The 57021-nt window shown below is 67.2% G+C and carries 41 protein-coding genes and 1 pseudogene; 18 read left to right on the top strand and 24 right to left on the bottom strand.

Annotated elements, in window-relative coordinates; all coding sequences use genetic code 11:
• The first annotated feature begins 243 nt into the window (after nt 1-243).
• The 4 genes from F3J14_RS11560 (at nt 244) to F3J14_RS11545 (ending at nt 6024) form a co-directional block, all read left to right on the top strand.
• Nucleotides 244-1437, top strand: a complete 1194-nt coding sequence (locus F3J14_RS11560) for an ammonium transporter (protein WP_166723094.1) — start codon at nt 244-246, stop codon at nt 1435-1437.
• Nucleotides 1438-1629: 192 nt separating this feature from the next.
• Nucleotides 1630-3588: an alkaline phosphatase PhoX gene (locus tag F3J14_RS11555; protein ID WP_166723093.1), complete on the top strand. Its 1959-nt coding sequence runs from the start codon at nt 1630-1632 to the stop codon at nt 3586-3588.
• Between the two features lie 338 nt (nt 3589-3926).
• The gene (locus tag F3J14_RS11550) at nt 3927-4802 is read left to right on the top strand and encodes an alpha/beta hydrolase (RefSeq protein WP_166723092.1); all 876 of its coding nucleotides are present in this window, start codon (nt 3927-3929) and stop codon (nt 4800-4802) included.
• 79 nt (nt 4803-4881) lie between these two features.
• The gene (locus tag F3J14_RS11545; RefSeq protein ID WP_166723091.1) at nt 4882-6024 is read left to right on the top strand and encodes an FAD binding domain-containing protein; all 1143 of its coding nucleotides are present in this window, start codon (nt 4882-4884) and stop codon (nt 6022-6024) included.
• Nucleotides 6025-6079: 55 nt separating this feature from the next.
• On the opposite strand, the pseudogene F3J14_RS11540 reads toward F3J14_RS11545, so the two are convergent.
• Nucleotides 6080-6145: pseudogene (locus F3J14_RS11540) on the bottom strand (short-chain dehydrogenase); the annotation flags it as partial.
• A gap of 461 nt (nt 6146-6606) precedes the next feature.
• Here F3J14_RS11540 and F3J14_RS11535 point away from each other — a divergent pair.
• The 5 genes from F3J14_RS11535 to F3J14_RS11515 all read left to right on the top strand — a co-directional run bounded on the left by F3J14_RS11535 (nt 6607) and on the right by F3J14_RS11515 (nt 16106).
• Nucleotides 6607-7431, top strand: coding sequence for an IclR family transcriptional regulator (locus F3J14_RS11535; RefSeq protein WP_166723090.1), 825 nt, complete (start codon nt 6607-6609; stop codon nt 7429-7431).
• A 245-nt stretch (nt 7432-7676) separates the two neighbouring features.
• Nucleotides 7677-9044 carry an MdtA/MuxA family multidrug efflux RND transporter periplasmic adaptor subunit gene (locus F3J14_RS11530; protein WP_166723089.1) on the top strand — a complete coding sequence of 456 codons (1368 nt, stop codon included), beginning with the start codon at nt 7677-7679 and terminating at the stop codon, nt 9042-9044.
• A 15-nt stretch (nt 9045-9059) separates the two neighbouring features.
• Entirely contained in the window at nt 9060-12179 is a 3120-nt protein-coding gene (locus F3J14_RS11525) for an MdtB/MuxB family multidrug efflux RND transporter permease subunit (RefSeq protein ID WP_166723088.1), read from the top strand.
• 3 nt (nt 12180-12182) lie between these two features.
• On the top strand, nt 12183-15491 hold the full coding sequence (locus F3J14_RS11520) for an efflux RND transporter permease subunit (RefSeq protein ID WP_166723087.1): 3309 nt from the start codon (nt 12183-12185) through the stop codon (nt 15489-15491).
• 231 nt (nt 15492-15722) lie between these two features.
• Entirely contained in the window at nt 15723-16106 is a 384-nt protein-coding gene (locus F3J14_RS11515) for a VOC family protein (protein WP_166723086.1), read from the top strand.
• A gap of 84 nt (nt 16107-16190) precedes the next feature.
• Here the strand turns inward: F3J14_RS11515 and F3J14_RS11510 are convergent, their stop codons facing one another.
• Nucleotides 16191-17720, bottom strand: coding sequence for an NYN domain-containing protein (locus F3J14_RS11510; RefSeq protein WP_166723085.1), 1530 nt, complete (start codon nt 17718-17720; stop codon nt 16191-16193).
• Between the two features lie 262 nt (nt 17721-17982).
• Here F3J14_RS11510 and F3J14_RS11505 point away from each other — a divergent pair, with 262 nt between their 5' ends.
• A complete protein-coding gene (locus F3J14_RS11505; protein WP_166723084.1) occupies nt 17983-18612 on the top strand; it encodes an SDR family oxidoreductase in 630 nt (209 codons plus the stop codon).
• Between the two features lie 117 nt (nt 18613-18729).
• Here F3J14_RS11505 and F3J14_RS11500 read toward each other — a convergent pair whose 3' ends face one another.
• Nucleotides 18730-19281, bottom strand: coding sequence for a peroxiredoxin (locus F3J14_RS11500; RefSeq protein ID WP_166723083.1), 552 nt, complete (start codon nt 19279-19281; stop codon nt 18730-18732).
• Between the two features lie 280 nt (nt 19282-19561).
• Here F3J14_RS11500 and cdpA point away from each other — a divergent pair, with 280 nt between their 5' ends.
• Both cdpA and F3J14_RS11490 read left to right on the top strand, forming a co-directional pair.
• On the top strand, nt 19562-21301 hold the full coding sequence (cdpA, locus tag F3J14_RS11495; protein WP_211080347.1) for a cyclic di-GMP phosphodiesterase CdpA: 1740 nt from the start codon (nt 19562-19564) through the stop codon (nt 21299-21301).
• 27 nt (nt 21302-21328) lie between these two features.
• Nucleotides 21329-22846 (top strand): HDOD domain-containing protein, encoded by a 1518-nt coding sequence (locus F3J14_RS11490; protein ID WP_166723081.1) that lies wholly within the window; start codon nt 21329-21331, stop codon nt 22844-22846.
• 115 nt (nt 22847-22961) lie between these two features.
• Here F3J14_RS11490 and F3J14_RS11485 read toward each other — a convergent pair whose 3' ends face one another.
• The 16 genes from F3J14_RS11485 to hpnI all read right to left on the bottom strand — a co-directional run bounded on the left by F3J14_RS11485 (nt 22962) and on the right by hpnI (nt 41232).
• Nucleotides 22962-23756 carry an ABC transporter substrate-binding protein gene (locus F3J14_RS11485; RefSeq protein ID WP_166723080.1) on the bottom strand — a complete coding sequence of 265 codons (795 nt, stop codon included), beginning with the start codon at nt 23754-23756 and terminating at the stop codon, nt 22962-22964.
• A 360-nt stretch (nt 23757-24116) separates the two neighbouring features.
• On the bottom strand, nt 24117-25193 hold the full coding sequence (astE, locus tag F3J14_RS11480) for a succinylglutamate desuccinylase (protein WP_211080346.1): 1077 nt from the start codon (nt 25191-25193) through the stop codon (nt 24117-24119).
• Between the two features lie 7 nt (nt 25194-25200).
• Nucleotides 25201-26541 (bottom strand): N-succinylarginine dihydrolase, encoded by a 1341-nt coding sequence (astB, locus tag F3J14_RS11475; protein ID WP_166723078.1) that lies wholly within the window; start codon nt 26539-26541, stop codon nt 25201-25203.
• Between the two features lie 14 nt (nt 26542-26555).
• Entirely contained in the window at nt 26556-28019 is a 1464-nt protein-coding gene (gene astD, locus F3J14_RS11470; RefSeq protein ID WP_166723077.1) for a succinylglutamate-semialdehyde dehydrogenase, read from the bottom strand.
• 7 nt (nt 28020-28026) lie between these two features.
• The gene (gene astA, locus F3J14_RS11465; RefSeq protein WP_166723076.1) at nt 28027-29073 is read right to left on the bottom strand and encodes an arginine N-succinyltransferase; all 1047 of its coding nucleotides are present in this window, start codon (nt 29071-29073) and stop codon (nt 28027-28029) included.
• A complete protein-coding gene (gene aruF / locus F3J14_RS11460; RefSeq protein ID WP_166723075.1) occupies nt 29070-30131 on the bottom strand; it encodes an arginine/ornithine succinyltransferase subunit alpha in 1062 nt (353 codons plus the stop codon). The genes astA and aruF overlap by 4 nt, the downstream gene beginning before the upstream one ends.
• A 30-nt stretch (nt 30132-30161) precedes the next feature.
• Entirely contained in the window at nt 30162-31394 is a 1233-nt protein-coding gene (locus tag F3J14_RS11455; protein ID WP_166723074.1) for an aspartate aminotransferase family protein, read from the bottom strand.
• Nucleotides 31395-32321: 927 nt separating this feature from the next.
• A complete protein-coding gene (locus tag F3J14_RS11450) occupies nt 32322-33365 on the bottom strand; it encodes a GlxA family transcriptional regulator (protein ID WP_166723073.1) in 1044 nt (347 codons plus the stop codon).
• 22 nt (nt 33366-33387) lie between these two features.
• Nucleotides 33388-34188, bottom strand: a complete 801-nt coding sequence (locus F3J14_RS11445; protein WP_011656393.1) for an ABC transporter ATP-binding protein — start codon at nt 34186-34188, stop codon at nt 33388-33390.
• A 21-nt stretch (nt 34189-34209) separates the two neighbouring features.
• Nucleotides 34210-34923 (bottom strand): ABC transporter permease, encoded by a 714-nt coding sequence (locus tag F3J14_RS11440; protein WP_105786379.1) that lies wholly within the window; start codon nt 34921-34923, stop codon nt 34210-34212.
• Nucleotides 34920-35609, bottom strand: coding sequence for a histidine ABC transporter permease HisQ (gene hisQ, locus F3J14_RS11435; protein ID WP_006755250.1), 690 nt, complete (start codon nt 35607-35609; stop codon nt 34920-34922). The genes F3J14_RS11440 and hisQ overlap by 4 nt, the downstream gene beginning before the upstream one ends.
• A gap of 266 nt (nt 35610-35875) precedes the next feature.
• A complete protein-coding gene (locus F3J14_RS11430; protein ID WP_166723072.1) occupies nt 35876-36433 on the bottom strand; it encodes an outer membrane protein assembly factor BamE in 558 nt (185 codons plus the stop codon).
• An 87-nt stretch (nt 36434-36520) separates the two neighbouring features.
• Nucleotides 36521-37564, bottom strand: coding sequence for a lysylphosphatidylglycerol synthase domain-containing protein (locus tag F3J14_RS11425; protein WP_166723071.1), 1044 nt, complete (start codon nt 37562-37564; stop codon nt 36521-36523).
• Complete coding sequence (gene hpnK / locus F3J14_RS11420; RefSeq protein WP_166723070.1) at nt 37561-38445, bottom strand: hopanoid biosynthesis-associated protein HpnK; 885 nt, start codon at nt 38443-38445, stop codon at nt 37561-37563. Before hpnK ends, F3J14_RS11425 begins: the two co-directional genes overlap by 4 nt.
• Nucleotides 38446-38448: 3 nt before the next feature.
• Nucleotides 38449-39891, bottom strand: a complete 1443-nt coding sequence (hpnJ, locus tag F3J14_RS11415; protein WP_348771985.1) for a hopanoid biosynthesis associated radical SAM protein HpnJ — start codon at nt 39889-39891, stop codon at nt 38449-38451.
• A gap of 165 nt (nt 39892-40056) precedes the next feature.
• Nucleotides 40057-41232, bottom strand: coding sequence for a bacteriohopanetetrol glucosamine biosynthesis glycosyltransferase HpnI (hpnI, locus tag F3J14_RS11410; RefSeq protein WP_166723068.1), 1176 nt, complete (start codon nt 41230-41232; stop codon nt 40057-40059).
• A 650-nt stretch (nt 41233-41882) separates the two neighbouring features.
• Here hpnI and F3J14_RS11405 point away from each other — a divergent pair.
• Nucleotides 41883-42881 carry an LLM class flavin-dependent oxidoreductase gene (locus F3J14_RS11405; RefSeq protein WP_011656385.1) on the top strand — a complete coding sequence of 333 codons (999 nt, stop codon included), beginning with the start codon at nt 41883-41885 and terminating at the stop codon, nt 42879-42881.
• A 41-nt stretch (nt 42882-42922) separates the two neighbouring features.
• On the opposite strand, the gene F3J14_RS11400 is transcribed toward F3J14_RS11405, so the two are convergent.
• Complete coding sequence (locus F3J14_RS11400) at nt 42923-43984, bottom strand: alpha/beta hydrolase (protein ID WP_166723067.1); 1062 nt, start codon at nt 43982-43984, stop codon at nt 42923-42925.
• 174 nt (nt 43985-44158) lie between these two features.
• On the opposite strand from F3J14_RS11400, the gene pdxY reads away from it, so the two are divergent.
• The 3 genes from pdxY (at nt 44159) to F3J14_RS11385 (ending at nt 48955) form a co-directional block, all read left to right on the top strand.
• A complete protein-coding gene (pdxY, locus tag F3J14_RS11395) occupies nt 44159-45019 on the top strand; it encodes a pyridoxal kinase PdxY (protein WP_006755531.1) in 861 nt (286 codons plus the stop codon).
• Between the two features lie 293 nt (nt 45020-45312).
• Nucleotides 45313-47457 (top strand): phospholipase C, phosphocholine-specific, encoded by a 2145-nt coding sequence (locus F3J14_RS11390; RefSeq protein WP_166723066.1) that lies wholly within the window; start codon nt 45313-45315, stop codon nt 47455-47457.
• Between the two features lie 349 nt (nt 47458-47806).
• Nucleotides 47807-48955, top strand: a complete 1149-nt coding sequence (locus F3J14_RS11385; protein WP_166723065.1) for a branched-chain amino acid ABC transporter substrate-binding protein — start codon at nt 47807-47809, stop codon at nt 48953-48955.
• Nucleotides 48956-49169: 214 nt separating this feature from the next.
• On the opposite strand, the gene F3J14_RS11380 is transcribed toward F3J14_RS11385, so the two are convergent.
• Nucleotides 49170-49931, bottom strand: a complete 762-nt coding sequence (locus F3J14_RS11380; RefSeq protein ID WP_006751845.1) for a FadR/GntR family transcriptional regulator — start codon at nt 49929-49931, stop codon at nt 49170-49172.
• Nucleotides 49932-50293: 362 nt separating this feature from the next.
• On the opposite strand from F3J14_RS11380, the gene gudD reads away from it, so the two are divergent.
• Nucleotides 50294-51646, top strand: a complete 1353-nt coding sequence (gudD, locus tag F3J14_RS11375; RefSeq protein WP_166723064.1) for a glucarate dehydratase — start codon at nt 50294-50296, stop codon at nt 51644-51646.
• Nucleotides 51647-51837: 191 nt separating this feature from the next.
• Here the strand turns inward: gudD and F3J14_RS11370 are convergent, their stop codons facing one another.
• The 3 genes from F3J14_RS11370 to F3J14_RS11360 form a co-directional block, all read right to left on the bottom strand.
• A complete protein-coding gene (locus F3J14_RS11370) occupies nt 51838-52299 on the bottom strand; it encodes a DUF2214 family protein (protein WP_166723063.1) in 462 nt (153 codons plus the stop codon).
• 37 nt (nt 52300-52336) lie between these two features.
• Nucleotides 52337-53137, bottom strand: a complete 801-nt coding sequence (locus F3J14_RS11365) for a hypothetical protein (RefSeq protein WP_166723062.1) — start codon at nt 53135-53137, stop codon at nt 52337-52339.
• 236 nt (nt 53138-53373) lie between these two features.
• The gene (locus F3J14_RS11360) at nt 53374-54438 is read right to left on the bottom strand and encodes a glycosyltransferase family 4 protein (RefSeq protein WP_006476459.1); all 1065 of its coding nucleotides are present in this window, start codon (nt 54436-54438) and stop codon (nt 53374-53376) included.
• Nucleotides 54439-55000: 562 nt separating this feature from the next.
• Here F3J14_RS11360 and F3J14_RS11355 point away from each other — a divergent pair.
• On the top strand, nt 55001-56830 hold the full coding sequence (locus F3J14_RS11355) for an ABC transporter ATP-binding protein (RefSeq protein ID WP_166723061.1): 1830 nt from the start codon (nt 55001-55003) through the stop codon (nt 56828-56830).
• Nucleotides 56831-57021: the final 191 nt, after the last annotated feature.

Genomic DNA, 57021 nt, shown 5'->3' with positions numbered 1-57021 from the left:
GGTGCACCGCGGCGCACCACGCCGCACCGCGCCACGCGTCGCACGCACCAGATACGCACGCTTCGCACCACACACGTGCAGGCGCCGCGCCCCGCCCGCCGCACCCCGGCCCGCCCCGCGACTGTGCATGCTTCATCCGAATACCGCTCCGCGCGGCCTTTCGCACCATTTGCACGCAGCGATTCACCAAGTTGGCTCGATACTTGCATTCCTCGCCCATTTTTTGCGCAAGGAAGCCACGGCATGGATGGTCTGAAATCCGGCGTCGATACACTGTTCCTGTTGATCGGCGCCGTCATGGTGCTCGCGATGCACGCGGGCTTCGCATTCCTCGAGCTCGGCACGGTCCGCAAGAAGAACCAGGTCAACGCGCTCGTGAAGATCCTGGTCGACTTCTCGGTATCGACGCTCGCGTACTTCTTCATCGGCTACACGATCGCGTACGGCGTCGAGTTCTTCGACGACATCGGCACGCTGTCGCAGCACAACGGCTACGCGCTCGTGCGCTTCTTCTTCCTGCTGACGTTCGCGGCGGCCATCCCCGCGATCGTTTCCGGCGGCATCGCGGAACGCGCGAAATTCAATCCGCAGCTCGTCGCGACGCTGATCATCGTCGGCTTCATCTATCCGTTCTTCGAAGGGATTACATGGAACGACCGCTTCGGCGTGCAGGACTGGCTCACGCATGCGTTCGGCGCGCCGTTCCACGATTTCGCGGGCTCGGTCGTCGTGCACGCCTTCGGCGGCTGGGTCGCGCTGCCGGCCGTGCTGCTGCTCGGCGCACGCCACGGCCGCTATGCGAAGGACGGCCGGATCGCCGCGCATCCGCCGTCGAACATTCCGTTCCTCGCGCTCGGCGCGTGGGTGCTCGCGGTCGGCTGGTTCGGCTTCAACGTGATGAGCGCGCAGACGCTCGACAAGATCAGCGGCCTCGTCGCCGTGAACTCGCTGATGGCGATGGTCGGCGGCACGCTCGCCGCGTGGATGGCCGGCCGCAACGATCCGGGCTTCACATACAACGGCCCGCTCGCGGGCCTCGTCGCGGTCTGTGCGGGCTCCGACGTGATGCATCCGATCGGTGCGCTCGTCACGGGCGCCGCGGCCGGCGCGGTATTCGTCGCGATGTTCACCTGCGTGCAGAACAAATGGCGCATCGACGACGTGCTCGGCGTGTGGCCACTGCACGGGATGTGCGGCGCGCTCGGCGGCCTCGCGGCCGGGGTGTTCGGGCAGCCCGTGTTCGGCGGCCTCGGCGGCGTGTCGTTCAAGTCGCAGCTCATCGGCACGCTGGGCGGCATTGCGATCGCCACCGCGGGCGGCGCGCTCGTGTATGGCGCGCTGAAGGCGACGGTCGGGCTGCGCCTCGATCGCGAAGCCGAATTCGACGGCGCCGACCTGTCGATCCACCGCATCTCGGCGACGCCCGAGCGCGATTGAACACCATCAAGCACGAAACCGGCGTCCGGCAGCACAGCTGACGGACGCCCGACGCATCATTACGTTTTCGATTCAAAAAACTTTCATCTAGCATCCCTACACTTCGGTCCAGTTTTCAACTTGCCTTCGCCTTGCTTGCTGCGAGCCTGCTTCGCGACGGCCATTCTTCCAACATCTGAAACTGGACTCCACATGCCCGCGTTGCCCAATGCTTCCCGTCGTCAGGCCCTGAAGATCCTCGCCGGCGCGCCCATGCTGCCCCTCTCCGGCCTCGCGCTGCCGGCCCTGCTGACCGGTTGCGGCGGTGACGACAATCCGACGGCGACGCCGGCCGCCGCCGCGTACACGTCGGCGGCGTTCTCGGCGATGGCCGCGCCCACGCTCGACAATGCGGCCGCGATGGCCACGACGACGGTCGGCTCGACGCTGTCGGTGTCGTTCTCGGACGGCTCGTCGCGCAACTTCAAGCTGGCGTACCGGCCGTTCTTCGTGACGGGCGACATGGTGCCGGACGGCAAGGGCGGCACGACGCTCGCGGGCGGCTACTACGACATCAACAACCAGCCGATCATCGACCGCTCGGTGGCCGGCAAGGAGCGCCAGTTCTATTCGGACTGCCCGGACGGCAGCTCGCTGCTGACGCTGAAGAACGCGAACGTCGCCGGCGTGAAGGGCAACACGGTGTTCGCGGTCGTGCAGTTCGAATACACGACGCGCGACCAGGCGAGCGCATCGCAGTACGGCCAGCTGCCGTCGCCGATCGCGGTGATCACGCTCGATCAGGATCCGTCCAGCGGCGCGCTGAAGGTCGTCAAGTATCACAACGTCGACACGTCGAGCGCGCACGGCCTGTGGATCACCTGCGGCGCGAGCCTGTCGCCGTGGGGCACGCACCTGTCGAGCGAGGAATACGAGCCGGACGCGACGAAGGCCGCGACCGACGCGCAGTTCAAGGCATTCAGCAAGAACACGTTCGGCGACGAGACCAAGGCGAACCCCTATCACTACGGCCATCTGCCCGAGATCACGGTGAACCCGGACGGCACCGGCACGGTGAAGAAGCACTACTGCCTCGGCCGCATCTCGCACGAGCTGATCCAGGTGATGCCGGACCAGCGCACCGTGATGATGGGTGACGACGCCACCAACGGCGGCCTGTTCATGTTCGTCGCCGACAAGGCGGCCGACCTGTCGGCCGGCACGCTGTACGTCGCGAAGTGGACGCAGACGTCGTCCGCCGGCGCCGGCAGCGCGACGCTGACGTGGATCAGGATCGGCCACGCGACGAGCAGCGAGATCGAGACGCTCGCGAACACGCTGAAGGCGTCGGACATCATGGACCTGACGACGACCGACCCGAACGATGCGAGCTACACGAAGATCCACTTCGGCGGCAAGTTCAACTGGATGCGCGTGAAGCCCGGAATGGAAAAGGCGGCCGCGTTCCTCGAGACGCACCGCTATGCGGCGCTGATCAGCGGCAGCATGGCGTTCACGAAGCTCGAAGGCACGACGGTGAACGCGAAGGACAAGATCGTCTATACGGCGATGTCGCGGATCGAGACGTCGATGGTCAAGGGCAACACGGTGTCGCGCGACGTCGCGGTGGACAAGAAGATCGCCGCGGGCGCCGTCTATGCGCTGAACCTGAAGGCCGGCCAGCGCGACACGTCGGGCGGCGCGATCGACAGCGAATGGGTACCGGTCGACATGGGCGCGCCGGCCGCGCTCGTCGGCGAGGACCTCGCCGCGGCCGACGCGCTCGGCAACCTCGCGAACCCGGACAAGATCGCGAACCCCGACAACCTGAAGTTCTCCGAAAAGCTGCGCACGCTCTTCATCGGCGAAGACTCGGGCATGCACGTCAACAACTTCCTGTGGGCGTACAACGTCGACACGAAGTCGCTCTCGCGCGTGCTGTCGTGCCCGGCCGGCGCCGAATCGACGGGCCTGCACGCGGTCGACGAGATCAACGGCTGGACCTACATCATGAGCAACTTCCAGCACGTGGGCGACTGGGAGACGCCGCTGCACGACAAGGTCAAGTCGACGCTCGACCCGCTCGTGCGCGCGAACTACAAGGACCGCTTCGGCGCCAGCGTCGGCTACCTGACGGCCGAGCAGACCAGCATCAAGCTCGCGAAGGCCTGAGCGGCCGGGGGCCCTGATCGGGGCCTCCCTGACCGCACCGCCCTCTCTTCATCACGTTTCATTCGTCGGCGCTCCACGCCCGTTCATGCGCGATGCCCATTGCGGGCGTCGCGCTTTTTTTTTGCGCGCACGCCGGCGGCACGCATGCGCGGGCCCGGTCGAACGGAGGAACAACTTAATCGTCATGAAACGGCCCGCGCCCGCCGGAACGCATCTACCCGGAAGACGATTCAGAACAATTCATACGACTGTCCATGTTGCTTCGCCTATGCTCGAACGGCACTCGCGCGCACGTCGCTCCAATGGCGCGTCGTCCGAACCGAAATGGGAACCGATACATGTCCACCACTACGCCTTCGATCGTTCACCACACCGTCACTGCGAACGGAATTCGACAACATTTCATCGACGCGGGCAGCGGGCCTGTCGTGGTCCTGCTGCACGGTTTCCCGGAAACCAGCTTCGCATGGCGCTTCCAGATTCCCGTCCTGGCACAACGCTACCGCGTAATCGTGCCTGACCTACGCGGCTACGGCGAAACCGACAAGCCGGCCGCCGGCTACGACAAACGCAACATGGCCCGCGATCTCGTCGCATTGCTCGACACGCTTGGCATCGGCCGAATCGCGCTGGTCGGGCACGATCGCGGCGCACGCGTCGCGACACGCTTCGCGAAGGACTTCCCCGAGCGCCTCGAGCGCCTTGTCGTGATGGACAACGTGCCGACCCGCATCGTCGCGCAGAACATGACAGCCCAGACGGCACGCGCGTACTGGTTCTTCCTGTTTCATCAGGTAGCGGACCTGCCCGAAGCACTGATCGCCGGCAAGGAAGCCGAGTGGCTCAGCTACTTCTTCTCCGACTGGTGCTACAACCCGCACGCTATTTCCGGCGAAGCGTTCGACACGTATGTCCGGGCCTATCGTCGTCCCGGCGCCGTACGTGGCGCACTCGCCGACTACCGCGCGAACGCGGAAGACGTCAAACAGGATCTCGCCGACGCCGATGTGAAGATCACATGCCCGACCATGGCGATCTGGGGTGAGGATTTCTACGCGGTCGGCAAGATGTTCGACATGAAATCCGTCTGGGAAAGCATGGCGACACATCTTCGGGCCGAGCCCATCGCGCAATGCGGCCACCTTCCGCAGGAAGAACAGCCGGAACGCGTCAACGCGCTGCTGCTCGATTTCCTGAAGAGCTGGGAAGGTTGAATCCGCAGCGCACCGGCATCGCGGCAGCAGGAAACTGGACGCACGGTACGCGCGATCCACTCGCTAGCAGGAACACTTCATGAATGACGTATCGAGGCCGCGGGCAGTCGTGATCGGCGGGTCGGTAGGCGGACTCTTCACGGCAACTGCGCTGCGCGCGGCAGGATGGCGCGTCAGCGTGTTCGAACAGTCGCCAAGCGAGCTCGACAGCCGCGGCGGAGGCATCGTCCTGCAGCCCCCGATCGTCCGCGCGTTCGCATTCGGCGGGGTACCGATGCCGGGCGATACCGGCGTGGATTCGACCGACCGGATCTATCTCGACAAAGGTGACCGGATCGTGCAGCAAACGCGCATGCCGCAAACCCAGACTGCGTGGAATGTGATCTATACGGCGCTGAAGCGCGCACTGCCAGCGGGCGTCGTCCATGCAGGCGAGACATTCGAGCGACTCGATTCCAACGGCGCGTGCGTAACCGCGCATTTCGCGAGCGGCCGGGTAGAACACGCGGATCTGCTCGTCGGCGCGGATGGCGGGCGCTCTGGCGTGCGCGCGCAACTGCTGCCCGAGACGCAACCCACCTATGCGGGTTACGTTGCGTGGCGCGGGCTCGTCGACGAACATGACCTGCCCGATCAGGTACTTCGCGTGCTGCGCAACCGCTTTACGTTTCAGCAGGGTGACGCACATCTATTCCTGACCTACCTGGTACCAGGCCGCGACGGCACCGTCGAGCCCGGCAAACGGCGCGTGAACTGGGTGTGGTACCGGCGTCTCTCGTACGACAAGCTACCTGAACTGTTTCTTTCCCGGGACGGCACACAGCGAGACGGATCGCTGCCGCCCGGTGCAATGCGCGACGGCAATCGGTCGGAACTCGTCGACGCGGGCCGCAACCTGCTCGCACCGACACTCGCCGCGCTCGTCGACGCAACGCACGCGCCGTTCGCACAGGCAATTCAGGATCTTGTCGTCGAGCGAATGGTGTTCGGCCGCGCGGTACTGCTTGGCGACGCAGCTTGCCTTGTCCGCCCACATACCGCCGCCGGCGTGGCAAAGGCGGCGGACAATGCGGTTGGACTCGCCGAAGCGACGCAGGCTTTCGCGCGAGGCACGTCGTTCGACGCCGCACTGTCGCGTTGGGAACGCGATCAGCAGAAGATCAACGCTTCGCTATCGGCGCTCGGTATTTCACTGGGTACGCGCATCATGGGATCTACGTGACCACCTTGGCAATGTCTTGCACACGGCGCGCTGCGCACCAGCACCGCGCGCACGCTCATGCGATCGTGTCCACCACACCACCGTCGGCCCGCAATGCCGCGCCTGTCGTCGCCGAGGCCTGCGCTCCAGATGGCGCGCCGAACAACAACTTTGCGCAATGCGGCATACTTTGGTGTTTCTGAAAACCGCTCTTCCCAGCTGCTGCGAACTTTGTTGTGCACCGATTTGACGGGCAAAAAAAAGCGCCACGGAGACCGTGGCGCTAAAAAAGTTCTAGCCATTCCGAGGGCCGTGCTAGAACCTGAGAGACTGCGCGAAACACCGTTGCCGGTTAAACTCCTGAAACGATGTTTCGAAAACGTGAGACATTCTTTCCGTTTCCGCCCGACAAGTCAAGCGGTATTTGCACCGGCTCCCGCACTTTCCGGCAATGGTCATTTGAGTACTTTCCTAATAAACCAAGGGTGAACCCGTAAAATGCCATACGATGAACGATTCACCCACGGAACATGCATTTTTTGACAATCATCTTACGATACCAACAAAATTGAAATCGAGTTTCGGAAATAGAGAGAATTCCTCGTGTCGACATCTGTAATACCTCCCGCGCCCCGGGACCGCGAATCGTCGCCGGACGAGATCACCGCGCTCGCGCGCGGCCTCGCCGTGCTGCGCCGCATCGCGGCCGCCGACGCCCCCGTCAGCAACCGCGAGCTGACCGAATTGACGGGCATCCCGAAGCCGACCGTGTCGCGCATCACGGCGACGCTCGTCAGCGCCGGCTTCCTGTTCCAGCTGCCCGACAGCGAGCGCTTCGTGCTGACCGCGTCGGTGCTGGAGCTGAGCCACGGCTTCCTGCGCAACTTCGACATCCGCGCGCGCTCGCGGCCGTTCATGATCGAGCTGGCCGAGCGCACGTCGCTGTCGGTGCACCTCGCGGTGCGCGACCGGCTCGACATGGTCGCGATCGACGTGATCCGGCCGCGCTCGGCCGTGCTCGTCACGCGCCTCGAGATCGGCTCGCGGATGGACATCGCGCGCACCGCGGTCGGCCGCGCGTATCTCGCGGCGCTGGAGGACGACGAGCGGCGCACGCTGCTCGACGCGCTGCGCGCGACGGCCGGTGACGACTGGCCGCACGTGTCGGCGCGCCTGAACCCCGGTCTCGAGGACGCGATGCGCGCCGGTCACGCGATCGCGATCGGCGAATGGCGCGAAGGGCTGAACGCGGTCGCGGCCGGCTTCGTCGGCCCGTCGGGCCAGCGCTACTCGGTGAACTGCGGCGGCGCCTCGAGCCAGTGTTCGCCCGAATGGCTGCAAGAACACGTGGTACCCGCGCTGCACGAATGCATCGCGAAAATCACCCGCGAGATCGGCGGCGCGCCGGCCCGGCGCAGCGCCGTGTAATCGAACCGTCACCGTCCCGTCGCGTTATGTAACGACCGTAACCCGTTGAAAGATAGAGCGCTGGACTGTAACGGGGACGGGACGTAGGATCATGCCCATCGTCGCGCCGCATTCGCGGTGCGCACCGCTCTTTTCCCGCGCGGACCGCAAGGGCCGGACCGAGCCGGCCCTCGCGGCATCGCATGCCCCCGCGCCGCTCCATGCCCGTTTTCCGGCACGCCGCACCGTCTTCCAGACAGAACACGATGGACAACCAACAAAAGCCCACGCCCCCTTCGAAGGATCCCGCCTCCCCTGCCGCCCGTCGCCCGCGCCGCAGGCTGGTGATCGGGACGCTCGCAGTCGTCGTCATCGGCGGCCTGCTGTGGTGGCACCCGTGGAGTCGTACGCCGGCCGGCACGCAGGCAGCAGGCAGCGCGGCCTCCGGCGCGAGCGCCGGCGGCGGCCATCGCGGCCGCGGCGGCCCGGCCGCCATGGCGAACATTCCGCAGCCCGTGTCGGTCGCGACCGCGACGCAAGGCGAGATGCCGATCGTGCTGTCCGCGCTCGGCACCGTGACGCCGCTCGCGAACGTGACGGTCAAGACGCAGCTGTCGGGCTATCTGCAGTCCGTCGCATTCCAGGAAGGCCAGATCGTGAAGAAGGGCGACCTGCTCGCGCAGATCGACCCGCGTCCGTACCAGGTCGCGCTCGAAAACGCCGAAGGCACCCACGCCCGCGACGCAGCCTTGCTCGCGACGGCCCGCCTCGACCTGAAGCGCTACCAGACACTGCTGTCGCAGGACTCGATCGCGTCGCAGACGGTCGACACGCAGGCGTCGCTCGTCAAGCAATACGAAGGAACGGTGAAGACCGACCAGGCGGCGATCGATTCCGCGAAGCTGAACCTCACGTACGCACGCATCACGGCGCCGGTGTCGGGCCGCGTCGGCCTGCGCCAGGTCGACCCCGGCAACTACGTGACGGCGGGCGACACGAACGGGATCGTCGTGATCACGCAGCTGCAGCCGATGAGCGTGATCTTCACGACGTCGGAAGACAACCTGACGCCGATCCTCAAGCAGGTGAACGCGGGCAAGAAACTGTCGGTCACCGCGTACAACCGCAACAACACGGTGCCGCTCGAGACGGGTTCGCTCGAAACGCTCGACAACCAGATCGACACGAGCACCGGCACGGTCAAGCTGCGCGCGAAGTTCGATAACAAGGAAGGCCTGCTGTTCCCGAATCAGTTCGTGAACACGCGCCTGCTCGTCGACGTGCTGCGCAATGCGACGATCGTGCCGACGGCCGCCGTGCTGACGGGCTCGATCGGCCAGTTCGTGTACGTCGTGAAACCCGACAACACGGTGACGGTGCGCAAGGTCACGATCGGCCCGGTCGACGGCGAACGCACCAGCATCGTCAGCGGCGTCGCGCTCGGCGAGCGCGTGGTCACCGACGGCTCCGACCGGCTGCGCGAAGGCGCGAAGATCACGATCCCGGCCGACAAGCCGAAAGGCGCGTCGGGCGCGCACGGCGCCGGCGCGGCGTCTGGCGCATCGGGTGCGGCCGGCCACCGCGGCGGACACAAGCACGGCGCGTCGCAGGCCGCGGCCCCCGCGGCCCAGTAACGCGCGGGCCGCTCGATGAATCCATCCCGCCTCTTCATTCTCCGGCCGGTCGGCACCGCCCTCCTGATGGCGGCGATCATGCTGGCCGGTCTCGTCGCGCTGCGCTTCCTGCCGCTCGCCGCGCTGCCGGAAGTCGACTACCCGACGATCCAGGTCCAGACCTTCTATCCGGGCGCGAGCCCCGAGGTGATGACGTCGTCGGTCACCGCGCCGCTCGAGCGGCAATTCGGGCAGATGCCGTCGCTGAACCAGATGTCGTCGCAAAGCTCGGCCGGCGCGTCGGTGATCACGCTGCAGTTCTCGCTCGACCTGCCGCTCGACATCGCCGAGCAGGAAGTCCAGGCCGCGATCAACGCGGCCGGCAACCTGCTGCCGTCCGACCTCCCGGCCCCGCCGATCTACGCGAAGGTCAACCCGGCCGACGCGCCGGTGCTGACGCTCGCCATCACGTCGAAGACCTTGCCGCTCACGCAGGTGCAGGACCTGACCGATACGCGCCTCGCGATGAAGATCTCGCAGATCGCCGGCGTCGGTCTCGTCAGCCTGTCGGGCGGCAACCGGCCGGCCGTGCGGATCCAGGCGAACCCGACCGCGCTCGCGCAGTACGGGATGAACCTCGACGACCTGCGCACGACGATCTCGAACCTGAACGTGAACACGCCGAAGGGCAACTTCGACGGCCCGACGCGCGCGTACACGATCAACGCCAACGACCAGCTCACCAGCGCCGACCAGTACAACTCCGCGGTCGTCGCGTACAAGAGCGGCCGCCCGGTGATGCTCACCGACGTCGCGAAGGTGGTCGCCGGCTCGGAGAACACCAAGCTCGGCGCGTGGGTGAACGCGGAGCCCGCGATCATCCTGAACGTGCAGCGCCAGCCGGGCGCGAACGTGATCGCGACCGTCGATGCGATCAAGGCGCAACTGCCGAAGCTGCAGGAGACGCTGCCCGCGGCGCTCGACGTGCAGGTCGTCACCGACCGCACGACGATGATCCGCGCCGCCGTGCGCGACGTGCAGTTCGAGCTGCTGCTCGCGGTCGCGCTGGTCGTGCTGGTGATGTACCTGTTCCTCGCGAACGTCTACGCGACGATCATCCCGAGCCTGTCGGTGCCGCTGTCGCTGATCGGCACGCTCGCGGTGATGTACATGGCCGGCTTCTCACTGAACAACCTGTCGCTGATGGCGCTCACCATCGCGACCGGCTTCGTCGTCGACGATGCGATCGTGATGATCGAGAACATCGCACGCTACGTCGAGGAAGGCCACACGAGCCTCGAGGCCGCGCTGAAGGGGTCGAGGCAGATCGGCTTCACGATCATCTCGCTGACGGTGTCGCTGATCGCGGTGCTGATCCCGCTGCTGTTCATGGGCGACGTGGTCGGCCGCCTGTTCCACGAATTCGCGATCACGCTCGCGGTGACGATCGTGATCTCGGCGATCGTGTCGCTCACGCTCGTGCCGATGATGTGCGCGAAGCTCCTGCGCCATTCGCCGCCGCCGGAAAGCCACCGCTTCGAGGCGCGCGTGCACCGTGCGATCGACTGGGTGATCGCGCGCTACGGGGTCGCGCTCGAATGGGTGCTGAACCGCCAGGGCTCGACGCTCGTCGTCGCGCTGCTGACGCTCGCGCTGACCGCCCTGCTCTACGTGTACATACCGAAGGGCTTCTTCCCCGCGCAGGATACCGGCGTGATCCAGGGGATCACGCAGGCGCCGCAGTCGATCTCGTACGGCGCGATGGCCGAACGCCAGCAGGCGCTCGCGGCCGAAATCCTGAAGGACCCGAACGTCGAGAGCCTCACGTCGTTCATCGGCGTCGACGGCAGCAACATCACGCTGAACAGCGGCCGGATGCTGATCAACCTGAAGGCGCGCGACAAGCGCTCCGAGTCGGCCGCGCAGATCATCCGCGACCTGCAGCAGCGCGTCGCGAACGTGACCGGCATCACGCTGTTCATGCAGTCGGTGCAGGATCTGACGATCGACTCGACGGTGAGCCCGACGCAGTATCAGTTCATGCTGACGAGCCCGAACCCCGACGAGTTCGCGACCTGGGTGCCGAAGCTCGTCACGCGGCTGCAGAAGGAGCCGTCGCTCGCCGACGTCGCGACCGACCTGCAGAGCAACGGCCAGTCGGTGTACATCGAGATCGACCGCGCCAGCGCCGCGCGCTTCGGCATCACGCCGGCGACCGTCGACAACGCACTGTACGACGCGTTCGGCCAGCGCATCGTGTCGACGATCTTCACGCAGTCGAACCAGTACCGCGTGATTCTCGAGTCGGAGCCGAAGGAGCAGCATTACGCCGAATCGCTGAACGACATCTACCTGCCGTCCGCCGGCGGCGGCCAGGTGCCGCTGTCGTCGATCGCGTCGTTCCACGAACGGCCGTCGCCGCTGCTCGTCGCGCACCTGTCGCAGTTCCCGTCGACGACGATCTCGTTCAACCTCGCCCCGGGCGCGTCGCTCGGCGAGGCCGTGAAGGCGATCGGCGCAGCGGAGAAGGACATCGGCCTGCCCGGCTCGTTCCAGACGCGCTTCCAGGGCGCGGCGCTCGCGTTCCAGGCGTCGCTGTCGAACCAGCTGTTCCTGATCCTCGCGGCGGTCGTCACGATGTACATCGTGCTCGGCGTGCTGTACGAGAGCTACATCCACCCGATCACGATCCTGTCGACGCTGCCGTCGGCCGGCGTCGGCGCGCTGCTCGCGCTGATGATCACCGGGCACGACCTCGACATCATCGGGATCATCGGGATCGTGCTGCTGATCGGCATCGTGAAGAAGAACGCGATCATGATGATCGACTTCGCGCTCGAGGCCGAACGGGTCGAAGGCAAGCCGCCGCGCGAGGCGATCTACCAGGCGTGCCTGCTGCGCTTCCGGCCGATCCTGATGACGACGCTCGCCGCGTTGCTCGGCGCGGTGCCGCTGATCGTCGGCGCGGGCGCGGGCTCCGAGCTGCGCCAGCCGCTCGGGATCGCGATCGCCGGCGGCCTGATCGTGTCGCAGGTGCTGACGCTGTTCACGACGCCGGTGATCTATCTCGGCTTCGACAGCCTCGCGCGCCGCGTGCGCGGCTGGTTCGAGCGGCACGGCCCCGGCGCCGGCGCCGGCACGCACACGGATGCGTAAGCGATGAACCTGTCGCGCCCCTTCATCACCCGCCCCGTCGCGACGACGCTGCTCGCGCTCGGCGTCGCGCTCGCCGGCCTGTTCGCGTTCATCAAGCTGCCGGTGTCGCCGCTGCCGCAGGTCGACTTCCCGACCATCTCGGTGCAGGCGTCGCTGCCCGGCGCGAGCCCCGAGACCGTCGCGACCAGCGTGACGAGCCCGCTCGAGCGGCACCTCGGCTCGATCGCCGACGTCAGCGAAATGACGTCGACCAGCACGGTCGGCAACGCACGGATCATCCTGCAGTTCGGGCTGAACCGCGACATCGACGGCGCCGCGCGCGACGTGCAGGCCGCGATCAACGCGGCGCGCGCCGACCTGCCCGCCTCGCTGAAGAGCAACCCGACGTACCGCAAGGTCAACCCGGCCGACTCGCCGATCATGATCGTGTCGCTCACGTCGGAAACGTCGTCGCCCGCGAAGCTGTACGACGCCGCGTCGACGGTGCTGCAGCAGTCGCTGTCGCAGATCGACGGGATCGGCCAGGTGTCGGTGAGCGGTTCCGCGAACCCGGCCGTGCGCGTCGAGCTCGAACCGCATGCGCTGTTCAATTACGGGATCGGCCTCGAGGACGTGCGGGCCGCGCTCGCGTCCGCGAACGCGAACAGCCCGAAGGGCGCGATCGAATTCGGCCCGAAGCACTACCAGCTCTATACGAACGACCAGGCCTCGCATGCGTCGCAGTACAGCGACCTGGTCGTCGCGTACCGCAACGGCGCGGCCGTGCGGCTGTCCGACCTGTCCGAGGTCGTCGACTCGGTCGAGGACCTGCGCAACCTCGGCCTGTCGAACGGCAAGCGCGCGGTGCTCGTGATCCTCTACCGCTCGCCCGGCGCGAACATCATCGAGACGATCGACCGCGTGCGCACCGCGCTGCCGCAGCTCACCGCGTCGCTGCCGGCCGACATCACGGTGACGCCGGTGCTCGACCGCTCGACGACGATCCGGGCGTCGCTGAAGGACACCGAGCACACGCTGCTGATCGCGATCAGCCTGGTCGTGATGGTCGTGTTCCTGTTCCTGCGCAACTGGCGCGCGACGCTGATTCCGAGCGTCGCGGTGCCGATCTCGATCATCGGCACGTTCGGCGCGATGTACCTGCTCGGCTTCTCGATCGACAATCTGTCGCTGATGGCGCTGATCGTCGCGACCGGCTTCGTCGTCGACGATGCGATCGTCGTGCTCGAGAACATCACGCGTCACATCGAGAACGGCAAGCCGCGGCTGCAGGCCGCGTTCGACGGCGCGCGCGAGGTCGGCTTCACGGTGCTGTCGATGAGCATCTCGCTCGTCGCGGTGTTCCTGCCGATCCTGCTGATGGGCGGCATCGTCGGGCGCCTGTTCCGCGAATTCGCGCTGACGCTGTCGCTCGCGATCGCGGTATCGCTCGCGGTATCGCTGACGGTCACGCCGATGATGTGCGCGCGGCTGCTGCGCGAGCCGCACGACGCACCCGAGGAAGGCCGCCTCGGCCGCTTCCTGGAGCGCTTCTTCGCGCGGATGCAGCGCGGCTACGAGCGCTCGCTGTCGTGGGCGCTGCGCCGCCCGCTGCTGGTCCTGCTGATCCTGTTCGCGACGATCGGGCTGAACGTCTATCTGTACATCATCGTGCCGAAAGGCTTCTTTCCGCAGCAGGACACCGGGCTGATGATCGGCGGCATTCGGGCCGACCAGTCCACGTCGTTCCAGGCGATGAAGCAGAAGTTCACCGAGATGATGCGGATCGTGCAGAGCAACCCGAACGTGCAGAGCGCCGCGGGCTTTACCGGCGGTACGCAGACCAATTCGGGCTTCATGTTCGTCACGCTGAAGGACCGCACCGAGCGCAAGCTGTCGGCCGACCAGGTGATCCAGCAACTGCGCAAGCCGCTGGCGGATGTCGCCGGTGCGAGCACGTTCCTGCAGGCGGCTCAGGACATCCGCATCGGCGGCCGGCAGAGCAACGCGCAATACCAGTTCACGCTGCTTGGCGATTCGAGCGCCGACCTGTACAAGTGGGGGCCGCTGCTGACCGAGGCGCTGCAGAAGCGCTCCGAGCTGACCGACGTCAACTCGGACCAGCAGCAAGGCGGCCTGGAGGCGATGGTGACGATCGACCGCGCGACCGCCGCGCGGCTCGGCATCAAGCCCGCGCAGATCGACAACACGCTGTACGACGCGTTCGGCCAGCGCCAGGTCTCGACGATCTACAACCCGCTGAACCAGTACCACGTCGTGATGGAAGTCGCGCCGAAATACTGGCAGAGCCCGCAAATGCTGAACGAAGTGTGGATCAGCAAGTCGGGCGGCAGCGCGAACGGCTCGCAGTCGACCAACGCGGCGGCCGGCACCTTCGTCGCGACCTCGGCCGGCACGTCGAGCGCCGGCACGGCCGCCACCAGCGCCGCGGCGATCGCGTCCGATTCCGCGCGCAACCAGGCGTTGAACTCGATCGCGTCGAGCGGCAAGTCGAGCGCGTCGTCGGGCGCGGCGGTGTCGACGTCGAAGTCGACGATGATCCCGCTGTCCGCGATCGCGACCTTCGGCCCGAGCACGACGCCGCTGTCGGTCAACCACCAGGGCCTCTTCGTCGCGACGACGATCTCGTTCAACCTGCCGCCGGGCGTGTCGCTGTCGCAGGCGACCCAGGTGATCTACCAGACGATGGCGCAGATCGGCGTGCCGCCGACGATCGTCGGCAGCTTCCAGGGCACCGCGCAGGCGTTCCAGCAATCGCTGAACAATCAGCCGATCCTGATCCTCGCGGCGCTGCTGGCCGTCTACATCGTGCTCGGGATCCTGTACGAGAGCTACATCCACCCGATCACGATCCTGTCGACGCTGCCGTCGGCCGGCGTCGGCGCACTGCTCGCGCTGCTGCTGTTCAAGACCGAGTTCAGCATCATCGCGCTGATCGGCGTGATCCTGCTGATCGGCATCGTGAAGAAGAACGCGATCATGATGGTCGACTTCGCGATCGACCAGACGCGCAACGGCAACAAGTCGTCGTACGATGCGATCCACGAGGCGTGCCTGCTGCGCTTCCGGCCGATCATGATGACGACGATGGCGGCGCTCCTCGGCGCGCTGCCGCTCGCGTTCGGCCATGGCGACGGCGCCGAACTGCGCGCGCCGCTCGGGATCGCGATCGCCGGCGGCCTGATCATGTCGCAGGTGCTGACGCTCTATACGACGCCGGTCGTCTATCTGTACATGGACCGGCTGCGTGTGCGGTTCGAGAAGCGCCGCAACCGCAGCGGCAATTCGGGCGGACCGGCGGTGGCCGGGGAGTAACGTGTAACGGTACGCGGCGGGACGCGGAGCGACGGGGCGGGCGGCACCGCCCCGCGCCACATGCCGGCCGGCGATGCGCACCGTCGCCGGTTTCAGCCGACGATTCACGCCCGGCCGCCGCGGCTGCCGCCGACGAGGTGGCCGCGTTTGCCCGGGTCCGGCTTGCACGCCGGCGGCGATCGGCTATCGTGTGTCCATACCCACCCTCGCGCCCGTTCCCGGGGACCTGCCATGAACGTCCAGCTGAACCATACGATCGTCTGGTGTCGCGACAAGCACGCGTCGAGCCACTTCCTCACCGAGCTTCTGGAGTTGCCGGCACCGACGCCGTTCGGCCCGATGCTGGTCGTCCCGCTCGAAAACGGCGTGTCGCTCGATTTTTATGAAAAGGAGGGAGAGATCGCGTCCCAGCACTACGCATTCCTGACCGACGAGGCCGGCTTCGATCGCGTGTACGCGCGCATTCGCGAGCGCGGACTGCCGCACTGGGCCGATCCGGCGAAGCGGCAGCCCGGTGAGATCTACCGCCATTACGGCGGGCGCGGCGTGTATTTCGACGATCCGGACGGTCACTTCCTCGAAGTGATGACGCAGCCGTACGTGCTGAACGGATAACGGGACGCGTCGGCCGGCGTTGCACCGGCCGACGGGGTGAGACAGGCGGCGCCCTCGGTCGGACGCCGCCGCGCGCGGCCAGCGTTACTCGGCAGCGGCGGCCGTCTTGCGCGGACGACGCGCGCGGGGCGCCGTCTTGCGGGCCGGCTTTTTCGGCTTTGCGGCGGCGGCTTCGCCAGCCGCTTCACCGGTCGATTCGGCAGCCGGTGCCGCTTCGTGCGCCGGCTGCGCGGCAGCCGCCAAAGCGCCGTACTCGCCGGCCGTCGGCGCCGCGACGTGCCGTTCCTCGCGATGCTCCGCGTCGCGATGTGTCGCTTCGGCAGGCTTGCCTTGCGCGTGCTTGTCGCCACCGTGCTTCGCACCGCCGTGCGTGGCCTCGTCCGGCTTCGCCGCCGCTTGACGCCCGGCGCCCTTCGCCTCGCCGCCCTTTGCATCGCCGCCCTTCTTGGCGCCGGTCTTCTTCGCCGCGCTCTTGCGCGCGCGCTTGCGGCCGTCCTTCGCGTCGCCGTGCGCCTCGGCCACTTCAGTCGCTTCAGTCGCTTCAGTCACTGCAGTCGCTTCGGCCGTCGCTGCCGGCACGATCGCCGCTTCGTCCATGACATCGACGACGGCCGCCTCTTGCGCGTCGGCCTGCACGCTTTCCTGCACGGCTGCTTGCGCCCGCTGCCCGCGACGCCGCGGCTGGCGCTCGGCCGGTGCCGCTTCCGCGTGGCGCGCGCCGTGACCGTGGTGCGTACCGTGACCATGGTGCGCGCCGCCCGTATCACGTGCCGCGGCCTGCTCCGACGCGGACGACTGGCGCGGCCGCGACACGAACGCGCCCGACTTGTCGTCGCGCCCCACTTCGAGCAGGCCGCGCGCCTGCGCTTCGTCGAGCAGGTTGCCGAACGCACGGAAGCCGTAATACGACTCGTTGAAGTCCGGCTTGCGGCGCTTGATCGCGCTCTTGAGCACCGACGCCCAGATCTTGCCGACGTCGTCGCGCTCCGATGCCAGCGCATCGAACGTCTCGACCGCGAGCGCGATCGCCTCGCTGCGGCGCGCTTCCAGCTCCGGCTTGCGCGACGGTTCGTCCGGCCGCTTCGCGCCGCCGTTACCCGCATGCTGCTGTTCGCGCTTCGCCTGCGCGCGCTGCTGCTCGCGCACCAGGTCGTCGTAGAAAATGAATTCGTCGCAGTTCGCGACCAGCAGGTCCGACGTCGACTTCTTCACGCCGACCCCGATCACCTTCTTCGCGTTCTCGCGCAGCTTCGACACGAGCGGCGAAAAATCCGAGTCGCCGCTGATGATCACGAACGTATCGACGTGCGACTTCGTGTAGCAGAGGTCGAGCGCGTCCACGACGAGCCGGATGTCGGCCGAGTTCTTGCCCGACTGGCGCACGTGTGGAATCTCGATCAGCTCGAAGCTCGCCTCGTGCATCGACGCCTTGAAGCCCTTGTAGCGCTCCCAGTCGCAATACGCCTTCTTCACGACGATGCTGCCCTTCAGCAGCAACCGCTCCAGCACGGGCTTGATGTCGAATTTCTCGTACTTCGCGTCGCGCACGCCGAGCGCGACGTTCTCGAAGTCGCAGAACACGGCCATGCTGATGTTGTCCAGGGGTAATGCCATGTGTACTCCAACCGGTTGGTCGCCGCGTTGCATTGCGTCGCGGCGAAAAATGCATCGCGCACATGATAGCCGGTCAGCGGGTCGATTCCGCAATCGATGCGCACGACGGCATGTCTACGGGGGCTTCCGCAGGCCGCGCCGGCAGGCCTCGAGCGATGCGCCCCTCATTCCCTGCACGCCGCCGGCCCAAATCGACATACACTTGAGTATCGGTCGTCCGTCCCTATCTGGGAGGATGACGCATCGTGCAAGGAGCGGTTTCATGACGACGAAGGTACTGCTGATTGGCGCGACCGGCCGCACGGGTCAGGCCTGCGCGGATCTGCTGCTCAAACAGTCGGAATTCGAGGTGACTGCGCTGGTGCGCCGGCACGGCTATGCGCTGCCGGGCGCGAAGGTCGTCGAGGCCGATCTGACGGGCGATTTCTCGCACGCCTTCCAGGGCATCACGCATGTGATCTACGCGGCCGGCTCGGCCGAATCGGAAGGCGCCGCCGAAGAGGAGCAGATCGACCGCGACGCGGTCGCGCGCGCGGCCGAGTATGCGCTCGCTTACAACGTGCAGAAGCTGGTCGTGATCAGTTCGCTGACTGCGTACTGGCCGGAGCGCAGCGGCGACGCGCTGCGCCATTACTCGCAGATGAAGCGCGAAGGCGACGAGCGCGTGATCGCGTCGGGCATCGACTACGTGATCCTGCGCCCCGGCCCGCTCGCGGACGGCCCGGGCGTCGGCAAGATCGCACTGACCGAGGAGCCGCTCAACGCGGCGCCGCCGGTGTCGCGCCAGGATGTCGCATGGGCCGCGATCGAGGCGATCAAGCTGGGCATTTCGCGCAAGGTCATCGGCTTCGTCGGCGGCGGCGTGCCGATCGAACAGGCATTGCGCGCTTAGCGTACGTCCGGTACGTCCGGTACGTCCGGCACACCCGCGCCGCCACGCGGCGGCGCGTTTCATCGTGCTTGCGGCCCGCGCGGCTGGCCGCTTTGCCGCGGGCTCACTGCCTGCGGCTTACTGCTTCGGATGCGCGTCGGCCCACGCCTTCACTGCGCCGAGCGTGTTCTCGACGTGCTTGTCGGGTGACAGGCTCGTGTACTCGTACAGCACCTTCCCTTCCGGCGAAATCACGTAGGACACGCGGTTCGCGCGATCGAGCGCCGGCAGCTTCGCGTCATATTCGCGGATGATCTTCGCGTCCGGATCGGCCGCGACCGGGAACTTGCTGCGGCACTCGCTCACCGAGAATTTGGTCAGCGTGTCGATGTTGTCGGCGGACACGCCGATCACCGTTGCGCCGTAAGCTTTGTAACGATCGACCGCATCCGCGAACGCATGCGCCTCGATGGTGCAACCCTTCGTGAACGCGGCCGGGTAGAAGTACAGCACGACCGGCCCGTGCTTCAGCGCATCGGCGAGCGAGTACGTGTAAGTCTTGCCGCCCAGCGACGCCTGCGTCATGAAGTCCGGCGCCGTGGCGCCCGGCTTCAGTTGCGCCTGCGCGACCAGCGCATGGCCGGCCAGCAGCAGCGCCGCCGCGGCGCCCACCAATAGTTTTCGCTTCATCTGCGTCCTCATTTCTTATAAAGTCAGCCTCGATATAGCCATGCGGCGGTCGACCGTCGAACGCCGCATGCACGACCCGGTCAGGCGGCAGCGTCAGCCGCTGCCGGCCGGCCGGTTAAAGATTCCGCGCAGCCTGCCGTTATTCCTTCCGGACAACCGGTTCCAGCCCTTCACGTCAGCGAGAAACATGGAAGCCAACAGGAAACAGACGCCACGCAAGGGCTCCTGGCGCAATGCCTTGCATACGCTGCGCCGCTTCGCCTGGTCGGGCGGCGCGCTGATGCCTGCGCGCGCCGGCGCGCCGCGCCGCGACGACACCGTGCGCAACTGGCTGGAACAGACGGTCGGCACGGTGGATTTCCTCGCCCATGTCGACCGCGAGCTACGCTTTCTGTACGTATCCGACGCGAGCCTGCGCTTCATCGGTTATCACCGCGACTACCTGCACACGCTGACGCTGCGGGACCTGATCGCGGAACAGGATACCGCGACGCTCGAAGGCCTGCTCGCACGTGCCGCGCGTTCCGGCCAGGTCGAGAAGGCGACGATCTGCATCGTCAAGTCGCTCACCTACCCGCTCGACGTCGAGATCCGCGCGTTCAAGAGCCGTCACCACGGCGTCGACGGCTTCGCGATCGCGGCGTTCGACGTATCGGCCTGGCGTGCGCTCGAGGCCCGCCTGACGTACGAGATGCACCACGATCCGATGACGGGGCTCGACAACCTGTCCGCGCTCGTGCCCGCGCTGATGCGCGCGCAGCAGGCGGCCGACGAGAGCGGCACGTGCGCGGCGCTGCTGCTGCTCGACCTCGACGACTACCAGCGCATCAACCGCGCACTCGGCTACGACGCCGGCGACACGCTGCTGCGCGACACCGCGCAGCGGTTGCAGGCGCTCGTCGCGCCCAATGAGCAGCTCGCGCGCGTCGCGAGCGACAAGTTCGCGGTCGTGTTCACCGCAGCGGACCGCACGCGCGCGAGCGACGCCGCGGACGCGCTCGCGCGCCGGCTGCAGGCCGCGGTGCGCGAACCTTACGTGTTCCAGGGGCAGACCGTGCACTTGTCCGCGAGCATCGGTATCGCGTTGTATCCGGACGAACGTGCTGCGCCGCATCGCGCGCAGCACCACAGCCCGCTGCTGCGCCGCGCCGACCATGCGCTCGCGCAGGCGAAGGCGTCGGGCGGCAATGCGCTCGCGTTTCATGAGCCGGTCGACGACCCGGCCGACGCGGAGCGGCTCAAGCTCGAGGCCGACCTGTACGACGGCGTGCGCAACGGCGAGTTCTCGCTCCACTTCCAGCCGATCACGCGCAGCCAGTCGGGCGCGGTGGACGGCGTCGAGGCGCTGATCCGCTGGCGACATCCGGTGCACGGCCTCGTGCCGCCGGCCACCTTCATTCCGCTCGCCGAGTCGATCGGCTTGATCAACTATCTCGGCAACTGGGTGCTCAAGGCCGCGTGCATGCAGCTCGTCGCGTGGGACCGCCAGGGGCTCGCGCTGCAGTATGTGGCGGTCAACGTGTCGCCGCAGCAGTTCCGCGACCCGCGCTTCACGCAGAGCGTGCGCGAGGCGATCGCGCTGACGGGCATCGACCCGCGCCGCATCGTGCTCGAAATCACCGAAAGCCTGCTGATGCACGACCCGGCGCAGGCGAAAGGGCTGCTCGAGGAGCTGACCGAGCTCGGCATCCGCTTCGCGATCGACGATTTCGGGACCGGCTATTCGAGCCTCGCGTACCTGCAGCGCTTCCCGCTCGCGAAGCTGAAGATCGACCGCAGCTTCGTCGAGAACCTGCTGACGTCGCGCAACGATCGCGCGATCGTGTCGGCGGTGGTCGGCCTCGCGCAGACGCTCGATCTCGAGCTCGTCGCGGAAGGCGTCGAGACCGAGGCCCAGCGCGAACTGCTGACCGAAATGGGCTGCAACCACATCCAGGGCTGGCTCGTGTGCCAGGCGCTGCCGTCCGAGGAGCTCGCGCGGCGCTTCGAGGCGCAGCAGCTGCGCCTGCACGCCGCCTGACGCGCGCAGCGAACCGGACAGATCCGTATGTCAATCACCGCACACCTGCCCCGCACGGCGCTGCTCGACAAGCTGTGGGCCCGGATGAACGAACGGGGCGACTTCCCGCTGCTGTCGGAATCGCTGCGCGCGACGATGGCCGCGATGAAGAACGACGACCTCGACTTCACCGCGCTCGTACGCGTCGTACTGTCGGATTTCGCGCTCACGCAGAAAGTCCTGCGGCTCGCCAATTCCGCGATGTACATGGCGTTCGGCGGCAACATCACGACCGTCACGCGAGCACTGATGGTGCTCGGCATGGACACGGTCGGCCATCTCGTCGTCGGGCTCAAGCTCGTCGATCATTTCCACCACAGCACGCCGCGCCGCATCGACGCGAAGCTCGAGCTGAACCGCGCGCTGCTGTCCGGCTGCGTCGCCCGCAAGCTGACCGAGCATGCGGAACTGCGCGGCGGCGAGGAAGCCGTCGTCTGCACGCTGATGCGCCAGGTCGGCAAGCTGCTCGTGGTCTGCTATCTCGACAGCGAATGGGACCGGATCCGCCGGCGCGCCGCCGAACTGAACGGCGATGACGCGGCCGCGTGCGTCGACGTGCTGGGCGTCGGCTTCGACGAAATCGGTCTGGAGGCCGCCGCGAGCTGGCGCTTGCCCGACGTGATCCGCGCCGGGATGGCCGACGGTGACGGTCGCGCCGCGCACGCCGCCCGCCGCGACGAAGGCGACGAAGACGACGATCGCGACGACCGCCGGCGGCCCGAGGCCTGTGCCGACGAAGGCTCCGACCGCGTGCGCTGGCTGCGTTCGGTGAGCCGCTGCTCGACCGACGTCGCCGGCGCGCTCGCGATGCCCGCGGGCCCGCAGCGCGACGCGCATATCGCGGTGCTCGCGCAGCGCTACGGGCAGGAGCTGGAGATCGATTCCGACGCGCTGGTGGAGATCGCCGACCGGCTCGCACGCGAGGAAGCGAGCGACACCGTGATGCGCGAGATCGTCGAGCTGCGTGCGAACGCCGACGCGATCGCGCGGGCGCAGCCCGAACCCGAGGCATGCCTCGAGGCCGGCCTCGCGGACCTGCGCGCGCTGCCGTCCGAGCACGTGCTGACGCCGGTGCTCGCGCTCGCGTCGGAAAGCCTGCTCGCAGGGCTCGCGTTCACGCGCACCGTGATGTTCGTGCGCCGTGACGACGGCACGTTCGCCGCGCGCCTCGGCTTCGGGCCGGACGTCGACGCGGCGCTCGACCGGCTGTGCTTCGACGAGCGCTTCGAGCCGGACGTGTTCCATCTCGCGATCACGAACTCGGTCGGCATCTTCATCGAGCAGGCGCAGGAGCCGAAGATGGTGAAGCGCCTGCCCGCGTGGTACCTCGATGCGCTCCCCGACACGCGCGCGTTCGTGCTGCTGCCGGTGCGCGTCGGCACGACGACCGTCGGCCTGCTGTACGGCGACTGGGCCGGTGCGCAGCCCGCGCGCAAGATCACGCAGCAGGAGATGAGCGTGCTCAACGAGCTCGCGCGCGAACTGGGGCGGTTCTTCCCCGCGTGATGCACGCGGCGCGCCACCGGCGTGCCGCCCCACCGGCACGTGTGCGAGAAGCGGCGCCCGAAAAGCAAACCGGCCGCGAAAGCGGCCGGCTGCATCGTGCGACGGTTCGAAACGCTTACTTGAGCGTGACCGGCACGCTGAAGTACTTCTTCGCGAGGTTGTCGATCGTGCCGTCGGCCTTCAGCCCCTTCAGCGCCTGATCGAGCGCGGTCTTCAGCGCCGCGTCGTTCTTGCGCAGGCCGAAGCCGACGCCCGAGCCGAGGATCTCGGCATCGGTGACCGTGCCGCCGGCGAAGCCGAAGCCCTGGCCTTGCGGCTTCGACAGGAAGCCCTTCGAGCCCGCTTCCGAATCCTGGAACGTCGCGTCGAGACGGCCCGACTTCAGGTCGGCGTAGGCCAGGTCCTGCGTCTGGTACGGCACGACTTCGACACCTGCCGGCGCCCACTTCTTCTTCGCGTACGCTTCCTGGATCGTGCCCTGCAGCACGCCGACCCGCTTGCCCTTCAGCGCTTGCGGGGTCGGCTGGAGGCCGCTGCCCTGCTTCGCGATCAGCTGGTTCGGGATCGTGTAGATCGGATCGGTGAACGCGATCGCGTGCTTGCGCTGGTCGGTGATCGTCATGTCCGAGTTGATCGCATCGAACTTGCGCGCCTGCAGCGCGGGGATCAGGCCGTCGAAGTCGTTCTCGACCCACACGCACTTCGCCTTCAGCTTCGCGCACACCGCGTTGCCGATGTCGATGTCGAAGCCGGTCAGCTTGCCGTCGGGCGTCTTGTATTCGAACGGCGCGTACGAGGCCTCCACGCCGAACCGGATCTCCTTCAGATCCGCAGCCATCGCGCTGCCTGCCGCCACAGCCGTTGCCGCCACTACCGCGTGCGCGGCCACTTTACGCCAATCCAACTTCATCAGGTGTTCTCCTCGATACTCGAATGTTCCGGAACTACGGGCGCTTGCATCATTGCAGGGTCGGATGACACCGACAATCCCGATGCCGCGCCTTGATGCGGCGCAACAGCCGCAAGGCCGCGATTGTACCAATCCGCACGGCCCGATACGGCAAAGCGACCGCCGGCACGCGATGCTGCGCTGCGTGCGCCGGCGTCAGCCAGGCGGTCCATCGAACTTGCAAGACGATGTCGCAAATACGCAAGGCCCGATGCCGGGGCCTCTGCGCGGCAGGCGGACGTACGTCAACCCCAAAATGCGAATGCGGCGCGACGATGCGCCGGCTGCCAATCACCGCAGCCGCGCGCATCCGGGCATCGCTCAGACGAGCGCGGCGAGCGTGTCGCGCGTCGTGTCGACGACGAGCAGGCCCGCGCGCAAGCCCGGCTTCACCGACGGATTCGGGAAGACGATGCGCTCCTCGTCGTGCTTCACCGTATAGCGGTAGTCGCCGTCCTGCGCGAGCACGGTGCCGCGCGCGAACGCGGTGAAGTTCGCGACGTCGGCCGCGACGAACAGCTCGAGCGCGTCGCTCTGCTTCGTGATCTGGTCGATCACGGTGAACACGCGCGGCAACGGTGGATGGCCGCCCCGCGGATGGCCGCCCCGCGCATCGGCATCACGGGGCGCGCCCGACACGAGCTTGCGCACCGCCCGGTCGGCCGGCGCGAAGCGCGACAGGTCGTTCTGGCCGAACGGCCGCACCTTGCCGAGTTCCAGCGTGCAGGCGAGCGCGCCGCACTGCTCGGCCGTGAAGTGCGAATAGGTGTTGCCCTTCGCGGTATGCAGCAGCACGGCCGCGATGCGCGCTTCGCCGAGCCATTCGATCATCGCGCGGGTGGGCGGCGTGCCCGTGTGCGGCAGCAGCGCGAACTGCTCGAACACCGATGCGCGAATCGCCGTGTGCATGTCGACGTGCCAGCGCGCACCGCCCGCCGGCGCGGCCGCGAAGAACGCGGCGGCCGCCGCTTCGAGCTGCACCGCGCGCGGCGCTTCGCGGCTCGTCGGCACTTGCGCGTGACGGCCGCTGAACAGGCGGTTCAGGTCGTCGTCGAGATAGCGCTCGCCCGCGCGCATCGCCGGCACATTGCCGAGCACGACGAGCAGCCGGCACGCGAGCGGCAGCGTGCCCGCCGCGAGATCATGCACGAGCATCGACAGCAGCTCGATCGGCGCGGTCTCGTCGCCATGCACACCGGCCGACACGAGCACGCTCGCGCGCGCCGACGCATCGGCCTCGCCGGCCTCATCGCGTGCGGCCGGCTCGAGTGCGAGCAGCCCGTCGCCGAGCCATCGCCAGCGCACCGCGCCGTCCGCGCACGCGCCGTCCTTCACGGCCGGCGTGTCACCCGCGAGCGTGAACGCGAGGAAGTCGTCGAGCAGCGCGGCGGCCGGCATGCGGGACTCAGCGCTGGAAGTCATACAGCGACCCGACACGCAGGATCTGCGTGAGCTCGTCGAGCGCCGTGCGCGATTCGTCGAGCAGCGTCGGATCGGCGAGGTCTTCCGGTGCGAGACGGTCGCGGTAGTGCTTTTCGATCCACGCGTCGAGCGACGCGAACAGCGTGTCGTTCATCCACACGTTCGACGTAACCGCCGCACGCTCGGCGTCGTTCAGCACGACGCGCAGGCGCAGGCAGGCAGGACCGCCGCCGTTCTTCATGCTTTCGCGCAGGTCGAACACGAGCACGTCGCGGATCGGGCCGTTGCCGGCCGCGAGCTCGTCGAGATAGGCCGCGACGTTCGCGTTCTCGCGACACTCCTGCGGCACGACGAGCACCTGCGAGCCGTCGGCGCGCGACAGCAGCTGGCTGTTGAACAGGTACGACGTGACCGCGTCGTTCACGCTCACGGCCGCCTCGGGCACCTCGATCACGTTCAGCCGCGCGCCGCGCGCGTCGAGCGTGGCCGTCAGCGTGTCGTAGATCGCCTGCTTGTTGACGAATGCGCGCTCGTGCGTGAACAGCGTGTCGCGGTTGCCGACCGAGATCACGTCGTTGTGGAACACGCCCGCATCGATCACGTCCGGATCCTGCTGCGCATAGACCGTCGCCGTTTCATCCAGGCCGTGGCGATGCGCGACCGCACGGCTCGCCTCGAAGGTCTGGCGCGCCGGGAAGCGCTTCGGCTCCGGGCCGCGGCGGTATTCCGCACGACCGTACACGAAGAATTCGACGCCCGGCGTGCCGTATTCGGCGCAAAAGCGCGTATGGTTCGCGGCCCCCTCGTCGCCGAGCGCCGGCGTGCCCGTCAGCGCCTCGTGCACCGCGAAGTGCGCGGGATCGGCGAACAGCGTCGACAGCGTGCGGCGCGTCGCTTCGTGCTCGATCGCGCGATGCAGCTTGCTGCACAGGTTGGCCGGCGTGAAGTGCACGCGACCGTCGCCGGTGTCGGCCGACGGGCTGACCGTCGCCGCGTTCGCGGTCCACATCGCCGATGCCGAGCTCGCCGCGGCGAGCAGTTCGGGCGCCTGCTTCGCGGCCTTCGCGATCACGTCCGCGTCCTTGCCGGAGAAGCCGAGCTCGCGCAACAGGCGCAGCGACGGCCGCTCCTGCGGCGGCAGCACGCCTTGCGCGAAGCCGAGATCCGCGAGCTGCTTCATCTTGCGCAGCCCCTGCTTCGCGGCCGCCTTCGGGTTCGCGGCCGACTTCTCGTTGTTGAGCGACGCCACGTTGCCGAACGACAGCCCGGCGTAGTTGTGGGTCGGGCCGACGAGCCCGTCGAAATTGGCTTCTTGTGCGTTCATCGTCGTTCCCTCGATCAGAAGTGCAGGCCCGGCGACAGGCTCGCGGGCAAGGTCAGTTGCGTGCTTTCCACCGACGCCATCGGATACGCGCAATAGTCGGCCGCGTAGTACGCGCTCGGACGATGGTTGCCCGAGCGACCGGTGCCGCCGAACGGCGCGGCGGACGATGCGCCGTTGGTCGGGCGGTTCCAGTTGACGATCCCCGCACGGATCGTGCGGCGGAAGTGATCCCACGCGTGCGCGTCGTCGGCCAGCAGGCCGGCGGACAGGCCGAACGCCGTGTCGTTCGCCCGCTCGATCGCTTCGTCGAACGTCGCGTAGCGGACGATCTGCGCGAGCGGGCCGAAGTGTTCTTCGTCGGGCAGGTTCGCCACGCCGGTCACGTCGATGATCGACGCGTTCACGAAACCCAGGCGCGGATCGCGCTGCGTCATCTCGATGATCGGCTTCGCGCCCTGCTCGATCAGGCGCGATTGCGCATCGACGAGCTTCGCGGCCGCGCGCGCCGAGATCACCGCGCCCATGAAGGGTTGCGGATCGGCGTCGAACACGTCGGCCGTGATCTTCGATGTGACGTCGGCCAAGCGTGCGAGGAAGCGCTCGCCGAACGCGCCCTGCGGCACGAAGATGCGGCGTGCGCACGTGCAACGCTGGCCGGCCGACAGGAACGCCGACTGGATCGTGTGGTGCACGGCCGCGTCGAGGTCCTCGACTTCGCCGATCACGAGCGGGTTGTTGCCGCCCATCTCGAGCGCGAGCACGATCTCCGGACGGCCGCCGAACTGCTTGTGCAGCAGCGTGCCGGTATCCGAGCTGCCGGTGAAGAACAGGCCGTCGATCTGCCGGTGATTCGCGAGCGCGATGCCCGTGTCCTTCTCGCCCTGCACGAGGTTCAGCACGCCGGCCGGCAGCCCGGCTTCCTGCCACACCTCGACCGTCGCGCGCGCGACGCCCGGCGCGAGCTCCGACGGCTTGAACACAACCGTGTTGCCCGCGATCAGCGCCGGCACGATATGGCCGTTCGGCAAGTGGCCGGGGAAGTTGTACGGGCCGAACACCGCGACGACACCGTGCGGACGATGGCGCAGCACCGCGACGCCGTCGGCCATGTCCTGGCGCTTCTCGCCGGTGCGTTCCTGGTACGCCTGGATCGAGATGCCGACCTTCGCGGCCATCGCCGCGACTTCGGTGCGTGCTTCCCACAGCGGCTTGCCCGTCTCGCGGCCGATCGCCGTCGCGATCGCTTCCTTGCGCTCGGTGAGCAGCGCCGCGAAGCGCTTGGCGATCGCGCAGCGCGCGTCGAAGTCGAGCGCCGACCAGCCGGCGAATGCGCGGCGCGCGCTCGCGACCGCGCGGTCGACGTCGGCTGCCGATGCGCTGTCGCCCTGCCACGCGATCGCGTCGGTGCCCGGGTTGCGCGAAGCGAAGGCGGGGCCCGAGCCTGCGATCCAGGCGCCGTCGATGAAGAGTTCCGTCATGATTCGTTTATCCCTGTTTGACTTTGAGCGGCAGCACGCGCACCGGATCGCCGGCCTTCACGTCGAGCGCGGCGGCATCGTCGGCCGACAGCACGAACGAACCGTTCGTGACCACACCCGGCGCGACGCCGACGCGGAAATCGTTCAGCGACGTGTTCGACACGAGCGACTTCGGCGAACGGTCGTCCCGCGCGTCGTCACCGGTGTCCGGCTCGCCGATCGTGACCGGCACGACGACACTCTCGCGCACCGTGCGCAGGTCGTTGATGTGGCATTCGAGCACCGGGCCCGCGTCGAAGATGTCGACGTGGTTCTGGTAACGCAGCCCTTCCGCTTCGAGCATCTTGCGCGCCGGCAGCGTGTCGCGGTGCGTGAGGCCGACCGCGTCCTGCGCGTCCTGCGGCAGCAGGTCGACGTACACCGGATAGCGCGGCATCAGCTCCGCGAGGAACGACTTGCGGCCGTGCGAGCTCAGGTAGTCCGCCGCATTGAAATCGATCTGGTAGAAGTGCGAACCGACCGCGCGCCAGAACGGCGACGTGCCGTCTTCGTCGAAGTGGCCGCGCAGTTCCGCGCAGATGCGCTCCGGGAAACGGTCGCGGAACTGCGCGATGAACATGAAGCGCGAGCGCGACAGCAGGCCGCCGACACCGCCCGTGCGATAGCGCGGGCTCAGGAACAGCGAGCACACTTCCGCGTAGCCCGTCAGGTCGTGCGAGATGTTGAGCGCGGACATCCGCGTCCACACGCCGAGCTCCTGGCTCGCGTGCACGACCGTGCTCACGCGATAGTTGTAGAACGGTTGTTCGAGGCCGACCTGCGTCTCGATCCCGCACACGCCCGCGATGTCGCCCGTCTTCGAGTCTTCCATCACGAAGAAGTAGCCGGCTTCGCCCGGCGCGGCGTTGCCCTCGAGCGTGCGGCGCGAGCGTTCGATTCGCGCGGCGAGCGCGTCGCGGTCGGGCTTGAACGTGGTCAGGCCCGGCCCGGTTTCCTTCGCTAACGACACGAGCGCGTCGACGTCGCCCGTTTGTACGACCCGAACGACGATCATGCTGCGCCTCCCTTCATTTCTTCATCGTCGCGGCGGTGCAGCGGCACGCAGCGCACGACATCGCCATCCTTCACGTCGAGCGCCGCGCGCACGTCACCGGACAGTGGCGCAAGGTCGCGGTGCGTATCGTCGTCCGGCAGGTCGGCCAGCACGCAGCGGAACGATTCGCCGCTGCCCGTCGACACCATGTACGCGACATCGCCCTGCTGCCGCGCGGCTTCGCGCACGGTGCGCTCCGCGGCGTGCTTCACGCATGCGATGCGGTCGACCTGCGCGGTCAGCACCGGGCCTGCGTCGAAGATGTCGACGAAGCGGTCCGGCTCGAAGCCTTCCTCGAGATGGATGTCGTACGCGAGCAGCGCCGTTTCGTTCGGCTCGCCGAGCACGCGCTGCGCGGCTTCCGGCAGCAGCGGCACGTAGAGCGGATAGGCCGGCATCACTTCCGCGATGAACGTGCGGCTGCGGCCGCCCGACGCGATGTCGACGTCGGTGAAGTCGCGGCCGAAGAACTTGCGGCCCACTGCTTCCCAGAACGGCGATGCGCCCGTGTTGTCGCTCACGCCGAGCAGCAGCGTGAACACTTCCGGCGTGAAGCGGCGGCGGTTCGCGGCGATGTACATCATCCGCGCACGCGAGATCAGGTGCGCGGCCGCGTCGCCGCGCAGCGACGGATCGACGTAGAAGCCCGCCAGCCGGCTCTTGCCGGTCAGCTCGTGCGACATCGTGAGCGCGTGGATCTTGCGGTTCACGTGCAGCTCGCGCGACGCGTGGATCAGTGCGTCGTTGCGGAACGCGTAGAACGGTTCCGAGTAGCCGGCCGCGGCCACGATGCTCGCCGTGCCGAGCAGCTTGCCCGTCGACGAGTCTTCCAGCACGAAGAGGTAGAACTCCTCGCCGGCGAAGTCGACGTCCGCGCGAAACGAATCCTCGGAGAGCGCCACGCGCGCTTCGAGCGCCGCGCGGTCATGCGGCAGCGAGTGCAGGACCGGCTGCGCGGTGCGCGCCATGTGCGCGAGCGCATCCAGATCCGTGAGTTTGCCGGGGCGAACAAATAGCATCGTCGTTCCTGTCTGCGATGGGTGCGCCGATCAGCGCGCGGTGGCTTCCTGAGCCGCGAGCACCTGTTCGACTGCCTTCTCGAAGCGCTTCATGCCTTCGTCGAGCAGGTCGAACGGAATCACGAGCGACGGCACGAAACGCAGCACGTTCGGGCCTGCGATCAGCATGATCAGGCCGTTGTCGGCGGCTGCGGTGACGAAGTCCTTCGCGCGGCCGTCGAATGCGGCGGTCAGTTCCGCGCCGACCAGCAGGCCCTTGCCGCGGATGTCCTTGAAGATGCCGAAGCGTGCGTTGATGCGTTCGAGCGCGCCCTTCAGTCGCACGCTGCGTTCGCGCACGCCTTCGAGGAGTGCCGGGTCGCCGATCAGTTCGACGACCTTGTCCGCGATCGCTGATGCGAGCGGGTTGCCGCCGTACGTCGTGCCGTGCACGCCGACCTTGAAGTACGCGGCCAGTTCGTTCGTCGTCAGCATCGCGCCGATCGGGAAGCCGTTACCGAGCGCCTTCGCGGTCGTGAGGATGTCCGGCGTGACGCCCGTGTCCATGTATGCGTAGAACTGGCCCGTGCGGCCGACGCCCGTTTGCACTTCGTCGAAGATCAGCACTGCGTCGTGCGCGTCGCAGGCTTCGCGCAGTGCCTTCAGGAAGGCCGGATCGGCCGGGATCACGCCGCCTTCGCCCTGCACCGGCTCGACGATCACCGCGCAGGTTTGCGGGCCGATCGCGGCCTTGGCGGCTTCGATGTCGTTGAACGGCAGGTGCTTGATGCCGGCCGGCACCGGGCCGAAGCCTTCCGAGTATTTCGGCTGGCCGCCGACGCTGACCGTGAAGAACGTGCGGCCGTGGAACGACTGGACGAACGACACGATTTCGTACTTGTCGGCGCCGTGGCGGTCGAAGGCGACGCGGCGCGCGAGCTTCAGCGCGGCTTCGTTCGCTTCCGCGCCCGAGTTCGCGAAGAATGCGCGGTCGGCGAAGGTGAGCGATTCGAGGCGCTTCGCGAGGCGCAGCACCGGTTCGTTCGTGTAGCCGTTGCCGATGTGCCAGAGCTTGCGGCCTTGTTCGTCCAGGACTTTCAGCAGTTCCGGGTGGCCGTGACCCAGCGACGTCACCGCGATGCCGCAGGCGAAATCCATGTATTCGCGGCCGGCCGTGTCCCACACGCGGGAGCCCTCTGCACGGTCCGGCACGAACGGCGCGGGGGAGAATACCGGCACCATCACTTCGTCGAATGTCTGGCGGGTCACGGTCGAGGTCGTCATGGTCGTTCCTTTCGGTTTCGTAAGAGGGTTCAACAGGATCAAGTTTAGGTAAGGGTGACGCAAGCGTCTTGCGGATTTGCGACGGGTTCTATCGGAAGCGGCTTCGTCGCTTTATTTTGCTCTTCTGCGGTTGGGGTTTCTTCGTTCGGGGCGTCTGTGTTTGGTGGTGCGCCCGCGTTTTCGTGAAGCACCCGCGATCGTGTCGGTCTATTAGCGTCGCCCCTGCGCGGGGCGGCGGTTACTTTTCTTTGTCTTGCCAAAGAAAAGTAACCAAAAGAAAGGCGCTCAGACAACGCATGACCTCCCGGTGCCATAGCCAACAAAGTGGCACTCGCCTAAGTGTCCGCGCCAGTAAAGAACCCGGAGTGGTTCGAGCAATAGTTCTGACGCGCCACACCACCCAACAGACCGGTATACCGCCCGCTAGCTCCGTCCTCGCTTCGCTCGGCTGCAAGGTGCTTCAGCGCAATTCACACGCCTGCGCACAACTCCCACCCGCCCCACTAATCAGGTCCCCCAATCAGGACCCTGTCCGCCCTAGCCCAACGTTCATTAATTGCATGCATGTGCTCTTCGCGACGATTGCGTAAGCCAATCGACGATCGCGCTGAGAAGGAGGATGTGGACCTATCGGCCGAGCGAAGCGAGGACGGAGCTAGCGGGCGGTATACCACTCCGCGAGGTGATGAGAGGTGTCAGAACGATTGCTCGAACCACTCCGGGTTCTTTACTGGCGCGGACACTTAGGCGAGGGCCACTCCGGTGGCTATGGCACCGGGAGGTCATGCGTTGTCCGAGCGCCTTTCTTTTGGTTACTTTTCTTTGGCAAGACAAAGAAAAGTAACCGCCGCCCCGCGCAGGGGCGACGCTAATAGACCGACACGATCGCCGGTGCTTCACGAAAACGCGGGCGCACCACCAAAAAAATCAATCCTTCGCACCGCGCTCGACAAGCGCCCCCCCGCGAGGCTCACTCCCCCCGCCGGTCTGTTTCTCGAGCCAAGCCCGTCGATCTTCTCGAGGCGTAACGCCAAACCGCTCCCGATAGGCATTAGAAAAATGCGCAGCGGAAGAGAACCCACAGGCGAGACTGACTTGAACCACCGACTTGCTGGTCCGCTGCAATTGGGTGCGCGCCTTGAGCAGTCGAAGATTGAGGTAATACTTGGAGGGCATAGCCCCGAGATACTGCCGAAAGAGCCGCTCGAGTTGCCGCCGCGACACGCCGACAAGCCCGGCAATCTCATCGGTAGTCAAAGGATCCTCGATATTGGCTTCCATCAAAAGCAAAGCATCATTCAACCGAGGATGTCGCTCACCGGGCGCGGTGACAAAAGGAATCCGCTGCCGCTCCTCACCACTCCGCAGCGTCCCGGCGCCGAGCGCATCGGCAATCCGCTCCGCGAGATCCGCCCCATGTTCGCGGCCGATCATGGCCAGCATGAAATCGACGGTAGCCTGCCCGCCCGCACAGGTCGCCCGATCGCGATCGATCTCGAAGATCTGCTGCGTGACGATCGATCGCTCGAACTGCTCGGCGAACTGCTGATACGTCTCCCAGTTCACGCTCACCCGATACCCGGAAAGCTGCCCGGCCATCGCGAGCCACCACACGCCGTGGTGAATACCCGTGACGACCGGCGTGCGCTGCCCGACCCGCGCGAGACTCGCGAGAAACAACCGGTAGTCGGCAAACTGCTGAAACCGCTCCGACACGACGATCAGCCAGTCGCACGCGATCGCATCGTTGAACGCCGCATCGGCATGCCACTGCGCGCCGCCGGCGAGCGGCACGGGCCGCCCATCCCACGAACACACCTGCCAGCGATACAGCAAGCGCCCGTCGATCTCGTTCGCGAGATTCAACGCATCGACGATCGGCCCCACGCCCGACATCGACACGGGCGGCAATGCAACGATCGCCACCTGCGTCGTGCGGGTGGCGCCTGCGGGACGAGTCACCGGTACCACGTATGAAAACCCGCCCTTCGCGTTACTTGAGGCTGCCCGACAGGAACTGCTTCAGACGCTCGCTCTGCGGACGCACCAGCACCTCCTTCGGATCGCCCTCTTCCTCGGTCCGCCCCTGATGCAGGAACATCACGTGGTTCGACACGTTGCGCGCAAAACCCATCTCGTGCGTGACGACGATCATCGTGCGGCCTTCCTCGGCCAGCTTCTGCATCACCTTCAGCACTTCACCGACGAGTTCCGGGTCGAGCGCCGAGGTCGGCTCGTCGAACAGCATCACGTCCGGATGCATCGCGAGCGCACGCGCAATCGCGACACGCTGCTGCTGGCCGCCCGACAGATGCGACGGATACTGCTTCTCGACACGCGGCGCCAGCCCGACCTTCTCCAGGTACGCGCGTGCGCGCTCCTCGGCTTCCCGCTTCGAAATGCCAAGCACGTGCACCGGCGCTTCCATCACGTTCTCGAGCACGTTCATGTGTGCCCACAGATTGAAGTGCTGGAACACCATCGCGAGCTTCGTGCGGATGCGCTGCAACTGCTTGTGATCGGCGACCTCGAGCGCGCCGGCGCGGTCGGGCTTCGTGCGCACGGTCTCGCCGTCGACGACGATCTGCCCCGCATTCGGCCGCTCGAGAAAATTGATGCAGCGCAGGAACGTGCTCTTGCCCGAACCGCTCGCGCCGATGATGCTGATGACGTCGCCGGCTTTTGCGTTCAGCGATACGCCCTTGAGCACCTCGTTATCGCCATAGCGCTTGTGAATGTCGACCGCGGCAAGCTTGGTGGAAGCGGACGCGCTCGTTTGAGTGATCTCGGCCAACTGGCTCTCCTCGAAGTGAAATCAATGACGGCCGGCCGCGAGATACGCGAGCCAGTGGCGCTCCGCCCGGCGAAATGCCGCGACGAGTGCGAACGATACCGCAAGATAGATCAGCGCGGCGATCCCGAACGACTGGAACGCCATGTAGGTCGCGGAATTGGCGTCGCGCGCGACCTTCAGGATGTCGGGCACGGTCGCCGTGAACGCCACGGTGGTCGCGTGCAGCATCAGGATCACCTCGTTGCTGTACAGCGGCAGCGCGCGGCGCAGCGCCGACGGCAGGATCACCCGGCGGTACATCGTGAACGGCGACATCCCGTACGCACGCGCCGCCTCGACCTCGCCGTGCGGAATCGCCCGAATCGCGCCCGCGAAGATCTCGGTCGTGTATGCGCAGGTGTTCAGCGCGAACGCGAGAATCGCGCAGTTGAAGCCGCTCCTGAAGAACGCGTCGAGCAGCGAGTGCGAACGCACGAACTCGAGGCTGTACATGCCCGTGTACATCAGCAGCAACTGCACGTAGAGCGGCGTGCCACGGAACACGTACGTGTAGAACCGCACCGGCATCGACAGCCACTTCTTCTTCGACACGCGCGCGACCGCAAGCGGCACCGCGCACACGAAGCCGAGCGAAATCGACGCGACGAGCAGCCACAGCGTCACCGCAAGGCCGGAGAGGCGCTGGCCGTCCCAGTAAAGGAACGCCCGGCCGAATTCCTGGAGGATCTCGATCATAGTTCTGCGTGCCGCACGCCCATGGAATAACGCTTCTCGAGCTGGATCAGCACGAGGTTGGAGACGGTCGTGATCGCGAGGTAGATCAGCGCCGCAATGAGGATGAAGAAGAACATGTTGAACGTGCTCTTGCCGGCGTCCTGCGCGGCCTTCACAACGTCCGCGAGGCCGATGATCGACACCAGCGCGGTCGCCTTCACGAGCACCTGCCAGTTGTTGCCGATGCCCGGCAGCGCGAAGCGCATCATCTGCGGAAACATGATCCGCACGAATACGCGCATCCCGCTCATCCCGTACGCCGCGCCGGCCTCGAGCTGGCCGCGCGGCACCGACAGGAACGCGCCGCGAAACGTCTCGGTAAAGTACGCACCGTAGATGAAGCCGAGCGTCAGCACGCCCGCGACGAACGGATCGATGTCGATCTGCTCCCAGCCGACGAGGTCGGTGAACTGGTTGAGCCAGATCTGGATGCTGTAGAACAACAGCAACATCAGGACGAGATCGGGCACCGAGCGGATCAGCGTCGTATAACCGGTCGCGATCGCTCGCAGCACCCGGTTGTGCGACAGCTTCGCCACCGCGCCGATCAGTCCCAGCGCCACCGCGGCGGCAAGCGACAGCACCGACAGCTCGATGGTCTGCACGGTGCCGGCCCAGAGGACGGGACCAAAGCCGTAAAGGAACACGCGCGTCTCCAGTGTTGAATGAACACCGGCACGCAAATCTCTCTCGCGCCGGGCTGACGCGGATAGTCGCAAGCGAAAATGATTGCCTCAAATCACCGTGCACGCGACTGTTGCATTGCAACAATTCCTTCGATCATTTGCAGGCCCGGTCTACGCCCCTGTTTCAAAAGGGAAAAACCCGCTTCCTGACAGTCGGATGACACGCAGGGAAGCGGGCTTTTTGCAATTTTCCGGTCGCTTTTTCGATATAGCGCCGGGAGGCGAGTTCACCGCCCCTTCAGGATGTCGGAGCGCGAAGTCGTATAGACAAGCCCGTCCGGGCCGAAATGGACGTTGAAGAACGCGTCGGTGTTGACGCCATCCTCGAGCCAGCGCCAGCTCCAGACCGTCTCGGGCTTGAGCGGGTATTGCGCGATGTCGCCCGGCTTGCCGAGCAGGCGCCGCACCTCGTCCTCGTCCATCCCGGGGCGCACCTTCGCGAAGTTCTCGGCGGTCAGCACCTGCGTCGCGCCCGCGTAGTGCCCGCTCGCGTCGAGGTCGACGAACCAGGTCTGATTGCCCATCGGGCCGCGCGGATATTCGAGACGCTTGGAGCCGTCGGTGAAGGTGCGCTCGGTCTCGGGCTTGCCCATCGTGCCGCGCACGTCGGCCTCGGTCGATACACCGACCTTCAGCCCCTTGAGCAGCAGCGGCGCCGGCTTGATCGCGTTGAAAAAATCCCTGATGCGTTGCACGTCGAGATTGCCTTGCTTGTCGTCGCAGCCGGTCAATGCCAGCGCGGCGGCCAGCATCGTGACGGGGAGCAGCCGGAAACGAAAAATCATCTGAGGAAATGCGCGTCGAGAAAACACGCGCCAAGGATACCCGCGCAACGCCAAAAGCGCGAGACGGGCACGCGGCCCGTCTCGTGTTCAATGCGTCGTTTCGGTGTGCGCCGCGGCCTCGCGGCGCGCGGGCGGTGCATCATCCGACACGGCCGGCACCCCACGGATGCGGCGGCGCGTGCGCACAAGTTCGGCAAGCTGCCACGAACCGAGCGCCAGGCAGCCGAACAGCACCTCACGGCCGCGCTTGACCAGCGCGAGCGACAGCGCCGTCTCGCGATCGACGCCGAACATCTGCGCGAGCAGCACGACGGTCGCCTCCTGCACGCCGAGGCCGCCCGGCACCATGAATGCCGCATGCCGCACGGCCTGCGTCATCGCCTCGATCGCGATCGCGCCGCCGATCGATACCGGATGACCGAGCAGCGCGAGCGCCCAGTAAATTTCGAGCGCACCGAGCACGTAGCCGGACAGTTGCCAGAAGAACGCACTGAACAGCAGCGCCGTGCGCGACATCAGCGCGTCGATGTCGCCATCGAGCCGGCGGCCGTCGACGCCCTGCAGCAACCGGTGCGAATCGCCGAGCAGACGCCCCGCGAACCGCTCGATCGCGTGGAAGACGCCGCCGCGCCGCATCAGCACGACGCCGAGCACCGGCAGCGGCAACGTCAGCAGCAGCGCAAGGCCGATCGTGCCGCCGCCCATGTCGTGCGTGGTCGCGAGCAGCAGCACGAGGCCGAGCGCCGCGAACGCATACTGGACGACGATCGTCACCAGCACCTCGACGATCACCGACGCGGTCACGCGGCTCGCGTCGGGCACCTGCCAGCGCGCCATCCGGATCCCGACCAGCTCGCCGCCTATCCCGACCACGGGCAGCAGCCGGTTCACGGCTTCGCGCACGGTCGCGACCCACCACAGAAACGACAGCGACGCGCGCCGGTCGAGCAGCTGGTGCCACGCATACGCGTCGAGCAGCAGCGGCAGCGCGTGGAACGGCACGAGCCATAGCAGCGCGAAGCCGGCGCGCTCGAACATCCGCGACACGTCGCCGATGCCTTCGTGCAACCCCAGCGCGAGCAGGATCCCGATGCCGATCGGCCAGCCGAGCCATTTGATCCACCGGGTCATGACGGCCGCGCCCCCGCTTCGCGCGACGCACGCGTGCCGCGGCGCATCGCAAACTGGCCGAACACGTCCGCAAACCCGCCGGTCGCGACGCCGGCCGCCTTCAGCGCGGCCGCGACGCGCGGCGACAGCAGCGCGTCCAGTTCGTCCACCGGGCGGTAATCGGCCATCGTCGGCGTGATCGGGCCGTCGCCGGCCTCGGCCGGATGACAGTAGATCTCGCCGACACCGGGCGGCAGCGCCGCGAGCGCGTCGAGCAGCACGCCCTCGTCCATCGCGCCCGTATGCGCGATCCCGACCACGTAGTCGTTGTGCGCGAGCCCCGCGCGATCGAGCCGGGCGCGCACGAGCGCGATCCACGGCTTGAGCAGCGCGGGCGCGCTCGTTTCATACGGCAGCCGCACCGCGCGCAGCCCGTAGTCGCGGCCGATCTCGATGATCAGCGACAGCACGGTCGGATGCAGGTGGAAATGCTTGTGCGCGTTCACGTGGTCGAGCGGCAGGCCGCTCGCCGCGAACGCGTCGAACTGCGCGCGGATCTCGCGGCGCAGTTGCGCACGCACGTGCGGCAGGAAGAAGAAGCGGCAGCCGTCCTTCGCCATCGCGTCGCCGAACCGCCCGTCGGGGCCGACGAGCGCGGGGATCTCATGCGCGGGCAGCATGGCCGGCCCGTCCGCGAGGACGAGATGCAGGCCGACCGCGAGCGACGGCAGCCGCCGCGCGCGTTCGATCGCATCCTGCGCCGCGGGCGCACCGACCATCAGGCTCGCGGCGTTCAGCACGCCGTCGCGATGCGCGCGCTCGACCGCCGCGTTGACGCGCGGATGCAGCCCGAAGTCGTCCGCGGTGAAGATCAGCGCCCGCGCCGCCCGCTGCGTCGTCACGAATCAGGCCTCGTGTGCGCGCAGGAAGCGGAAGAACTCGACGCCTTCGCGCAGACGGCGCTTCATCATGTCCCAGCTCGTCAGCATCTCGCGGACGATCTCCCAGATCTTCGACGGACGGAAGTAGAACTGGCGATAGAACTGCTCGAGGTGGTGATAGATCTCGTCGCGCGACAGGTGCGCATAGCCGATCGCCGCGAGCTGCACGCCTTCCTTGCTGACCAGGTTGATGGTCTTGTTCTCTTCCATCCAGCCGTTCTCGACGGCCTGCTTGTACAGCGTCGTGCCCGGATACGGCGCGGCGAGCGACACCTGGATCGTGTGCGGATTGATTTCCTTCGCGTACTCGATCGTCTTCTTGATGGTTTCCTGCGTCTCGCCCGGCAGGCCGAGGATGAAGGTGCCGTGGATCTTGATGCCGAGCTTCTTGCAGTCCGCGCTGAAGCGGCGCGCGAAATCGGTGCGCACGCCCTTCTTGATGTTCACGAGGATCTGGTCGTCGCCGGATTCGAAGCCGACCAGCAGCAGGCGCAGCCCGTTCTCCTTCATGACCTTCAGCGTCTTGTACGGCACGTTCGCCTTCGCGTTGCACGACCACGTGATGCCGAGCTTGCCCAGGCCGATCGCGATGGCTTCAGCGCGCGGCAGGTCGTCGGTGAAGGTGTCGTCGTCGAACATCAGTTCCTTCACTTCCGGCATGTTGTCGCGGATCCACTTTGCTTCCGCGAGCACGTTCTCGACCGAGCGCGTGCGGTAGCGATGGCCGCTGACCGTCTGCGGCCACAGGCAGAACGTGCAGCGCGACTTGCAGCCGCGGCCCGTGTAGATCGATACGTACGGATAGTTGAGGTAGCCGATGAAGTAGTTGTCGATTTTCAGGTCGCGCTTGTAGACGGGCGCGACGAACGGCAGTTCGTCCATGTTCTCGAGGATCGGACGTGCTTCGTTGTGCTCGATCGAGCCGTCCTTCGCGCGCCAGCTCAAGCCCTTGATCTGTGGGAACGGCTTGCCTTCGGCGATTTCCTTGCAGGTGAAGTCGAATTCCTCGCGGCACACGAAGTCGATTGCCTCGCTCGCCGTGAGCGAGTTGTGCGGATCGACCATCACCTTCGCGCCGACCATGCCGACCAGCATCGACGGCTTCATCTTCTTCAGGTCCTGCGCGAACATCGCGTCGGTCGGGAACGACGGCGTGCTCGTGTGGATGATCACGAGGTCGTAGTCGTTGGCGATCTTCAGCGTTTCCTCGACCGACAGGCCGTCGGCCGGCGCGTCGACGACGCGGCTGCCCGGCACGAGCGCGGCCGGCTGCGCGAGCCACGTCGGGTACCAGAAGGAACGGATTTCGCGCTTTGCCTGATAGCGCGAGCCGGCTCCGCCGTCGAAGCCGTCATACGAAGGGGCCTGCAAGAACAGCGTTTTCATGAATGCTCCGGTAGCCTGCATAGTTCGATTCGTTTCAACGATTCAGTCAATAACCCGCGAGCCGCCCTGCCGGCGCCCGCCTCTCTGTCATGTCGCGCCGCGCGGCATGGCCGCGCGGCGCGTCTCGGCCCTCCGGCCGGATTCGATCGGGAACGCGCGCACGGCCGCTCCCTCGGGCAACGTACCTTAGCGGCCGTCCGCGCCTTCCACCGCCGCCGTCGCGCGCTCGCCGCCGACGACCGCCATCCGCGCGCCGCGCCACACGACGTGCGTGCCGAACGCGGCCGCGAGCCATTCGAGCGCGAGCAGCGTGTCGCGCACCGCGACGAGCGGCAGATCGCGCCAGAACGCGCGCCAGCCGTCCTCGCCGCGCGCGTGCAGCACCAGCCGCCCGAACGTGCCCACGATGGCCGCGCCACCCGCCAGCGTGCCGGCGAAGGTGCCGTCCAGACGCAGCGCGAGCGCCGCACCGATCGCGAGCCACGGCGCGGTAAACGTGATGAACAGGAACGTGAAGCCGGTCGGGTTCAGCGAACGGATCGTGCGCAGCCAGCGCGTCTCGCGGTGCCAGAGCGGCCCGAACGACGGCTCGATCACGTCGGTCGCGACCTCGACCTCGGACAGCACGGTGCGTCGCCCGAGGCGGCGCGGCAGTTCGGAGAGCCAGAAGTCATCGGCCAGCTCGTCCTTCAGCGCGAGCAAACCGCCGATCCGGTCGAGCGTGTCGCGCGTCAGCGCGAGCGTCGCGCCGAAGCCGAAGCGGCTCGAGCGGCCGAGGTGCGCGATCCGCACCGACGGCGCGAACCAGGCATCGACGAACTGCGCGCCGATCCGCGTCCAGAACCCGCCGACGCTGCGCGCATGATACAGGCACGTGACGACACCGACCGACGCGTCGGCGAGCGGCGCCGTCACGCGCTCCAGATAGTCCGGCTGCACCGCGATGTCGCTGTCCGCGATCACGATGCGGCCGTACTTCGCGCGTTCGGCCAGATTGATCAGGTTGCTGACCTTCAGGTTCTTGCCGTGCACGCGCGCGTCGATCACGAGCGTGATGTCGCACTCCGGATAGTCGGCGCGCAACCGCTCGACGACGGCGACGGCCGGATCGGCCGCTGACGCGACCCCGAACAGCACTTCATGGCGCGGGTGGCGCTGCTCGCAGAACGTCGCGAGGTTCTCGTACAGGTGCGGCTCCGCGCCGCACAGCGGCTTGAGCACGCTGACGGGCTCGAAGCCGTCGCGCGCGGCGGTGCGCGGCGTGCGCGGGCGCGGCGCGAAGGCCGCGGCGAGCGCGTAGCCGGACGCGGCGAGCGTGAACACGAGCAGGAGCCAGTCGAGCAGCGTGACGGTCGGCGTCATGCGCGACGCCCCCCGGCGACGCGGGCGCCCTGCCGATCGATCGAACCTGGTTGAACGTGATTGGGTATTCCGAGAGCAACGAACGCGGGCACGACCCGACTCCTTGTTCCAGCAGCGTCTGTGTAGTGGCGAAGCTTGGCCCATTCCCCGAATGCGACCCGCCCCGGCTTCGCGTGGCACATCTCCGCGCGATGCCCGGACGGGATGCGGGAAGATTCGAATGGCGATCATCGGCACAACATGGACAGGCGCCGGATTTTAGCAGTCCAAGTCGGCCCGCGCGCGGACGGCACGCGAAACGGACTAGTGCGATTTCGGCAAAGCTGTGCGGCCGGCAAACCATTCTGGTGCCACTACGTTCACGCTAGCGTAAGCACTTTGCAGGCGTATTGCAGTCTTGAAAATCAAACGTTTCGTGGAAATTTGTATGTCGATGCGGAGACATGTCAAATCGCCGTAAAGATTAGTCATTATTTGGGGATTGGATTGATTTCTGCAACGATCGCGACCTGCCACCCAACGCCACCTTGCACCCCTGAAAGGCGCATGGGTATCCGTGCGTCGCCAGCGCGTTCCGGAACCCTTTGGCAAAATCGTCGACATCTGTTGCGCATGCGCATCACCGCGCCCCTCCCTTTAGAAGGCCACCGATGATTCCGTTTTCCGTACTTGATCTCGCCCCCATTCCCGCCGGCGCGGACGCCGCGCAGGCCTTCCGCAATACCGTCGATCTCGCGCAGCACGCGGAGCGCCTCGGTTACCGGCGCTACTGGCTCGCCGAACATCACAACATGCCCGGCATCGCGAGCGCGGCGACCGCCGTCGTGATCGGTCATGTCGCGGGCGCGACGAAGACGATCCGCGTCGGCTCGGGCGGGATCATGCTGCCGAACCATGCGCCGCTCGTGATCGCCGAACAGTTCGGCACGCTCGCGTCGCTGTATCCGGGGCGCATCGACCTCGGCCTCGGCCGTGCGCCCGGCACCGACCAGACCACGTCGCGCGCGCTGCGCCGCGACCTGATCGGCAGCGCCGACTCGTTTCCGGACGACGTCGCCGAGCTGCAGCGCTACTTCGCGGAACCGGTGCCCGGCCAGCGCGTGCGCGCGGTGCCCGGTGCGGGGCTGGACGTGCCCGTGTGGCTGCTGGGTTCGAGTCTGTTCAGCGCGCAGCTCGCCGCGATGCTCGGGCTGCCGTTCGCGTTCGCGTCGCACTTCGCGCCGGACTACCTGATGCGCGCGCTCGAACTCTATCGCGCGCAGTACCGGCCGTCGGCCGCATGGCCAAAGCCGCATGCGATGGTCGGCATCAACGTGTTCGCGGCCGATACCGACGACGAGGCGCGGCGCCTCTTCACGTCGCTGCAGCAGCAGTTCATCAACCTGCGCCGCGGCACGCCGGGCAAGCTGCCGCCGCCCGTCGACGCGCTCGAGGCGAGTGAATTCGAACTCGCGAACGTCGCGCACGCGCTGTCGTTCGCGGCCGTCGGTTCGCGCGACACGGTGCGCGACAAGCTGCGCGACCGGATTGCACAGACGGGTGCGGACGAGGTGATCATCACCGCGCAGATCTACGATCACGCCGCGCGGGTGCGCTCGTTCGAGCTGGCGGCGCAGATCCGCGACGAACTCGCGAACGAAACCCGCTGACCGGACGGGCGCGGCCGCCGGCGCGTGCACCCGCCGTCACGTCACGACGGGTGCACCGCCTCCAGCCCGTCGAGCAGCGCCTTGTGGAACGCGTCCGGGTCCTGGATCTGCGGCGCGTGGCCGAGCGCCGGGAATTCGACGAGCTGCGCGCCGGGGATCGCCGCCTGCGTACGCTTCGCGAGTTCCGGGTAATGGCCGAGCTTCGCGTGCACGTCGGGCGGTGCCACCTCCTTGCCGATCGCGGTCGTATCCTTGTCGCCGATCAGCAGCAGCGTCGGCACGTGAATCGCGCCGAGTTCGTAGACCACCGGCTGGGTGAGGATCATGTCGTAGATCAGCGCCGAGTTCCACGCGACCGCGTCGCGGCCCGGGCCGCGATACATGCCGGCGAGCATCTGCACCCAGCGCTCGTAGGACGGCGACCACTTGCCCGCGTAGTAGGTCGCCTGTTCGTAGCGGCGGATCCCGTCGGCGTTCGTCTTCTGTTCGCGCGCATACCAGTAGTCGACCGGCAGCGGCGGCACGCCGAGCGCCTTCCAGTCCTCGAGGCCGATCGGGTTCACCAGCACGAGCTGGTCGGTTGCCTTCGGATACATCAGCGCATAGCGCATCGCGAGCATCCCGCCCGTCGAATGGCCGACGATCGTCGCCGATTTCACGCCGATCGACTCGAGCAGCGCATGCGTATTGCGCGCGAGCTGCTGGAAGCTGTACTGGTAGCGTTCGGGCTTCGACGACTTGCAGAAGCCGATCTGGTCCGGCGCGATGACGCGATAGCCGGCGCGGCTCAGCACGCCGATCGTGTCCTCCCAGGTCGCCGCGCAGAAGTTCTTCCCATGCAGCAGCACGACGGTGCGGCCGTTCGGATGCGCCGGCTGCACGTCCATGTACATCATCTCGAGGGTTTCGCGCTGCGACACGAACGCGTAGCGGTGCACCGGCTCCGGATAGGCGAAACCTTCCAGGCGGGGGCCGTACGCGGGCCCGTCGTTGCCGGCCGGCGCCGGAGCGGCGGCCACGGCTGCGGTCGCGCATGCCGCGGCGACGCCGGCGCCGAGCACGGCGGCGCGCGCGAGGGACAACATCTTGCAAATCGAGAGCATGGCGATCACGGTAAGGGGAAATGCACGCACGCAACCGGGCGGCTTCGCGCCCCGCGATTCTACGCGGTCGTGCTGACGACGGCGCGCAACACTCGATGGCCGTGCGACTTCCGCGCGCGCGACGAACTCGGGTATCGTGTGTCGTGACCCTGAAACGCCTGCAGGCGAACACTCATGAAAAACGTCCTCAGCATTCAGTCGCACGTGATCTACGGACACGCCGGCAACAGCGCGGCCGTGTTCCCGATGCAGCGCCTCGGCGTCAACGTCTGGCCGCTCAACACCGTCCAGCTGTCGAATCACATGCAGTACGGCCACTGGGCCGGCAGCGCGATCGACGCGGCGAAGATGGAGCAGCTCGTCGACGGCGTCGCCGCGATCGGCGCGCTCAAGCGCTGCGACGCGGTGTTGTCCGGCTTCGTCGGCTCGCCGCCGCAGGCGCGCGCGACGGTCGAGATCGTGCGCACGGTGAAGGCGATGAACCCGAACGCGTGGTACTTCTGCGATCCGGCGATGGGCCAGACGGGCGGCGTGCGGCCCGAACCCGGCGTCGAGGAATTCATCGTCCAGGAGATGCCGGCGCTCGCGGACGGCATGTCGCCGAACCACACCGAGCTGCAGAAGCTCGCCGGGCGGCGCATCGAGACCGTCGCCGAAGCCGTCGACGCCTGCCGCGCGCTGATCCGCCGCGGCCCGAAGATCGTCCTCGTCAAGCACCTGCACGACCGCAACAGCCCGGCCGACCGTTTCAACATGCTCGCCGTCACCGAAACCGAAGCGTGGATCGGCCAGCGCCCGCTGTATGCGTTTCCGCGCCATCCGGTCGGCGTCGGCGACCTCACCAGCGCCATTTTCGTCGCGCGCCGGCTGCGCGGCGACTCGGTGCGCGCCGCGTTCGAGCACACGCTCGCGGCCGTGCACGCAGTCGTGAAGGCGACCTACGACGCGCGCCGCTACGAGCTCGAACTCGTCGCCGCGCAGGACGAAATCGCGCGCCCGAGTGAATGGTTCGGCGCGTGGGTGACCGACGCCTGACGCGCCCGCATCGGCCCTGAATCCCTGCGAATCCCCCGGTATCTCCCGCATCTCCGGCGTGCCGCGCGCGCCACCGCATCGCTCCTCCCCCGCAATTCGATCGCCGGCGCAACGCCGTCCAGGTCCTGTCCGGTCCGCGCGTGCAAACGTTTTCGGACTTCACATGAATGACACCGATTTCTCGCTATGCTCGCGAGGGCACGACCAGCGCAGCCGCATCCTGCGCCCGGACGCGCCGACTTTTCCCGCATGTCCCGCCAATCGGCTCTCCTCCTTTACGCACGATAACGACCATGACCCGATCGAACCGTCGTGACTTCCTGCGCGTCGCCGCCGGCACTGCCGGCGCCGCCGCGCTGAACCTGTTCCCGCCCGTGATCCGCGATGCGCTTGCGATTCCGGCGAACCGCCGTACCGGTACCATCCGCGATATCGAACACATCGTGATCCTGATGCAGGAGAACCGCTCGTTCGACCACTACTTCGGCACGATGCGCGGCGTGCGCGGCTTCGGCGATCCTCGCCCGCTGCGCCTCGCGAACGGCAAGTCGGTGTTCCATCAGCCGGTCGGCCCGGCCGAGCTGCTGCCGTTCCACCCGGGCGCGGACAAGCTCGGCCTGCAGTTCCTGCAGGACCTGCCGCACGGCTGGCAGGACATGCACGCCGCGTGGAACAAGGGCCGCTACGACCAGTGGGTGCCGCACAAGGGCACCACCACGATGGCGTACCTGAAGCGCGACGACATCCCGTTCCACTACCAGCTCGCCGACGCATTCACGATCTGCGATGCGTACCACTGCGCGATCCCGAGTTCGACCGACCCGAACCGCTACTACATGTGGACCGGCTACGTCGGCAACGACGGTACGGGCGGCGGCCCGGTGCTCGGCAACGAGGAAACGGGCTACGGCTGGACGACCTATCCGGAAGTGCTCGAGCAGGCCGGCGTGTCGTGGAAGATCTACCAGGACGTCGGCACCGGGCTCGACGCGAACGGCTCGTGGGGCTGGACGCAGAACCCGTACATCGGCAACTACGGCGACAACTCGCTGCTCTACTTCAACCAGTACCGCAGCGCGCTGCCCGGCACGCCGCTGTACGACAAGGCGCGCACCGGCACCAACATCAGCGCCGGCGGTACGCTGTTCGACGTGCTGCAGCAGGACGTGAAGAACGGCACGCTGCCGCAGGTGTCGTGGATCTGCGCGCCGGAAGCGTACTCGGAACACCCGAACTGGCCGGCCAACTACGGCGCGTGGTACATCGAGCAGGTGCTGAAGGTGCTCGTGTCGAATCCGGACGTGTGGAGCAAGACCGCACTCTTCATCACCTACGACGAGAACGACGGCTTCTTCGACCACGTGCCGCCGCCGTTCGCGCCGCAGTCGCGCGACAACGGGCTGTCGACGGTCGCAACGACCAACGAGGTGTTCGCCGGCGACGCGTCGCACATGGCCGGCCCGTACGGGCTCGGGCCGCGCGTGCCGATGCTGGTCGTGTCGCCGTGGACCAAGGGCGGCTGGGTCTGCTCGCAGACCTTCGATCACACGTCCCTGCTGCAATTCATCGAAGCGCGCTTCGGCGCGCAGTATCCGGTGACGGCCGCCAACGTGTCGCCGTGGCGCCGTGCGGTGTGCGGCGACCTGACGTCGGCGTTCGAATTCGCGACCGCCGACGCCGCATGGCCGACGCTGCCCGACACGAGCGGCTATGCGCCGCCCGACCGCGTGCGCCACCCCGACTACATCCCGGTGCCGCCGGTATTGCAGAAGCTGCCGAAACAGGAGGCCGGACTGCGTCCGGCACGCGCACTGCCGTACGAGCTGTTCGTGCACGGCCGCGTCGAAGCCGCGAACGGCCAGTTCCGGCTGACCTTCGCGAACACCGGCCGCGCGGGCGCGGCATTCCAGGTGCAGTCGCGCAACCGCCTCGACGGCCCGTGGGCGTACACGGTCGAAGCCGGCAAGCGGGTCGCCGATACGTGGAGCGCCGCAGCGTCGCTCGGCCTGTACGACCTCGACGTGTACGGCCCGAATGGCTTCTACTGCCATTTCCGCGGCCCGTTCGCGACCGGCGTCGGCAGCGCGAACGTGAACCCCGAGGTGATCTACGGCTACGACGTCGCGAACGGCAACATCACGCTGCGCCTGATGAACCGCGGCCACAAGGCCGTGCGGCTCAAGGTGACGAACGCGTACGGCCACGGCCACGCGCGCACGTTCGACCTCGCGCCGGGCGCGCACGTCGACGACTACTGGGATCTGCGCGGCAGTCACGGCTGGTACGACCTGACCGTCAGCGACGGCCGCCTGCTCGGCTTCCTGCGCCGCTTCGCGGGCCACGTCGAGACCGGCCGCCCGAGCACGAGCGACCCGGCCATCCGCACGAACGCGTCGCACGACGACGCCGAAGCCGCATCGGACGCCCTGTCCGACTGACGACGGCGAACGCGGCGCGGCCCCGCCGGGGCTGCGCCGCCCATCCTGCCTCCTGTCCGTTCGTGGCGGGAAACTCCCGATACCGGCCGCACGCGCACGCGCGGAAGCTATGCGCAAATCCGCATCGAATGCGCGGCAAATTGCCAAGACCCGTGCATATCGGCGACCTATATATCGATGCGATCGGGGCTCCTCGCCGAGCCTGACGGGAGATTCTTCCGGGAATCATCAGCATGCCGACCTCCCCGCCCGATTCCGAGAAGCGGTCGAACCGCCCGCCCGTCGCACGCGTCCGGCCCACCGGCTGCGTGCGGTATCCACTCGCTGGTGTAGAACAAGAGGAACGAACATGAAATTGCGTCATTCCCTGTTGTCGGTATCGGTCATTTCCGCCTTTGCCCTCCTCTCGCAACACGCCGCCCAGGCCGCCGACGCGACCGACGTGAAGGTCGGCTTCGCCGCGCCGCTCACAGGCGTGAACGCCGGCTACGGCAAGGATCTCCAGAACGGCGTGCAGCTCGCGCTCGACGATGCCGCCGCGCAGAAGATACAGATCGCCGGCAAGCCCGCGCACTTCAACCTCATCGTGCAGGACGACCAGGCCGACCCGCGCATCGGCGTGCAGGCCGCGCAGGCGCTCATCGACCAGAACGTGTCGGTGGTGGTCGGCCACTTCAACTCCGGGACGACGATTCCGGCCTCGGTCGTCTACGACAAGGCCGGCATCCCGGTGATCGATCCGGCCGCGACCAACCCGACGCTCACGTCGCGCGGGCTCGCGAACATGTTCATGGTGATCGCGACCGACGGCCAGAACGCCGGCAACGCGGGCAAGTACGCGGTCGACGTGACCAAGGCGAAGCGCATCGCGATCATCGACGACCGCACCGCGTTCGGCCAGGGCGAGGCGGACGAGTTCGAGAAGGCCGTGAAGGCGGCCGGCGGCAACATCATCGGCCGCGAGTTCACCAGCAACCAGGCGGTCGATTTCCGTGCGCAGATCACGAGCCTGAAGGGCAAGAATCCCGACCTGATCTTCTTCGGCGGCCTCGATTCGCTCGCCGCGAACTTCGTCAAGCAGATGCGCCAGCTCGGGCTGAACGCGAAGTTCGTCGGCGGCGGCGGCGTGAAGGACAACGAGTTCATCAAGATCGCCGGCCCGGCCGCGGAAGGCGCGATGGCATGGGAATACGGGCGTCCGCTCGACGAGCTGCCGCAGGGCAAGGATTTCGAGCAGCGGTTCAAGAAGCGCTTCGGCGTCGACGTGCTGTCGTACGCGCAGTTCGGCTACGACGCGACCTGGGCCGCGATCAAGGCGATGCAGGCAGCCAACTCGACCGATCCGAAGGTCTACCGCCCGGCGCTGAAGAAGATCGACTTCGAGGGCATCACCGGCCGGATCTCGTTCGCGAACGACGGCTCGCTGAAGAGCGGGATGTCGACGCTGTACCAGGTGAAGAACGGCGCGTGGAAGACGATCGTGACGAAGGGGGGCTGATCGGACCGGATGGGCGACCTGGATAGCCAGGCCGCCCGGACGTGACGGGCGGTGGGAGCGCCGCCCGGCCGCCGTTCACACGATGCGGGACAGGCGAAGGTGCTGCGGCCGCGAAACGATCGGCGCAATTACGCCGACCTCATACGATGTCCGATGTTGAGGCGGTGACCGCCACGGCCCGTCGCGACGCGCGGGCCGTGCAGGCGGCGTCGCGTCAGCTGGCCTGCGTGTCGCGTTCCGCCTCGGCCGCCTCGTGCGCGCGGCGCAGTCGCTCGCGACTGTTGGTCAGGTGCGTGCGCATCGCGGCGCGCGCGGCTTCCGGATCGTGACGCGCGATCGCCTCGTAAATGTCCTCGTGCTCGTGATTGAGCCGGCCGACATAGCGCTCGAGGTCGTCGCCGGCGAAGCGCGCCGAATTCACGCGCGTGCGCGGGATGATCGACGCGCCGAGCTGCGTCATGATGTCGACGAAGTAGCGGTTGCCGGTGGATTGCGCAATCTGCAGGTGGAAGTTGAAGTCGAGCTGCGCCGTGTCGCGCCCGCCGCCCGCCCCCGACGCGATCGCGTCGAGCGCACGCCGCAGCGCGGCGAGGTCGGTGTCGTTCGCGCGCTGCGCGGCGAGGCTCGCGCATTCGCTTTCAAGGCTGATGCGCAGCTCGAGCACCGCGAGCACGTCGCGTAGCGTCATGATGGTCGCGGGATCGATGCCGAGCGCCTGGCGGCGCGACGGCTCCAGCACGAAGCTGCCGATGCCGTGGCGCGTCTCGATGAGGTGGCTCGCCTGCATCCGCGAAATCGCTTCGCGCACGACCGTGCGGCTGACGCCCTGCGCCGCCATGACTTCGGTTTCGGTCGGCAGCTTGTCGCCGGGACGCAGCGTGCCGTTTTCGATCTGCGCGGTCAGCGCGTCGACGACATCTTGTGCGAGGCTGCGTGCGCGACGGCGCGGCGCTGCGGGAAGCGTGGGCACGGACATGAGGCCGGTTCCTTTTTGAATGATCGTAATGTGAGCCGAGGGTTTACGCGGGGTTTGAGCGAACGCCGATGATTCATTATACTGCGTCACAAGTCATCCGACGACTGATGATCAAGACACGGATCTCCTGTTGACCGAGGCTGGCACATCGGCGCCTGCCGGGTCCCGTGGTTCGTGATCGGCCGACCTTCGCGCTTCTGCGCGATAGTGGCATCGAGCTGGTCGCTCCCGCCCGTTCGGGTTGCTGTCGACATGCGGGGGCTTGCGCGCCGCGCACGTCGGTTGTCGAATGATCGCACCTCCCGCCGCGCGCGGCAAAGATTTTGCCGCACGGCATCGCCCACTCTTTTGCCATCGCCGCCATGAACGCCGTCACTGCCTCGCCTTCCCACGACACGCCGCGCATCGTCGAGCTGCAAGCCATTCCGGTCGCCGGCCACGACAGCATGCTGCTCAACCTGAGCGGCGCGCACGGCCCGTTCTTCACCCGCAACCTCGTGATCCTGAAGGACAGCGCGGGCCGGACCGGCGTCGGCGAAGTGCCGGGCGGCGAAAGCATCCGCCGCACGCTCGAGGACGCGCGCGCGCTCGTCGTCGGGCAGCCGGTCGGCAACTACCACGCGGTGCTCAACGACGTGCGGCGCACCTTTGCCGATCGCGACGTGAGCGGCCGCGGCCTGCAGACGTTCGACCTGCGCACCACGATCCACGCGGTCACCGCGCTCGAAGCCGCGCTGCTCGACCTGCTCGGCCAGCATCTCGGCGTGCCCGTGGCCGCGCTGCTCGGCGAAGGGCAGCAGCGCGAGCGCGTCGAGATGCTCGGCTACCTGTTCTACGTCGGTGATCGCAGCAAGACCGCGCTACCCTATCGCGACGGCCGCGGCGCGACCGACGACTGGACCCGCGTGCGCGACGAGGCCGCGCTGACGCCCGAGGCGGTCGTGCGCCTCGCCGAAGCCGCGCACGCGCGCTACGGTTTCAACGACTTCAAGCTGAAGGGCGGCGTGTTCGAAGGCGCGCGCGAGGTCGAAGCCGTGACGGCGCTGGCCGAGCGTTTCCCCGAAGCGCGCGTGACGCTCGATCCGAACGGCGCGTGGTCGCTCGACGAGGCCGTGCGGCTGTGCCGCGACCTGCATCACGTGCTCGCCTATGCGGAAGATCCGTGCGGCGCGGAGAACGGCTACTCTGGCCGCGAGGTGATGGCCGAATTCCGCCGCTCGACCGGGCTGCCGACGGCCACCAACATGATCGCGACCGACTGGCGCCAGATGGGCCACGCGGTGCAGTTGCAGGCCGTCGACATCCCGCTCGCCGACCCGCACTTCTGGACGATGCAGGGCTCGGTGCGCGTCGCGCAGATGTGCCGCGACTGGGGCCTCACGTGGGGTTCGCATTCGAACAACCACTTCGACGTGTCGCTCGCGATGTTTACGCACGTCGCGGCCGCGGCCCCCGGACAAGTCACCGCGATCGACACGCACTGGATCTGGCAGGACGGCGAACGACTCACGCGCGAGCCGCTGAAGATCGAGAACGGGCTCGTGGAAGTGCCGAAGCGGCCGGGCCTCGGCATCGACATCGACATGGATGCGGTCGCGGTCGCGCACGAGCTGTACAAGCAGCACGGGCTCGGCGCCCGCGACGATGCGGCGGCGATGCAGTATCTGATTCCGGGGTGGACGTTCAACAACAAGCGCCCCTGCCTCGTGCGCTGAGCGCGGGACGAACCGGGCGGCGGGTCCGCCCGGTCAGAAGGAAATGCGTCGGTTCGCCCGCGCATCGGCGGGTGCCGGGTGGGAAAAGCCTGCCTGCATGAAACTGGAAACGGAATCGGAATTCGGGCGACCGCCGCGGCCCGGTCGAGAGCGAACCGGGGCCGGGAACGGCAACCGGCGCTGTCAGCCGCTCAAGCTGCTCCGATCCCCCGCGCCATCCCCGACGCGGCAAACACGATCACCATCACGAGCGCGGCCTGCCAGTGGCCGATCCGCACATAGGTCCGTGCGCGGCCGAGATCCGGCATCTGCTGCCGCCGCGCGGCGGTGCGCCAGCGGATCAGCCCGAGCATCGGCACGACCTCGAGCAGCAGGATCAGCACGAGCGCGGTCATCTTGAGGTGAAAGAGTGGCTCGTGAAGGTAATACGCGGCGCCTTTCTCGAAGCCGCCGAATGCGCGCGTGAGCCCCGTCGCGATCAGCACCAGCGCGGACAATCCCCAGGCCGCATCGGCCTTGAACACGCCGGGCAGGTCAGCGGCCTGCGCCGACGCGATGACCCGGCGCAGCGCGCGGTTGCGCCCCGCGATCGCGGCGAACGCGACGCCGAACGCCATCAGGTGAACGGCTGCCAGCAACCAGCGGACGATCATTGCGCCTCCTTGTCGCCCGCGCGCCGCGCAGGCCTTGTCAGACGATCTGCTTGAGCGCCGCGTCGAGCGCGAGCACCGCGACGCGGTCGCCCTCGGTCACGAGCGGCGCGCGCATCACGATCTGCCGGTTATGGCCAACGGCCGCCGGCGAATCCCACAGCAGCTCGACCTTCGGCCGCCGGAACAGGCTGCCGCGACGCGGCGGCGCGGCGGCCGGCTGCGCACCCTGCTCGCCCGCTGCCGGCGTAACCTGGCCGGGCCAGCGCACCGACAGTTCGCGCGCGTCGTACTGGCCGACCTTGCGGCTCTCCATCCAGACGATCGCGGTACGTGTGAGCGTATCGAGCGAGATCGCGTAGCGGCCGACCGCGAAACGGCGCGCGGCCACGTTGGTCCGCCACAGCGGCCGCGGCCGGCACATCCACACGATCGCCGCATACAGCGCCGGCGCGGCGACGAGCCAGCCGTTGGTCGCCGTCACCGCGTGCAGCGCAGGACGCCAGCCGGCCGCCCACGCGAACGCGCCGATCGACCAGACGGCAAACAGAAAACCGATCAGCGCGAACACCCGCAGCGCCTGGCGCAGCCATTGCGGCAGCGGATGGAACGGCCGCTCGGCGCGCGCGGCGGCGCCCGGCAGCGCGAGCAGCAGGAAGATCAGCACGAGATAGACGAACGCCCAGGGCGACGACACCATCGCCGACAGCGACGCGCGATAGCCCATCTGGGACATCGAGAACAGCCAGCGCGCGAACAGCACGAGACCGATCGCGCGCAATGCGAAGATCACGCCGGCGCCGGGGGCCGGCGCTGCGCGCGTCGTTTTCGTTCTCGCCAAGACTGCTCTCCTCTCGATGTTCGTGCGGGGCCGGATTTCACGGCACGGCCATTATAGGGACATTACCGTCTGGACAGATGGCCGGATGGCGTGGCGGCCACCTTCCGGGGCCGTTCGCGGCGTCGGGCGCGGCGAGAATACAACAGATCCGCGCCGCAGATGTGACAACGCCCCGCCGGGGTCCCGGGCGGGGCGTCGATGAGGGCCTCAACCGCAGTGCGGCCGGCGGCCCGGCATCAGCTTGCGTTGACTTCGCGCAGCACCGTGCGGCGCTTCTGGCGCAGCAGTTCCTCGTAGCCCTTCACATAGTTCTGCGCCATTACCTTCGACGAGAAGCGCGCTTCGAACGCGGCCCGCACCTTCTCGCGCGGCAGCGTATCGAGGCGCTTGAGCGCCGCGACGGCCGACAGTTCGTCTTCGACGACGAAGCCCGACACGCCGTTGTCGATCACTTCCGGCACCGAGCCGCGCTTGAACGCGATCACCGGCGTGCCGCATGCCATCGCCTCGATCATCACCAGGCCGAACGGCTCCGGCCAGTCGATCGGGAACAGCAGCGCGTGCGCGTTGCCCAGGAATTCAGTCTTTTCCGACTCGCTGATTTCGCCGATATACTCGACGTGCGGCAGCGCGAACAGCGGCTTGATCTTCTCTTCGTAGTACGCGCGGTCAGCCTTGTCGAGCTTCGCGGCGATCTTGATCGGCAGGCCGGCCTGCTCGGCGATGCGGATCGCGGTGTCGACGCGCTTTTCCGGCGAGATGCGGCCGAGGAACGCGAGATAGCTCGGCTTCACGTTCGGGATCGGCGTCAGCAGGTTTTCCGGCAGGCCGTGGTACACGGTCGACAGCCAGTTTGCCTGCGGCAGCGGGATGCGCTGGTTGTCGGAGATCGACACGACCGGCACGTCGCTGAACGCGTTGAAGATCGGCTGCAGTTCCGGCAGGTCGAGACGGCCGTGCATGGTCGTCAGATGCGGGACCGGCTGGCGCGAGAACAGCGAGAACGGGTAGTAGTCGATGTGGCAGTGCAGGACGTCGAACTCTTCCGCGCGACGGCGCACCTGCTCGAGGAGCAGCATGTGCGGGGCCATCACGTCGCGGATCGTCGGGTCGAGGCGCAGCGCCTGCGGCCAGCACGCTTCGAGCTTGGCGGAGGTTTGCGAATCGCCGCTCGCGAAGAGCGTGACGTCATGCCCCATCTCGACAAGTGCTTCGGTCAGATAGGACACCACTCGCTCGGTACCACCGTAAAGCTTCGGGGGGACTGCTTCGTGCAACGGAGCGATTTGGGCGATTCGCATGCGTAACTCCTAAAAAATCGACTAAAAACCAGGTATGGGTCGGCAACCTGCCGGCGGTCCGGGCTGGATGCATTTCGTCCGACGGTCGGACGAATCAGCCTGCCGGGGCGTCGAGCCCGCGCTGCTCAAGGAGCGTCGGCGACGCGACAGGCATAGAACGTTTGAAACGAAGACCCGTTGACAGGGGTTCGTAAAAAACCTGGAATCGACCCTGGAGCCGATTATCTAGGGTTAATCCCGAGACGGCAGACAACATTTCAAACACTTTACTTTGTTACAAAGGCGCAACACTTTGCAACCCGCGGACTCGGGTGTCCGTTCTAGAGTGGAAGGCCCTTTTGGCGATCCTTGTCACCCGTGAGTGCCGGCAGCGTGATTCCGGCACATAAAGCAAGACGGGATGCCGGATTTTATCTCAAAATCGATCGCGAGCCTCTGGCCAAGGCAAGATTCGCGCAGCGCGACGCAGGCCTTGTTTACAATGCCGGATTATTCAGTCCGGGCGCACGCCGGCATGCGATCCAGCCGCAACGCTCAATCACCGAATCACCGCACGCATATTTTGGAATCTCTTACCCCCGCCCAGCGCAACGCCCACAACGCGAAGCTCTCGAGCTACGCGCACCGGCCGATTGCGTTCCTGTTCCGCTACATCCGCCTGCATCCCGTTGCCCACCTCGTCGTGCTCTGCAGCGTGCTGGCTGCCGTCGGCTGCGCGCTCGGCTCGCAATATGCGATCAAGCACCTGATCGACGTGCTGGCGACCGGGCGCCATCATCCGGGCCCGCTGTGGAGCGCGTTCGCGCTGCTCGTCGGGCTGATCGCGGCCGACAACCTGCTGTGGCGGGTCGGCGGCTGGGCCGCCGCGCACACGTTCGTCGCGGTCACCGGCGACCTGCGGCGCGACCTGTTCCAGTACCTGATCGGCCATTCGCCGACCTACTACTCGGAAAAGCAGCCGGGCACGCTCGCAAGCCGCATCACGGCCACGTCGAACGCGGTCTATACGTCGGAGAACACGATGGCGTGGAACGTGCTGCCACCGTGTATCGCGGTGATGGGCGCGATCCTGATGATCACCGTCGTCAATCCGCTGATGGCCGCCGGCCTGCTCGGCTGCTCGGCCGTGCTGTCCATCATCCTGTTCAAGCTGGCCGGGCGCGGCTCGGCGCGCCACCACGCTTTCGCGGCCAAGGCCGCGGCGGTCGACGGCGAGCTCGTCGACGTGATCGGCAACATGGGGCTCGTGCGTGCGTTCGGGATGACGCTGCGCGAACAGAAGCGCTTCAGCGCAACCATCAAGGCGGAGATGGACGCGCGCCAGCAGAGCCTGTTCTATCTCGAGAAGCTGCGGCTGCTGCATGCGGTGATCACCGCGATGCTGTCGGCCGGCCTGCTCGGCTGGGCGCTGTGGCTGTGGGACCAGGGCCGCGCGACGTCGGGCGACATCGTGCTCGTCAGTTCGCTCGGCTTCACGATCCTGCACGGCACGCGCGACCTCGCAGTCGCGCTCGTCGACGTCACGCAGCACGTCGCGCGCCTGTCCGAAGCCGTGAAGACGCTGCTCGAACCGCACGGGATGCCGGACCGCTCCGACGCGCAGCCGCTGGCGGCCACCGGCGGGCGCGTCGACTTCGAGCGCGTGACGTTCGCGTATCCGCACCGCCGCGCGATCCTCGACCACTTCGACCTCCATATCGAGCCGGGCCAGCGTGTCGGCCTGATCGGCAAGTCGGGCGCCGGCAAGTCGACCGTGCTCGCGCTGCTGCAGCGCTTCTACGACACGCAGGACGGCGTCGTGAAGGTCGACGGCCAGGACGTGAAGGTGATCACGCAGGACAGCCTGCGCCACGCGATCGCGCTCGTGCCGCAGGACATCTCGCTGCTGCACCGGACGATCTACGACAACATCGCATATGGCCGCCCCGACGCGACCCGCGACGAAGTGCTCGCCGCCGCGCGCGACGCGCGCTGCGCGGAGTTCATCGAAGCGATGCCGGAAGGCTATGACACGATCGTCGGCGACCGCGGCGTCAAGCTGTCGGGCGGCCAGCGCCAGCGCATCGCGATCGCGCGCGCGATCCTGAAGGACGCGCCGATCCTGCTGCTCGACGAAGCGACGTCCGCACTCGACAGCTCGTCCGAGGAAGCGATCCAGAGCGCGCTCGACCGCCTGATGGTCGGCCGCACGGTGATCGCGATCGCGCACCGGCTGTCGACGCTGCGCAACTTCGACCGGATCATCGTGATGAGCAACGGCAAGGTGATCGACGACGGCAGCCCCGACGTGCTGCGCAACCGTCCCGGTCTGTACCGCGACCTGCTCGCGAAGCAGCACGGCCGCCATCACGCGCCCGACGGCACCGCGCCGACCGGCGAACGCGTGGCCTGACGCCGCGGCACGCAACCGATAAAAAAGCCGCCTGTGCGAAGCACGGCGGCTTTTTTCATGGCATTGACCCATCCTGAAATAGGTTGACACTTTTTCGCCGAGGCGAGGAGGTGCCAGATGGAGCAAGGGATCAAGCGGACGCAGCGGGACTACAGCCTGGCTTTTAAGCTGTCAGTGGTGGTGCAAGTCGA

The organism is Burkholderia sp. Tr-862 (assembly GCF_011753085.1).
Lineage (GTDB): Bacteria > Pseudomonadota > Gammaproteobacteria > Burkholderiales > Burkholderiaceae > Burkholderia > Burkholderia ambifaria.
This window is presented reverse-complemented; position numbering and strand designations above follow the sequence as displayed.

Excerpts from the sequence above, each read along its gene's own strand:
- hpnI (WP_166723068.1), bottom strand. The coding sequence starts at position 41,232 with ATGACGCCGACCGTCACGCTGCTCGACTGGCTCCTGCTCGTGTTCACG.
- F3J14_RS11360 (WP_006476459.1), bottom strand. The coding sequence starts at position 54,438 with ATGCGAATCGCCCAAATCGCTCCGTTGCACGAAGCAGTCCCCCCGAAG.
- astD (WP_166723077.1), bottom strand. The coding sequence starts at position 28,019 with ATGACGGAACTCTTCATCGACGGCGCCTGGATCGCAGGCTCGGGCCCC.
- F3J14_RS11455 (WP_166723074.1), bottom strand. The coding sequence starts at position 31,394 with ATGACGACCTCGACCGTGACCCGCCAGACATTCGACGAAGTGATGGTG.
- F3J14_RS11555 (WP_166723093.1), top strand. The coding sequence starts at position 1,630 with ATGCCCGCGTTGCCCAATGCTTCCCGTCGTCAGGCCCTGAAGATCCTC.
- F3J14_RS11530 (WP_166723089.1), top strand. The coding sequence starts at position 7,677 with ATGGACAACCAACAAAAGCCCACGCCCCCTTCGAAGGATCCCGCCTCC.
- aruF (WP_166723075.1), bottom strand. The coding sequence starts at position 30,131 with ATGCTATTTGTTCGCCCCGGCAAACTCACGGATCTGGATGCGCTCGCG.
- astA (WP_166723076.1), bottom strand. The coding sequence starts at position 29,073 with ATGATCGTCGTTCGGGTCGTACAAACGGGCGACGTCGACGCGCTCGTG.
- F3J14_RS11425 (WP_166723071.1), bottom strand. The coding sequence starts at position 37,564 with ATGACCCGGTGGATCAAATGGCTCGGCTGGCCGATCGGCATCGGGATC.
- F3J14_RS11370 (WP_166723063.1), bottom strand. The coding sequence starts at position 52,299 with ATGATCGTCCGCTGGTTGCTGGCAGCCGTTCACCTGATGGCGTTCGGC.
- F3J14_RS11490 (WP_166723081.1), top strand. The coding sequence starts at position 21,329 with ATGTCAATCACCGCACACCTGCCCCGCACGGCGCTGCTCGACAAGCTG.
- astB (WP_166723078.1), bottom strand. The coding sequence starts at position 26,541 with ATGAACGCACAAGAAGCCAATTTCGACGGGCTCGTCGGCCCGACCCAC.
- F3J14_RS11440 (WP_105786379.1), bottom strand. The coding sequence starts at position 34,923 with ATGATCGAGATCCTCCAGGAATTCGGCCGGGCGTTCCTTTACTGGGAC.
- F3J14_RS11380 (WP_006751845.1), bottom strand. The coding sequence starts at position 49,931 with ATGTCCGTGCCCACGCTTCCCGCAGCGCCGCGCCGTCGCGCACGCAGC.
- F3J14_RS11525 (WP_166723088.1), top strand. The coding sequence starts at position 9,060 with ATGAATCCATCCCGCCTCTTCATTCTCCGGCCGGTCGGCACCGCCCTC.
- F3J14_RS11520 (WP_166723087.1), top strand. The coding sequence starts at position 12,183 with ATGAACCTGTCGCGCCCCTTCATCACCCGCCCCGTCGCGACGACGCTG.
- F3J14_RS11545 (WP_166723091.1), top strand. The coding sequence starts at position 4,882 with ATGAATGACGTATCGAGGCCGCGGGCAGTCGTGATCGGCGGGTCGGTA.
- F3J14_RS11400 (WP_166723067.1), bottom strand. The coding sequence starts at position 43,984 with ATGCTCTCGATTTGCAAGATGTTGTCCCTCGCGCGCGCCGCCGTGCTC.
- F3J14_RS11510 (WP_166723085.1), bottom strand. The coding sequence starts at position 17,720 with ATGGCATTACCCCTGGACAACATCAGCATGGCCGTGTTCTGCGACTTC.
- astE (WP_211080346.1), bottom strand. The coding sequence starts at position 25,193 with ATGCCGGCCGCCGCGCTGCTCGACGACTTCCTCGCGTTCACGCTCGCG.
- gudD (WP_166723064.1), top strand. The coding sequence starts at position 50,294 with ATGAACGCCGTCACTGCCTCGCCTTCCCACGACACGCCGCGCATCGTC.
- F3J14_RS11385 (WP_166723065.1), top strand. The coding sequence starts at position 47,807 with ATGAAATTGCGTCATTCCCTGTTGTCGGTATCGGTCATTTCCGCCTTT.
- F3J14_RS11405 (WP_011656385.1), top strand. The coding sequence starts at position 41,883 with ATGATTCCGTTTTCCGTACTTGATCTCGCCCCCATTCCCGCCGGCGCG.
- F3J14_RS11515 (WP_166723086.1), top strand. The coding sequence starts at position 15,723 with ATGAACGTCCAGCTGAACCATACGATCGTCTGGTGTCGCGACAAGCAC.
- F3J14_RS11430 (WP_166723072.1), bottom strand. The coding sequence starts at position 36,433 with ATGATTTTTCGTTTCCGGCTGCTCCCCGTCACGATGCTGGCCGCCGCG.
- pdxY (WP_006755531.1), top strand. The coding sequence starts at position 44,159 with ATGAAAAACGTCCTCAGCATTCAGTCGCACGTGATCTACGGACACGCC.
- F3J14_RS11390 (WP_166723066.1), top strand. The coding sequence starts at position 45,313 with ATGACCCGATCGAACCGTCGTGACTTCCTGCGCGTCGCCGCCGGCACT.
- cdpA (WP_211080347.1), top strand. The coding sequence starts at position 19,562 with ATGCCTGCGCGCGCCGGCGCGCCGCGCCGCGACGACACCGTGCGCAAC.
- F3J14_RS11485 (WP_166723080.1), bottom strand. The coding sequence starts at position 23,756 with ATGAAGTTGGATTGGCGTAAAGTGGCCGCGCACGCGGTAGTGGCGGCA.
- F3J14_RS11560 (WP_166723094.1), top strand. The coding sequence starts at position 244 with ATGGATGGTCTGAAATCCGGCGTCGATACACTGTTCCTGTTGATCGGC.
- F3J14_RS11505 (WP_166723084.1), top strand. The coding sequence starts at position 17,983 with ATGACGACGAAGGTACTGCTGATTGGCGCGACCGGCCGCACGGGTCAG.
- F3J14_RS11500 (WP_166723083.1), bottom strand. The coding sequence starts at position 19,281 with ATGAAGCGAAAACTATTGGTGGGCGCCGCGGCGGCGCTGCTGCTGGCC.
- F3J14_RS11550 (WP_166723092.1), top strand. The coding sequence starts at position 3,927 with ATGTCCACCACTACGCCTTCGATCGTTCACCACACCGTCACTGCGAAC.
- hpnJ (WP_348771985.1), bottom strand. The coding sequence starts at position 39,891 with ATGCAGGCTACCGGAGCATTCATGAAAACGCTGTTCTTGCAGGCCCCT.